This window comes from Rhodanobacter sp. GW835-FHT13D09, assembly GCF_058793995.1.
Window position 1 is genome coordinate 1 of record NZ_JBXAGL010000001.1, and the last position, 51,920, is coordinate 51,920.

At 68.9% G+C, this 51,920-nt stretch carries 49 protein-coding genes, 1 tRNA gene and 2 pseudogenes; 24 read left to right on the forward strand and 28 right to left on the reverse strand.

The genetic code is table 11. The features are described from left to right. Window positions 1–155: 155 nt before the first annotated feature. Window positions 156–2,978: a S8 family serine peptidase gene (locus AC1Q5A_RS00005; protein WP_492696985.1), complete on the reverse strand. Its 2,823-nt coding sequence runs from the start codon at window positions 2,976–2,978 to the stop codon at window positions 156–158. Window positions 2,979–3,199: 221 nt separating this feature from the next. Between AC1Q5A_RS00005 and AC1Q5A_RS00010 the strand changes: the two genes are divergently transcribed. From AC1Q5A_RS00010 to AC1Q5A_RS00020, 3 genes are all read left to right on the forward strand, one after another. After that, on the forward strand, window positions 3,200–4,384 hold the full coding sequence (locus tag AC1Q5A_RS00010) for a thiolase family protein (RefSeq protein WP_492696987.1): 1,185 nt from the start codon (window positions 3,200–3,202) through the stop codon (window positions 4,382–4,384). Between the two features lie 162 nt (window positions 4,385–4,546). Further along, complete coding sequence (locus AC1Q5A_RS00015; protein ID WP_492696989.1) at window positions 4,547–4,918, forward strand: hypothetical protein; 372 nt, start codon at window positions 4,547–4,549, stop codon at window positions 4,916–4,918. Between the two features lie 153 nt (window positions 4,919–5,071). Further along, window positions 5,072–6,679 (forward strand): carboxyl transferase domain-containing protein, encoded by a 1,608-nt coding sequence (locus AC1Q5A_RS00020; protein WP_492696990.1) that lies wholly within the window; start codon window positions 5,072–5,074, stop codon window positions 6,677–6,679. Window position 6,680: 1 nt separating this feature from the next. On the opposite strand, the gene AC1Q5A_RS00025 is transcribed toward AC1Q5A_RS00020, so the two are convergent. From AC1Q5A_RS00025 to AC1Q5A_RS00050, 6 genes are all read right to left on the reverse strand, one after another. After that, window positions 6,681–7,481 (reverse strand): FTR1 family iron permease, encoded by an 801-nt coding sequence (locus AC1Q5A_RS00025; RefSeq protein WP_492696992.1) that lies wholly within the window; start codon window positions 7,479–7,481, stop codon window positions 6,681–6,683. A 4-nt stretch (window positions 7,482–7,485) separates the two neighbouring features. Continuing rightward, window positions 7,486–7,809 carry a cupredoxin domain-containing protein gene (locus AC1Q5A_RS00030; RefSeq protein ID WP_492696994.1) on the reverse strand — a complete coding sequence of 108 codons (324 nt, stop codon included), beginning with the start codon at window positions 7,807–7,809 and terminating at the stop codon, window positions 7,486–7,488. A gap of 101 nt (window positions 7,810–7,910) precedes the next feature. Next, window positions 7,911–8,990 (reverse strand): Obg family GTPase CgtA, encoded by a 1,080-nt coding sequence (gene cgtA / locus AC1Q5A_RS00035; RefSeq protein ID WP_492696996.1) that lies wholly within the window; start codon window positions 8,988–8,990, stop codon window positions 7,911–7,913. 173 nt (window positions 8,991–9,163) lie between these two features. Next, window positions 9,164–9,421 (reverse strand): 50S ribosomal protein L27, encoded by a 258-nt coding sequence (gene rpmA, locus AC1Q5A_RS00040; protein WP_068095676.1) that lies wholly within the window; start codon window positions 9,419–9,421, stop codon window positions 9,164–9,166. A gap of 19 nt (window positions 9,422–9,440) precedes the next feature. Next, entirely contained in the window at window positions 9,441–9,755 is a 315-nt protein-coding gene (rplU, locus tag AC1Q5A_RS00045) for a 50S ribosomal protein L21 (RefSeq protein ID WP_492696998.1), read from the reverse strand. 110 nt (window positions 9,756–9,865) lie between these two features. Further along, window positions 9,866–10,495, reverse strand: a complete 630-nt coding sequence (locus AC1Q5A_RS00050) for a DUF2059 domain-containing protein (RefSeq protein WP_492697000.1) — start codon at window positions 10,493–10,495, stop codon at window positions 9,866–9,868. Between the two features lie 149 nt (window positions 10,496–10,644). Here AC1Q5A_RS00050 and uvrA point away from each other — a divergent pair, with 149 nt between their 5' ends. Then, window positions 10,645–13,584 carry an excinuclease ABC subunit UvrA gene (gene uvrA / locus AC1Q5A_RS00055; RefSeq protein WP_492697002.1) on the forward strand — a complete coding sequence of 980 codons (2,940 nt, stop codon included), beginning with the start codon at window positions 10,645–10,647 and terminating at the stop codon, window positions 13,582–13,584. After that, window positions 13,581–14,024 (forward strand): acyl-CoA thioesterase, encoded by a 444-nt coding sequence (locus tag AC1Q5A_RS00060; RefSeq protein ID WP_492697004.1) that lies wholly within the window; start codon window positions 13,581–13,583, stop codon window positions 14,022–14,024. Before uvrA ends, AC1Q5A_RS00060 begins: the two co-directional genes overlap by 4 nt. Window positions 14,025–14,037: 13 nt before the next feature. Here the strand turns inward: AC1Q5A_RS00060 and AC1Q5A_RS00065 are convergent, their stop codons facing one another. After that, window positions 14,038–14,538, reverse strand: a complete 501-nt coding sequence (locus tag AC1Q5A_RS00065) for a GNAT family N-acetyltransferase (RefSeq protein WP_492697006.1) — start codon at window positions 14,536–14,538, stop codon at window positions 14,038–14,040. Window positions 14,539–14,680: 142 nt separating this feature from the next. Here AC1Q5A_RS00065 and AC1Q5A_RS00070 point away from each other — a divergent pair, with 142 nt between their 5' ends. After that, window positions 14,681–16,141, forward strand: coding sequence for a DUF4139 domain-containing protein (locus AC1Q5A_RS00070; protein WP_492697008.1), 1,461 nt, complete (start codon window positions 14,681–14,683; stop codon window positions 16,139–16,141). 436 nt (window positions 16,142–16,577) lie between these two features. Here AC1Q5A_RS00070 and AC1Q5A_RS00075 read toward each other — a convergent pair whose 3' ends face one another. From AC1Q5A_RS00075 to bamJ, 3 genes and pseudogenes are all read right to left on the reverse strand, one after another. After that, a complete protein-coding gene (locus AC1Q5A_RS00075) occupies window positions 16,578–17,429 on the reverse strand; it encodes a sulfurtransferase (protein WP_492697009.1) in 852 nt (283 codons plus the stop codon). Continuing rightward, window positions 17,426–18,210, reverse strand: a pseudogene (locus tag AC1Q5A_RS00080) (NUDIX hydrolase). The gene AC1Q5A_RS00075 and the pseudogene AC1Q5A_RS00080 overlap by 4 nt, the downstream one beginning before the upstream one ends. Before the next feature lie 27 nt (window positions 18,211–18,237). Beyond that, entirely contained in the window at window positions 18,238–18,966 is a 729-nt protein-coding gene (gene bamJ / locus AC1Q5A_RS00085) for a BamJ family beta-barrel-assembly machinery protein (protein WP_492697011.1), read from the reverse strand. A gap of 167 nt (window positions 18,967–19,133) precedes the next feature. Here bamJ and AC1Q5A_RS00090 point away from each other — a divergent pair, with 167 nt between their 5' ends. Beyond that, window positions 19,134–19,916 carry an enoyl-CoA hydratase/isomerase family protein gene (locus tag AC1Q5A_RS00090; RefSeq protein ID WP_492697013.1) on the forward strand — a complete coding sequence of 261 codons (783 nt, stop codon included), beginning with the start codon at window positions 19,134–19,136 and terminating at the stop codon, window positions 19,914–19,916. Between the two features lie 41 nt (window positions 19,917–19,957). On the opposite strand, the pseudogene AC1Q5A_RS00095 reads toward AC1Q5A_RS00090, so the two are convergent. The 7 genes and pseudogenes from AC1Q5A_RS00095 to AC1Q5A_RS00125 all read right to left on the reverse strand — a co-directional run. After that, window positions 19,958–20,155, reverse strand: a pseudogene (locus AC1Q5A_RS00095) (DUF1684 domain-containing protein); the annotation flags it as partial. A 27-nt stretch (window positions 20,156–20,182) separates the two neighbouring features. Beyond that, on the reverse strand, window positions 20,183–20,311 hold the full coding sequence (locus tag AC1Q5A_RS00100; protein WP_492697014.1) for a hypothetical protein: 129 nt from the start codon (window positions 20,309–20,311) through the stop codon (window positions 20,183–20,185). After that, window positions 20,295–21,203 carry a DUF1684 domain-containing protein gene (locus AC1Q5A_RS00105; protein WP_492697016.1) on the reverse strand — a complete coding sequence of 303 codons (909 nt, stop codon included), beginning with the start codon at window positions 21,201–21,203 and terminating at the stop codon, window positions 20,295–20,297. The genes AC1Q5A_RS00100 and AC1Q5A_RS00105 overlap by 17 nt, the downstream gene beginning before the upstream one ends. A 35-nt stretch (window positions 21,204–21,238) precedes the next feature. Beyond that, a complete protein-coding gene (gene mutL, locus AC1Q5A_RS00110) occupies window positions 21,239–23,038 on the reverse strand; it encodes a DNA mismatch repair endonuclease MutL (protein WP_492697018.1) in 1,800 nt (599 codons plus the stop codon). A gap of 44 nt (window positions 23,039–23,082) precedes the next feature. Beyond that, entirely contained in the window at window positions 23,083–24,594 is a 1,512-nt protein-coding gene (locus AC1Q5A_RS00115) for an N-acetylmuramoyl-L-alanine amidase (protein WP_492697020.1), read from the reverse strand. Between the two features lie 163 nt (window positions 24,595–24,757). Further along, window positions 24,758–25,231 (reverse strand): tRNA (adenosine(37)-N6)-threonylcarbamoyltransferase complex ATPase subunit type 1 TsaE, encoded by a 474-nt coding sequence (gene tsaE / locus AC1Q5A_RS00120; RefSeq protein WP_492697022.1) that lies wholly within the window; start codon window positions 25,229–25,231, stop codon window positions 24,758–24,760. Next, window positions 25,224–26,723 (reverse strand): NAD(P)H-hydrate dehydratase, encoded by a 1,500-nt coding sequence (locus tag AC1Q5A_RS00125; protein WP_492697024.1) that lies wholly within the window; start codon window positions 26,721–26,723, stop codon window positions 25,224–25,226. The genes tsaE and AC1Q5A_RS00125 overlap by 8 nt, the downstream gene beginning before the upstream one ends. Before the next feature lie 15 nt (window positions 26,724–26,738). On the opposite strand from AC1Q5A_RS00125, the gene queG reads away from it, so the two are divergent. Further along, on the forward strand, window positions 26,739–27,833 hold the full coding sequence (queG, locus tag AC1Q5A_RS00130) for a tRNA epoxyqueuosine(34) reductase QueG (RefSeq protein WP_492697026.1): 1,095 nt from the start codon (window positions 26,739–26,741) through the stop codon (window positions 27,831–27,833). A gap of 4 nt (window positions 27,834–27,837) precedes the next feature. Here the strand turns inward: queG and panD are convergent, their stop codons facing one another. From panD to pcnB, 5 genes are all read right to left on the reverse strand, one after another. Then, entirely contained in the window at window positions 27,838–28,230 is a 393-nt protein-coding gene (gene panD / locus AC1Q5A_RS00135) for an aspartate 1-decarboxylase (RefSeq protein ID WP_114345303.1), read from the reverse strand. A 101-nt stretch (window positions 28,231–28,331) separates the two neighbouring features. Beyond that, complete coding sequence (panC, locus tag AC1Q5A_RS00140) at window positions 28,332–29,177, reverse strand: pantoate--beta-alanine ligase (RefSeq protein ID WP_492697028.1); 846 nt, start codon at window positions 29,175–29,177, stop codon at window positions 28,332–28,334. Between the two features lie 16 nt (window positions 29,178–29,193). After that, window positions 29,194–30,024: a 3-methyl-2-oxobutanoate hydroxymethyltransferase gene (panB, locus tag AC1Q5A_RS00145; RefSeq protein WP_492697030.1), complete on the reverse strand. Its 831-nt coding sequence runs from the start codon at window positions 30,022–30,024 to the stop codon at window positions 29,194–29,196. 57 nt (window positions 30,025–30,081) lie between these two features. Beyond that, window positions 30,082–30,561, reverse strand: coding sequence for a 2-amino-4-hydroxy-6-hydroxymethyldihydropteridine diphosphokinase (gene folK / locus AC1Q5A_RS00150; RefSeq protein ID WP_492697032.1), 480 nt, complete (start codon window positions 30,559–30,561; stop codon window positions 30,082–30,084). Next, window positions 30,558–31,913 carry a polynucleotide adenylyltransferase PcnB gene (gene pcnB / locus AC1Q5A_RS00155; RefSeq protein ID WP_492697033.1) on the reverse strand — a complete coding sequence of 452 codons (1,356 nt, stop codon included), beginning with the start codon at window positions 31,911–31,913 and terminating at the stop codon, window positions 30,558–30,560. Before pcnB ends, folK begins: the two co-directional genes overlap by 4 nt. 190 nt (window positions 31,914–32,103) lie before the next feature. Here pcnB and AC1Q5A_RS00160 point away from each other — a divergent pair. After that, a tRNA-Glu gene (locus AC1Q5A_RS00160) sits at window positions 32,104–32,179 on the forward strand. Window positions 32,180–32,422: 243 nt separating this feature from the next. Beyond that, the gene (gene fdxA / locus AC1Q5A_RS00165; RefSeq protein ID WP_114345291.1) at window positions 32,423–32,746 is read left to right on the forward strand and encodes a ferredoxin FdxA; all 324 of its coding nucleotides are present in this window, start codon (window positions 32,423–32,425) and stop codon (window positions 32,744–32,746) included. A gap of 65 nt (window positions 32,747–32,811) precedes the next feature. Here the strand turns inward: fdxA and AC1Q5A_RS00170 are convergent, their stop codons facing one another. Continuing rightward, window positions 32,812–33,402, reverse strand: coding sequence for a hypothetical protein (locus AC1Q5A_RS00170; protein WP_492697037.1), 591 nt, complete (start codon window positions 33,400–33,402; stop codon window positions 32,812–32,814). 51 nt (window positions 33,403–33,453) lie between these two features. After that, window positions 33,454–34,332: a 4-hydroxy-tetrahydrodipicolinate synthase gene (gene dapA, locus AC1Q5A_RS00175; RefSeq protein ID WP_492697042.1), complete on the reverse strand. Its 879-nt coding sequence runs from the start codon at window positions 34,330–34,332 to the stop codon at window positions 33,454–33,456. Window positions 34,333–34,506: 174 nt separating this feature from the next. Here dapA and AC1Q5A_RS00180 point away from each other — a divergent pair, with 174 nt between their 5' ends. The 7 genes from AC1Q5A_RS00180 (at window position 34,507) to AC1Q5A_RS00210 (ending at window position 40,448) form a co-directional block, all read left to right on the forward strand. Then, window positions 34,507–35,025, forward strand: a complete 519-nt coding sequence (locus tag AC1Q5A_RS00180; RefSeq protein ID WP_114345471.1) for a glycine cleavage system transcriptional repressor — start codon at window positions 34,507–34,509, stop codon at window positions 35,023–35,025. 555 nt (window positions 35,026–35,580) lie between these two features. Further along, complete coding sequence (locus tag AC1Q5A_RS00185) at window positions 35,581–36,042, forward strand: peroxiredoxin (RefSeq protein ID WP_492697047.1); 462 nt, start codon at window positions 35,581–35,583, stop codon at window positions 36,040–36,042. A 55-nt stretch (window positions 36,043–36,097) separates the two neighbouring features. Then, the gene (locus AC1Q5A_RS00190) at window positions 36,098–37,480 is read left to right on the forward strand and encodes a PhoH family protein (RefSeq protein ID WP_492697049.1); all 1,383 of its coding nucleotides are present in this window, start codon (window positions 36,098–36,100) and stop codon (window positions 37,478–37,480) included. A 32-nt stretch (window positions 37,481–37,512) separates the two neighbouring features. Next, the gene (gene thiD / locus AC1Q5A_RS00195) at window positions 37,513–38,283 is read left to right on the forward strand and encodes a bifunctional hydroxymethylpyrimidine kinase/phosphomethylpyrimidine kinase (protein ID WP_492697052.1); all 771 of its coding nucleotides are present in this window, start codon (window positions 37,513–37,515) and stop codon (window positions 38,281–38,283) included. Window positions 38,284–38,321: 38 nt separating this feature from the next. After that, window positions 38,322–39,002 carry a class I SAM-dependent methyltransferase gene (locus AC1Q5A_RS00200; protein WP_492697055.1) on the forward strand — a complete coding sequence of 227 codons (681 nt, stop codon included), beginning with the start codon at window positions 38,322–38,324 and terminating at the stop codon, window positions 39,000–39,002. Between the two features lie 45 nt (window positions 39,003–39,047). Further along, complete coding sequence (locus AC1Q5A_RS00205; protein WP_492697056.1) at window positions 39,048–39,428, forward strand: hypothetical protein; 381 nt, start codon at window positions 39,048–39,050, stop codon at window positions 39,426–39,428. A 63-nt stretch (window positions 39,429–39,491) separates the two neighbouring features. Beyond that, a complete protein-coding gene (locus AC1Q5A_RS00210) occupies window positions 39,492–40,448 on the forward strand; it encodes an aspartyl/asparaginyl beta-hydroxylase domain-containing protein (protein WP_492697058.1) in 957 nt (318 codons plus the stop codon). Window positions 40,449–40,585: 137 nt separating this feature from the next. Here AC1Q5A_RS00210 and AC1Q5A_RS00215 read toward each other — a convergent pair whose 3' ends face one another. The 3 genes from AC1Q5A_RS00215 to grxC form a co-directional block, all read right to left on the reverse strand. Continuing rightward, complete coding sequence (locus AC1Q5A_RS00215; protein WP_492697060.1) at window positions 40,586–41,599, reverse strand: isocitrate dehydrogenase; 1,014 nt, start codon at window positions 41,597–41,599, stop codon at window positions 40,586–40,588. A gap of 190 nt (window positions 41,600–41,789) precedes the next feature. Then, window positions 41,790–42,176 carry a carboxymuconolactone decarboxylase family protein gene (locus AC1Q5A_RS00220; protein ID WP_492697062.1) on the reverse strand — a complete coding sequence of 129 codons (387 nt, stop codon included), beginning with the start codon at window positions 42,174–42,176 and terminating at the stop codon, window positions 41,790–41,792. Next, window positions 42,173–42,436 carry a glutaredoxin 3 gene (grxC, locus tag AC1Q5A_RS00225; RefSeq protein WP_492697064.1) on the reverse strand — a complete coding sequence of 88 codons (264 nt, stop codon included), beginning with the start codon at window positions 42,434–42,436 and terminating at the stop codon, window positions 42,173–42,175. The genes AC1Q5A_RS00220 and grxC overlap by 4 nt, the downstream gene beginning before the upstream one ends. Window positions 42,437–42,562: 126 nt before the next feature. Between grxC and AC1Q5A_RS00230 the strand changes: the two genes are divergently transcribed. The 7 genes from AC1Q5A_RS00230 to AC1Q5A_RS00260 all read left to right on the forward strand — a co-directional run bounded on the left by AC1Q5A_RS00230 (window position 42,563) and on the right by AC1Q5A_RS00260 (window position 51,649). After that, a complete protein-coding gene (locus AC1Q5A_RS00230) occupies window positions 42,563–44,266 on the forward strand; it encodes a M48 family metalloprotease (protein WP_492697067.1) in 1,704 nt (567 codons plus the stop codon). A 90-nt stretch (window positions 44,267–44,356) separates the two neighbouring features. Then, on the forward strand, window positions 44,357–45,046 hold the full coding sequence (gene phoB, locus AC1Q5A_RS00235) for a phosphate regulon transcriptional regulator PhoB (RefSeq protein ID WP_492697070.1): 690 nt from the start codon (window positions 44,357–44,359) through the stop codon (window positions 45,044–45,046). Between the two features lie 76 nt (window positions 45,047–45,122). After that, complete coding sequence (gene phoR / locus AC1Q5A_RS00240; RefSeq protein ID WP_492697072.1) at window positions 45,123–46,391, forward strand: phosphate regulon sensor histidine kinase PhoR; 1,269 nt, start codon at window positions 45,123–45,125, stop codon at window positions 46,389–46,391. A gap of 54 nt (window positions 46,392–46,445) precedes the next feature. Beyond that, window positions 46,446–48,539, forward strand: a complete 2,094-nt coding sequence (ppk1, locus tag AC1Q5A_RS00245; protein ID WP_492697075.1) for a polyphosphate kinase 1 — start codon at window positions 46,446–46,448, stop codon at window positions 48,537–48,539. Between the two features lie 81 nt (window positions 48,540–48,620). Further along, window positions 48,621–50,138 (forward strand): Ppx/GppA phosphatase family protein, encoded by a 1,518-nt coding sequence (locus tag AC1Q5A_RS00250; protein ID WP_492697078.1) that lies wholly within the window; start codon window positions 48,621–48,623, stop codon window positions 50,136–50,138. 69 nt (window positions 50,139–50,207) lie between these two features. After that, complete coding sequence (locus AC1Q5A_RS00255; RefSeq protein WP_492697081.1) at window positions 50,208–50,912, forward strand: peptidylprolyl isomerase; 705 nt, start codon at window positions 50,208–50,210, stop codon at window positions 50,910–50,912. 8 nt (window positions 50,913–50,920) lie between these two features. Further along, the gene (locus tag AC1Q5A_RS00260; RefSeq protein WP_492697085.1) at window positions 50,921–51,649 is read left to right on the forward strand and encodes a UDP-2,3-diacylglucosamine diphosphatase; all 729 of its coding nucleotides are present in this window, start codon (window positions 50,921–50,923) and stop codon (window positions 51,647–51,649) included. The last annotated feature ends 271 nt before the right edge of the window (window positions 51,650–51,920 follow it).

The following is a 51,920-nucleotide window of genomic DNA, read 5'->3' on the forward strand; positions in this document are numbered from 1 at the left end:
CATACATAAATGCAGCCCGTGCTTTCTTGCCCACGCAGCGGTTGACACCAGGGGCGAGTCCATACATAGGGCGGGCAGTGCCCGCCGCACTCGCAGCACCGAACCAGAGCCGGCGGGCGGTGCCCGCCCTACGCAGCGGGCACCTGCAATAACGATCAGAACGACCAGCTGAAGCTCGCCGTGGCCATCTGTGCCTGCTGGCGCTGGCCTGCGTAGCGGTCGTAGCCGATCTGCAGGCTGGCGCGCGGGGTCATCCGCCAGTCCAGCGTGGCGCCGACCACGCCGCCACGGCGCGACAGCCCGATGCCGCCGAGCGGCGCGTACTGGTTGATGCCGCTGAAGCTGGCCTCGAACACCTCGCCGCGCAGGCCGAACGACTGCTGCCACAGCGCCCGCGTCTGCAGGCTGAGGGTTCCGCCACCGGCCAGCGTCCATTCGCGCGAGGTGCGCAGGCCCGCGCCGGCCTGCCAGCGCGACACGTTCTGCACGCCTGACTTCAGGCCGAAACCGCCGGCCCCCAGCTCATCGAAGCCGTCGTGCCGCAGCTGTGCGTACTGCAGGTCCACGTACGGCGTGAGCTCGGTGCGACCCAGCGCCAGCCGGTAGCCGCTTTCGCCATGGGCCACGCCGTAACGCCCGCGGCTGTCGCTGCCGACGCCGGCCAGCTGGTTGCCCAGTTGCAGCTGGCGATGCATGTTCTCGCGGTAATCGCCGAACCCGAGGCGGCCCATCGCGTACCACGAGCCGTGGATCACGCCGCCATACAGCATGCCCTCCAGCGCGTGGCTGTAGCCGTGGTCCGCGCTGGCGCCGAGCCGGCCGAGGCTGCGGCTCTGGACCAGCGCGTAGCCGGCAATGCCGTCGCCGCCGATGCGCCGGTCCGCGCCGACCATGGTGCCGCTGAGGTCGTAGCCGACGTCGCTGTAGCCGCTGCGCGACAGGTCGCCATGGTAGCCGATGCCCTGCGCCCAGCCACCGGGCTGCGGCGTGTCGAGCAGATGCCCGAAGCGGTCGGACAGCGCGCGCGTGCCGGCGTCGATCGCCTCGAACGTCATCGCCGCGCTCGCCGCATGCAGCTGGCCGGACAGGCTTTCGAGCGAGCGGCTCAAGGCGGCGACGCTGGTCGACTGCTGCAGGCTGGCGGCGCCCTCGATGAAGCCGGCACCGACCGGAGCAGCGGTGCCCGACGGCCCGCTTGGCGCGAGCTGGGTGTTGATCAGCCCGAATGCACCCTGCACACGCTGCGCGGCGCCAAGCGAGGCGGCGGTGTACGCCATGCCCTGGACCGCGGTGACCTGCACCTGCTGCACGTTGAGCCAGGCGTTGCTGGCGTCATAGCCGAGCGATGCCGTCAGCAGGACATTGGAGGCCGTGTTCAACGCGCTGAAGGTGCCGCTCAGGCCACCGCCGGCACTGAGCACATTGGTGTGCGAACTGACCACATAGCCCGGGTTCGCGCCGGTCACGAACAGGTCGCCGCCGCCCAGGCTGGCCTTGCCGGCGACATTCAGCGCCGAACCCAGCGACACCGCCAGCCGGCCGTTGCCCTGCTGCGTGTAGTTGCCGCCCACCGTGACGTTGCTGCCGCCGACGCCGAGCACGCCGGCATTGATCACGCTGCCGCCGATGGCCTGGGTACCACTCAGCGTGGCGCCGGCACTGATGCTTGCGCTGGCGGCCAGCGACTTCGCGGTCAATGTGCCGCCCTGCACCTGGGTCATGCCGGTGTAGCTCGACGGCTGTGTCAGGTTGAGCGTGCCGGAGCCCTGCTTGATCAGGCCGCCGGCACCGGAGATCGGGTTGTTCCAGCTGGAGCTGCCGCTGAAGCTGACCGTGACGTCGCCCCAGTTGAATTGCATGGGCCCGTTGACCGCCCTGCCGACATCCAGCTCGCCGTAGCCGAAGGTCGGGTTCGGTTGCGAACCGCCAAGCGGGTCGGCGGTGCCCAGCAGGGTCTGCCGCACCAGGTCGTTGCTGAAATACGGATAGGCTTGCCACACCAGCGCCGCCGCGCCCGACACCTGTGGCGCGGCGAACGAGGTGCCCTCCACGATGTAATAGCTCGGGCTGGTGGTCGTGGCGCTGGTGCTCTTGTCCAGCACGATCACGTCGCCTGGCGCGGCCAGGCAATAGTTCATCGCGATGCCGCAGCGGTTGGAATAGCCTTCCAGCTGGGTCGGGTTGTTGCTGTTGACGGCAACCGCGACCAGCCAGCCTTTCTCCAGTTCCGGCGCCAGGCTGGGCAGCGCCGCTATGCTGCTGGGGTTGGCCTTCGAATCGTTGCCGGCCGCGAACACGACCAGGCCGCGATGCTGCAGCACGAACGGATCATAGGCAGCGCCGAACGCCTGGTTGATCGAGGCGTTGGTGGTGTCCCAGTAGATGCCGCCCCAGGAATTGTTCATCACCTGCACGCCGGCGCTGATCAGGGCGGGGTTGAGGGTCTGCCCGAAGAACGTCGCGTCGGCAGCCGTGACCGGGTTGCCGTTGCCCGAGCCGTCGTCCTTGGGTGCGACGTCGCTGATGATGCGCGCCGACACCAGGCCGGCACCGGGCGCGATGCCGCCGGGGAACTTCGCAAACGGCTGGCCGGCGGCGATTCCCGCCACCCAGGTGCCGTGGCCGGCCACGTCGTCGATCGAAGTGTTGTTGGTGGTCGGGTCGACGTAGATCAGCTCCTGCAGCACCCGCCCTGCCACCGTGGGATTGCTGCGCATGATGCCGCTGTCGACCACGCCGATCACCACGCCGGCGCCGGTGTAACCCTGGGCGTGCGCGGCGTAGGTGTTGGTGAGCGCGAGCTGGGCGTCCAGCGGGGGCTGGGGAGTCGTGGGCGGCGGCGGTGGTGCCGCGGGCGCAGCCGGGGGCGGCGTGGGCTTGCTGCCGCCGCCACCGCCGCAGGCGCTCAGGCCCAGCGCCATGGCTACCAGCCACGCCAGCTCGCAGCGTCGCCAACCCGGATCGAACGTATTCGTCATGCTCCCACCACCCTCTTCTCCTTGCCTCGCCGGCGCGGCCACTGCGCGGTTACTGCTACCCGCCGTCATCTTGGCACAACGAAATCCCAATGAAACCGCTCGCAAGTTGCTACACGGCAAGGATATTGCCGCGGTTTGCCGAGCTTCGCGGCGGGCTGCGATAATTCAGGGGTTTCCTGCCAGGCGCTCGCGCCCCTCAAGTCTTGCAAGCGGAGTTATCCATGTCGGATGTCAGTGTCGTCATCGTCGGTGCCAAGCGCACCGCCATCGGCTCCTTCCTCGGCCAGTTCACCGGCGTGCCCACCCCGAAGCTCGGTGCCACCGCGATTCGCGCGGTGCTGGAGCAATCGGGCGTGGCTCCCGCCGACGTCAGCGAGGTGATCATGGGCTGCGTGTTGCCCGCCAACCTGGGCCAGGCGCCGGCGCGCCAGGCCTCGCTCGGCGCCGGCCTGCCGGCCAGCACCGGCTGCACCACGATCAACAAGGTGTGCGGCTCGGGCATGAAGGCGATCATGCTGGGCCATGACCTGATCAGGGCAGGCTCGGCAGATGTCGTGGTCGCCGGCGGCATGGAGTCGATGACCAACGCCCCGCACATGGTGCAGGCGCGCACCGGCATCCGCTACGGCGACGGCCAGCTGGTCGACCACATGGCCTGGGACGGCCTGACCAACCCCTACGACGGCAAGTCGATGGGCGTGTTCGGCGAAATGTGCGCCGACAAGTACCACTTCACCCGCGAGGCGCAGGACGCGTTCGCGATCGAGTCGGTCAAGCGCGCCCAGGCGGCGCAGCAGAACGGCGCCTTCGCCGGCGAGATCGTCCCGGTCACGGTGAGCGGCCGCAAGGGCGACGTGGTGGTCGATACCGACGAGCAGCCCGGCCGCTCCGACATCGCCAAGGTTCCCTCGCTGAAGCCGGCCTTCCGCAAGGAGAACGGCACGATCACCGCGGCCAGCTCGTCCAGCATCTCCGACGGCGCCGCCGCGGTGGTGCTGCTGTCGGCCGACGACGCCGGCAAGCGCGGCCTGAAGCCGCTGGCGCGGATCGTGGCGCACGCCACCCATTCGCAGGAGCCGGAATGGTTCACCACCGCACCGGTCGGCGCGATCCAGAAGGTGCTGGACAAGGCCGGCTGGAAGGTGGCCGACGTCGACCTGTTCGAGATCAACGAGGCGTTCGCGGTGGTGGCGATGGCGCCGATGAAGGAGCTCGGCATCCCGCACGACAAGCTCAACGTCAACGGCGGCGCCTGCGCACTCGGCCACCCGATCGGCGCCAGCGGTGCGCGCCTGGTGGTGACTCTGCTCAACGCCCTCAAGACACGAGGCCTCAAGCGCGGCGTGGCCTCCCTGTGCATCGGCGGAGGCGAGGCGACGGCGATCGCGGTGGAGCGCATCGACTAATGCTCACGGCACCAGCATGACCGGCGCATGATATCCAGATGACGGCTGGATAAATCAGTTTCCAATGCGCCCTGAAACCTCGTCATAAAGATGTGGCGCAATTTCCGCGAAAGCGCTATTAATACACGGCCAAACGGCATTCCACGGCAAAGGAGATCCACCATGAAGTTTACGCGTACCCTACTCGCCGCCGCGCTCGTCGCGCTGTTGGCGGCATGCAGCAACGGCGCGCAGGATTCCGCGCAAGACGCACAGAAGTCGGCTGACACCGCCCAGCAGGCGGCCGATACCGCACAGAAGGCTGCGGCGGAAGCCCCGGCTCCGGCTCCGGCCGCTGCTCCGGCTTCGACCGCTGCCGCTCCGGCGGCTGCCCCGGCCTCGACCGCCGCAGCTCCGGCTGCTGCTCCGGCCTCCACCGCTGCCGCTCCGGCCGCCGTCGACGCCGCCGCCAAGGCCGCCGACGCTGCCAAGCAGGCTGCCGGTGCCGCCAAGGACGCAGCTGACAAAGCCAAGGACGCCATGAAGGGTCATTGATCCCTTGCTGGTTTCCAGAAAAACGGCCGCCTCGTGCGGCCGTTTTTTTTCGCCCATGATTCGCCGTTCCGTCCGCCGATTTTGGCCACCGGGCAACGCCCGCTATCATCCGTGACTCGGCCTTGATGGCAGCCTATCCGTGAGCCCGCATCCATGAGCGTCATTGCATCGCAGATCGATCCGCGTTCCGCCGAATTCCAGGCCGGCAGCCGCCAGTTGCGCGCCGTGGTGGACGATCTGCAGCGCGAACTGGCACGTAGCGCGGAGGGCGGCGGCGCGAAGGCCCGCGAGAAGCACGTCGCCCGCGGCAAGCTGCTGCCGCGCGACCGCATCCGCGCCCTGCTCGATCCAGGCTCGCCATTCCTCGAGCTGTCGCCGCTGGCCGCCCACGGCATGTACGACGATGCCGCGCCCGCCGCCGGCCTGATCACCGGCATCGGCCGGGTCAACGGCATCGAGGTGGTGGTGGTCGCCAACGACGCCACGGTCAAGGGCGGCACCTACTTCCCGATGACGGTGAAAAAGCATCTGCGCGCGCAGGAAGTGGCGCTGGAAAACCGCCTGCCCTGCATCTACCTGGTCGACTCCGGCGGTGCCTTCCTGCCGCTGCAGGACGAGGTGTTCCCGGACAAGGAACACTTCGGCCGGATCTTCTACAACCAGGCGCGGATGTCCTCGCTCAACATCCCGCAGATCGCGGTGGTGATGGGCTCGTGCACCGCCGGGGGCGCCTACGTGCCGGCGATGAGCGACGAGACGATCATCGTGCGCGAACAGGGCACGATCTTCCTCGGCGGCCCGCCGCTGGTGAAGGCCGCCACCGGCGAGGTGGTCGATGCCGAGACGCTGGGCGGCGCGGACGTGCACACGTCGATCTCCGGTGTGGCCGACCACTTTGCCGAGAACGACGCGCATGCGCTGGCAATCGCGCGCGACATCGTGGCCAGCCTCAACCGGAAGAAGGACATGCCGCTGGCGCTGCGCGCGCCGGTCGAGCCGAAATACCCGGCCGAGGAACTCTACGGCGTGATCCCGCAGGATACCCGTCGCCCGTTCGACATCCGCGAGGTGATCGCGCGCATCGTCGACGGCTCCGAGTTCCATGAGTTCAAGGCGCGCTACGGCAAGACCCTGGTCTGCGGCTTCGCGCACATCCACGGCTATCCGGTGGGCATCGTCGCCAACAACGGCATCCTGTTCGCCGAGAGCGCACTGAAGGGCGCGCATTTCATCGAGCTGTGCAACCAGCGCAACGTGCCGCTGGTGTTCCTGCAGAACATCACCGGCTTCATGGTCGGCAAGAAGTACGAGCAGGCGGGCATCGCCAAGGACGGCGCGAAAATGGTCACCGCCGTGGCCTGTTCGCACGTGCCCAAGTTCACCGTGGTGATCGGCGGCAGCTTCGGCGCCGGCAACTATGCGATGTGCGGCCGCGCCTACGGCGCCCGCTTCCTGTGGATGTGGCCGAACGCGCGCATCTCGGTGATGGGCGGCGAACAGGCCGCCAGCGTGCTCGCCACGGTCAAGCGAGACGGCATCGAGGCCGCCGGCAAATCATGGAGCACGGAGGACGAGGAAGCTTTCAAGGCGCCGATCCGCGAGCAGTACGAGCGCCAGGGCCACCCCTGGTACGCCAGCGCGCGGCTGTGGGACGACGGCATCATCGACCCGGCCGACACTCGCCGCGTGCTCGGCCTGGCGATCTCCGCCTCGCTCAACGCACCGATCGAACCGCAGCGCTACGGCGTGTTCCGCATGTAGTTCAGCGCGCCCGGCCGGTGCCCCACCGCGCGCCGGCCCACAGCGCCAGCAGGGTCAGCGCGTAGAACACCATCTGCATGCCGGCAGGCTGCGCGTCGTAGCCGACCAGGACGTGCGCCGTCTGGCCCAGCAACGAGCGGTTGCCGAGCAGCCACGAGCTGTCCCACAACTGGTTGCCCCATGCCGGCAGCAGGTCGGCCTGGATCAGGTAGCGCGCGGCCGTCGAGGCCAGCCCCGCGGCTAACAGCACCAGCATGGCGTTGGTGACGCCGAAGAAGTGCCGCATCGGAATGCGCAACAGGCCCGCGTACAGCGCGAAGCCGAGCGCCGCACCGGCCACCACGCCGATCGCCAGGCCCGCCCACAGGTGTTCCGCGCCGCCGGCGCGCATGCCGTACAGGAACAGCACCACCTCCGAGCCCTCGCGCAGCACCGCCAGCGCCACCACCGCCAGCAGCAGTCCCAGCGAGCTGGCGCCGCTGTGCACCGCGCTGCCCAGCTCGCGCATCTGCCGGTTCAGTTCGCGGCCGTGGCTGGACATCCACAGCACGTGCCAGCCGATCATCAGCACCGCGGCCAGCAGCACGGCGGCATTGAACAGTTCCTGCCCGGCGCCGCTGAAGGCCGCAGCCAGCAGGTCGGCCGACAGCGCCACCAGCATCGCGCCGCAGACCCCCAGCGCGATGCCGCCGCCCACGAACCAGCCGCGCCGCGACACGCCGCGGGTAGCCGCGGCCACCACGCTGACGATCAGCGCCGCCTCCAGTACTTCCCGGAACACCAGCAAGGCCACCGCCCACATATACCTACTCCACGATCAACATGCCCTGCGCCGTGGGCTGATGGAAATCACCGTAAAAGCGGTAGCGCCCCGGCTTGAACGGGCCGATTGACAGGCTGGTCGAACTGTTCGGCATAACGATCTTCTCGGCCGGGAAGTCATCGCTCTCGAACTCCTCCGGCGAGGGATCCCGATTGACCAGTTCCAGCTTGATCCGGATTCCCGCGGGCACGCGCAGCTCGCTGGGCTGGTAGCGATGATCCTTCAGGGTCAAGGTGTAGCTGGGTGCATCGGCCGCGCTGGCCAGCAACGGCAACAGCATGGCGAGGGCAAGCAGCACGCGTTTCATGGGTCGATCCGGCATCTCGTTGATGAATAATAGTCATTCTCATATGAAGAAGGCAAGCCGCCCCGCCGGCGGCAATGGCCTGCCGGCGCCGGGATAACCGGCTAGTCCTGCGGTTGCTCGCCGCGCAGGCGCACATCGTTTGGTGGCATGCCGGTGCGCTCCACGCCGGCCTCGCGCTGCGACTCGAAGAAACGCTGCACCTGCTGGCACACGGCCATGGTGCCCTCGCGCGCGATCGCCGAAACGAGGAACCACGGCCGGGTCCAGCCCAGCTCGGCGATGACCTTCTCCGCCACCGCCTGGCGCTCGTCCGCGGCCAGCATGTCGGCCTTGTTCAGCACCAGCCAGCGCGGGCGCTCCAGCAGTTCCGGGTTGAACTTCTCCAGCTCCTGCTCGATCGCGCGCACCTGGCCGGCCACGTCGGAGCCGTCGATCGGCGCGATGTCGACAATGTGCAGCAGCAGGCTGGTGCGCGCCACATGGCGCAGGAACTGGATGCCCAGCCCGGCGCCTTCGGAGGCACCCTCGATCAGACCGGGGATATCGGCGATCACGAAACTCTGGTCGGTGCCCAGACTGACCACGCCCAGGTTCGGATGCAGCGTGGTGAACGGGTAATCCGCCACCCGCGGCGTTGCCGCCGACACCGCGCGGATGAAGGTGGACTTGCCCGCGTTGGGGAAGCCGAGCAGGCCGACGTCGGCCAGCAGGCGCAACTCCAGCTTCAGCTCACGCACGTCGCCCGGCGTGCCCGGCGTGGCCTTGCGCGGTGCCCGGTTCACCGAGCTCTTGAAGTGGATGTTGCCCAGGCCGCCCTTGCCGCCCTGCGCCACCAGCATGCGCTGGCCGTGGGCGGTGAGGTCGCCGATCACCTCGTCGGTATCGACGTTGGTGACCATCGTCCCCACCGGCACCCGGATCGTGGTGTCCTCGCCGCCCTTGCCGTACATCTGGCTGCCCATGCCGTTCTCGCCGCGCTGCGCCTTGAAGCTGCGCTGGTGGCGGAAGTCGATCAGGGTATTGAGGCCCTCGTCGGCCACCAGCCAGACCGAGCCGCCGAAGCCGCCGTCGCCGCCGTCGGGACCACCGAAGGGAATGAACTTCTCGCGGCGGAAGCTGATGCAGCCATTGCCGCCGTCACCGGCCTGGACACGGATTTGGGCTTCGTCGACGAATTTCATGGGAGAGCCGAATTTGGAATTGGGAATGCGGGATGCGGAAAAGCGGGCGCGCGGGCGGTTCAGGGCGATACGGTAACAGGCCGGCGCGATGCTGCCCCGGCGAATCCCGAATCCGGCCTGCAAAAACAAAAGCCCCGCCGAAGCGGGGCCTTCGCTGCCGCATCGCGGAAGGCTTATGCCTGCACGACGCTGACGAAACGGCGGTTCTTGGCGCCGCCGACCTTGAACTCGACCTTGCCGTCGACCAGCGCGAACAGCGTGTGGTCACGGCCGAGGCCCACGCCGGTGCCCGGATGGAACTGGGTGCCGCGCTGGCGCACGATGATGTTACCGGCTTCGATGGCCTGGCCACCGTAGACCTTGACGCCGAGGTACTTCGGGTTCGAATCGCGACCGTTGCGGCTGGAACCTACGCCTTTTTTATGTGCCATGACTCAATGCTCCAGTTGCTCAGGCGTTGATGCCCGTGATCTCGATTTCGGTGAAATGCTGCCGATGGCCCTGCTGACGCTTGTAGTGCTTGCGGCGGCGGAACTTGATGATGCGGACCTTGTCGGCGCGGCCGTGCTTGCGGACGGTGGCGCTGACGGTGGCACCCGCGACGACCGGCGCACCGACGGTGACCGACTCGCCGGAACCGACCAGCAGCACCTGGTCGAAGTTCACGGTGGCGCCTTCATCGGCGGTCAACAGCTCCACGCGCAGCACGTCGCCCTGCTGCACACGGTACTGCTTGCCACCGGTCTTGATGACTGCATAACTCATGGAAATGCCCTTCTGTCGTTATTCTCTTGGGTGTTTCGCCCCGAACCGGCCGGAACGAACGCGAGAGTATAGCGAGGCCAGGGGCCGCTGGTCAATTCCTGACCAGTCGGCTAGGACTGGGCCGGCGCCGCGGACTTTGCCGGAGCCGGCGCCGCCGCCGGCTTGGACTTGGGCTTGGCCGCCGGCTTGTGATGGTGCACGGGCTTGTGCCGGACGTGCTTCTTCACCGGCCGAGTCGCCGGCTTGGCCTCGCCTTCGTCGGCAGCCTCCGGCGCGGCCGGGCAGCGGCCCTGCGCGTCGAGGCTGCCCTTCTTCTCCAGCTCCTGCAGCATCGTGCGGGTGCGCTCCTGCCCCCACTGCTGGCCCACCTGGGTCGCCTCGGCCATGGCCGCGGGCATCTCGGTCAGCACCTTCTGGCCCAGCGGCGAGCGGTAGAACTTGAGCAGCCCGTCGATTTCCTCGCCGCTGAAATGGCGCTGGAACACCGGGACCATGCGCTGTACCACGGCGGTGGCGCCGTCGCCGTCGACGAACCCCTGCCAGTATTCCGCCGGCACGCAGGGAAGCTTCTGCCGCATCTGCGCGGCCATCTGCGTGTTCATCTGGCCGAGCGTCTGCTCCACCCGCATCACCTTGAACAGGTCGCGCACCTGCTGCTCGCTGGGCGCCACGACGGCCGCGGCCGACCCGCAGAAAACGAGCAGCCACAACAGGGCGCCGATCCGGATCCAGCTACGCATGGGCGGTGATCTCCGACTGAGCGGCCTCGCGGCCGGGAAACCATGCATTAGGCCATACGCCGTCGCCAACCGGAACTTTCCGGCTGAAGCGGCAATAACTGACCTGCCCAGGTTGGTATAGTGCACATTCCCCCCCATATCCGGCGTCCATGGACACCATTCGCATCCGCGGCGCACGCACGCACAACCTCAAGAACATCGACCTCGACCTGCCCCGCGACCAGTTGATCGTGATCACCGGCCTGTCCGGCTCCGGCAAATCCTCGCTGGCGTTCGACACCATCTACGCCGAGGGCCAGCGCCGCTACGTGGAATCGCTGTCGTCCTACGCGCGACAGTTCCTGTCGATGATGGAGAAGCCCGACGTCGACCACATCGAAGGCCTCTCGCCGGCGATCTCGATCGAGCAGAAATCCACCTCGCACAACCCGCGCTCCACCGTCGGCACGATCACCGAGGTGTACGACTACCTGCGCCTGCTGTACGCCCGCGTCGGCACGCCGCGCTGCCCGGACCACGGCATCCCGCTGGAGGCGCAGACGGTAAGCCAGATGGTCGATGCCATGCTCGCGCTCGACCCCGAGAAACGCTACATGCTGCTCGCCCCGGTGATCCGCGAGCGCAAGGGCGAGCACGTGCAGGTGTTCGAGCAATTGCGCGCGCAGGGCTTCGTGCGGGCCCGCGTCGACGGCACCGTGTTCGACCTCGACGCGGTGCCGCCGCTGGGGTTGCGCATCAAGCACACCATCGAGGCGGTGATCGACCGCTTCCGTCCGCGCGAGGACATCAAGCAGCGCCTGGCCGAATCGTTCGAGACGGCATTGCGGCTGGGCGATGGCCTGGTGATCGTCGCCAACATGGATGCCCCGGACGCGCCCGAACAGATGTTGTCCTCGCGCTATTCCTGCCCGGTCTGCGACTACTCGCTGCCGGAACTGGAGCCGCGGCTGTTTTCGTTCAACTCGCCGGTGGGCGCCTGCCCCACCTGCGACGGCCTGGGCGTGACCCAGGTATTCGACCCGGCGCGCGTGGTCGGCCACCCGGAGCTGTCGCTGGCCAGCGGCGCGGTGCGCGGCTGGGACCGGCGCAACGCGCACTACTTCCAGCTGATCCTCTCGCTGGCCGCGCACTACGGCTTCGACGTGGACACGCCGTGGAACAAGCTCCCTGCGGACGTCCAGAAGGCCGTCCTGTACGGCAGCGGCAAGGACCGGATCGCGTTCCGCTACATCACCGAGCGGGGCGGCAAGGTCACCCGGGAGCACGCGTTCGAGGGCATCCTGCCCAACCTGGAACGGCGCTACAAGGAAACCGAATCCGCCGCAGTGCGCGAGGAGCTGGCCAAGTACATCAGCGACCAGCCCTGCCCTGCCTGCGAAGGCCAGCGGCTGAACCGCTCGGCGCGCAACGTGTTCGTCGCCGACCACGCATTGCCTGCACTGACCCACCGCTCGATCGACGACGCGCTGGCATTCTTCGAGGAACTGAAGCTCACCGGCTGGCGCGGCGAGATCGCGGTGAAGATCGTCAAGGAGATCCGCGAACGGCTGAGCTTCCTCAACGACGTGGGCCTGAACTACCTCACCCTGGACCGCCAGGCCGACTCGCTCTCCGGCGGCGAGGCGCAGCGCATCCGCCTCGCCTCGCAGATCGGCGCCGGCCTGGTCGGCGTGATGTACGTGCTGGACGAACCCTCGATCGGCCTGCACCAGCGCGACAACGAGCGCCTGCTGGGCACGCTGACCCGCCTGCGCGACCTCGGCAACACGGTGATCGTGGTCGAGCACGACGAGGACGCGATCCGCATGGCCGACCACGTGCTCGACATCGGCCCCGGAGCCGGCGTGCACGGCGGCGAGGTCGTGGCGCAGGGCACGGTGCAGGACATGCTCGACTCGCCGCGCTCGGTCACCGGCCAGTTCCTCTCCGGCACGCGCGCGATCGAAGTGCCGAAGGAACGCCGCCAGCCGATCGACGGCGATTCCTGGCTGCAGCTGAAGGGCGCCAGCGGCAACAACCTCATGCACGTCGACCTGGCGATTCCGGCCGGGCTGTTCACCTGCGTCACCGGCGTCTCCGGCTCGGGCAAGTCGACCCTGGTCAACGACACCCTGTTCCGGCTCGCCGCCGCCGAACTCAACGGCGCCGGCACGCAAGCAGCTCCGTACCAGTCGGTGCAGGGCCTGCAGCTGTTCGACAAGGTGGTCGACATCGACCAGTCGCCGATCGGCCGCACGCCGCGCTCCAATCCCGCCACCTACACCGGCCTGTTCACCCCGCTGCGCGAGATGTTCGCGCAGGTGCCGGAAGCGCGCTCGCGCGGCTACACGCCCGGCCGCTTCAGCTTCAACGTGCGCGGCGGCCGCTGCGAGGCATGCGAAGGCGATGGCATGCTCAAGGTGGAGATGCACTTCCTACCCGATGTGTACGTGCCCTGCGACGTCTGCCACGGCAAGCGCTACAACCGCGAGACGCTGGAGGTCCTGTACAAGGGCCACACCATCGCCGACGTGCTCGACATGACGGTGGAGGACGCGCTGAAGCTGTTCGAGAACGTGCCGACCATCGCGCGCAAGCTCGACACGCTGCGTGCCGTGGGCCTCGATTACATCAAGCTTGGGCAGAGCGCGACCACGCTGTCCGGCGGCGAGGCGCAGCGCGTGAAGCTGTCCAAGGAGCTGTCCAAGCGCGACACCGGCAACACCTTGTACATCCTCGACGAGCCCACCACCGGCTTGCACTTCCACGACATCGAGCAGTTGCTCGACGTGCTGCACCAGCTGGTCGACCAGGGCAACACCGTGGTGGTGATCGAGCACAACCTGGATGTGATCAAGACTGCCGACTGGGTCGTCGACCTCGGCCCCGAGGGCGGTGCTGGCGGTGGCCGCATCCTGGTTGCCGGTACGCCAGAGACCGTGGCCGCCACTGCCGAATCGCACACCGGCCATTTCCTCGCACCGCACCTGAAACCGGCCAAGCCGAAACAGCCCGGCGCCGCCAAGCGCATCAAGGCTGCCACCAAACACATCGCCTCGGCCGACAAGTACAAGCCGATGCGCGGAAGCGGAAAGAAGAAATCCTCATGAGCGCCCACTCATCCGGCACCGCCGAAACCAGGACCGGCACGTCAGACGCGCCGCTGTTCGTCGCCTCGCTCGGCGTGCGCTGGCGCGACCTCGACGCGTTCAACCACGTCAACAATTCCAACTACCTCACCTACCTGGAAGAGGCGCGGCTGCAGTGGCTGAGCCACGTGCCCGGGCCGTGGTTCGACGAGCACGCGATGCCGGTGATGGCCGCCAGCCAGGTCAACTACCGCCGCCCCATCGCCTGGCCCGCGCAATTGCAGGTGCAGCTGTTCTGCGAGCGCACGGGCAACAGCTCGATGACGATCGCGCACCGCGTGATCGATGCCGAACACCCCGACCAGCTGTACTGCGACGGCCACGTGGTGATGGTGTGGATGGACCCGGCCAGCGGCAAGCCGGTGCCCTTGCCGGAGGCGATCCGCAACGCCGTCGGATAAACCGCCCACGCTGCTAGGAGCCGCCCATCTCTAGTTCCAGCGCCATGTACCAGGTACCCGGCACCGGGTTGTCGTAATACGGCGCCACCGGACGAAAACCCAGTGCGACGTAGAGCTGCCGGGCGGTCTGCATCGAGGCCAGAGTGTCCAGCAGCACGCGCGCATAGCCGGCCCGGGCGGCCCACGCGATCACCGCTTCGGCGAGCCGCCGCCCCAGCGCCTGCCCACGCGCCGCCGGCCTGACGTAGAGACGCTTGATCCCGCACACGCCCGGCTCAGGCCAGGGCCGCAGCGCCACGCAGCCGAGCGCAGTCCCCGCGCCGTCGCGCGCGACCAGGATCACGCCCCGCGGCGGCGCGTACTTGCCGGGCAGTTGCGCCAGTTCCGCGCCCACATCCTGGAACGAAAGATCGATGCCGAGGCTGTCGATGTACTCCGCGAACAAGCCGCGCACGACCTCGATGTCGTCCGGCAGGCGGACGGGCGCGATGGCGATCGTCGAGGATGCAGACATGTTCGGTCGCCCGCAGGAAACGGCCGCATCACGATAGCGAACCCATGCCGGCATCGCCACGCAGGCGGTGATGCCATCGGTGCACGGCATGCAGGTGCCGTCGCTATGATGGCGGTCCGGTCCCCACGATGGAATGCGCCTGATGACGACAGCACATCGCCCCGCCCTTGCCCTCGCCTGCCTCGCCACCCTCGCCGGCGCATCGGCGGCACGGGCCGCCGACACCACGGCGCTCACCCTGTACCGCAGCGACAGCCCGGCGCTGTACGCCAGCAGCAACAACGGCGCCAGCGTGGGGGACGGCTATGCCGTGGTGCGCGAACAGCGCGTGCTGGATCTCGCTGCCGGCACGCACGACGTGGTGGTCGGTGACCTGCCGGACTCGCTCGACGCCGAGGCATTGGCGCTGGGCTTCCCCGACGGCGGGGCGAAGGTGCTGTCGCAGAGCCTGCTGCTGGCGCAAGGCGCGAACTCCGCGCTGACTGGCCTGCTCGGACGCGAGGTGGCCGTGCTCGGCGGCAATGGCGAGTCGCTGGCCAGCGGCAGCCTGCTGCGCGCGGGCGACGCCCTGCTGGTGCGCGACGCCTCCGGCCGCAGCACCCTGGTTACGCACTATGCCGCCGTCCGCGCCACCGGCGCGGACTTCCCCAGCGGCTCCAGCCTGCGATTGCGCGTGGATGCCACCCGCGCCGGCCCGATCCGCGCCGTGCTCAGCTACCCCACCACCGGCCTCGGCTGGCGCGCCGCGTACGTGGCCACGCTGCTGCCCGGCGCGGCCTGCCGCATGCAGTTCGAGTCGCGCGCCAGCATCGCCAACCGCAGCGGCCGCGACTGGCACGATGCACAGCTCACCCTGATCGCCGGCCAGCCGAACATGGCCAAGGCCTCGGCACCGCGACCGATGGTATCGATGGCGCGCGGCTTCAGCGTGAAGGCCGAAGCCATGCCGCAGCAGGACAGCCTCGGCGACTACCGCAGCTACACCCTGCCCGGCGCCGTCGAACTGCCCGACGGCAGCGTCAGCCAGGTGCCGCTGTACGCCACGCGCACGCTGGACTGCACACGCACCGCGCTGTTCGAGAACGGCAACAGCTACCTGCCACCACGGCCGATCCTGGAACGCGACTACAACCTCGGCAGCAACAGCACCATCCTCAGCACGCTGAAGCTGAAGGCGTTCGACAGCCTGCCGGCCGGCTACCTGCGCGTGCTCACCGCCGACAGGAACGGCACGCCGCAATTCATCGGCGAAGGCCGCATCGACGACACCCCGAAAGGCAGCGACGCCACCATCACCCTGGGCACCGCCTTCGACCTGCGCGCGACGCGCGAGCGCACCGCCTTCCACGTCGACAAGGCCGGCCACGCGCTGGACGAGACGTTCCGCATCACCATCGGCAATGCCGGCGACAGCTCGCGCACGGTGACTGTGCGCGAGCATCCCGGCCGCTGGCGGCAGTGGACCCTGGTCTCCTCCAGCAGCAAGCCGAGCGAACAGGCGCCGGACATGCTGGAATTCCGCGTCGAAGTGCCGGCCAACGGCAAGGCCGTGCTGGACTATGCGGTGCGCTACAGCTGGACCGCCGACGAACAACCACAGTAATCCCGACCGGAGTTTTCCATGCTCAACCTCACCAACCATGACCACGGCATCCGCGAGATCCAGCTCGCCCGCCGGTCAACACACTGAACCTGGAGCTGCTGCGCGCGCTGCATGCCGCCATCGACGACAGCATGCGCGGCATCGTGCTGTCCGGCGCGCAGTGGCTGTTCTCCGCCGGCGTCGACGTGCCGGCCCTGCCGTCGCACGCGATGCTGGCCACACGCACCCTCGCGCGGGCCGACCTCGCCGCGGCGTACGCCGACCCGGATGTGCTGCCGCTGGACGATTTCGTCGACGCGTTCTTCGCATCCGCAGACGCAGGCAACGCTGCAGGCGCTGGTGGCCAGGCTCAAGAGCAAGGGCGAGAAGTGAGTGGAGAGGAGTGGGAAAAGAGAGCGGGAGCCGATGCTTTATCTCACTTCCCACTCCTCTCCACTCACTCCTCGCCTTTGGCCACCGGCCGCGCCGGGTCGCTGACCCAGCCGCTCCACGACGGCGCGTACAGACGCGAGCCGTGCAAGCCGGCGTGTTCCATCGCCAGCAGGTTGTAGCAGGCGGTGACGCCGGAGCCACACATGTGCACGACCTGGTCCGGCGGTGCGTCGCCGAGCACCGCGGCGAACTCCTCGCGCAACTGCGCCGGCGGCTTGAAGCGGCCGTCGGCGAGCAGGTTGTCGAGGTAGGACCGGTTGCGCGCGCCCGGCACGTGGCCGGCGGCGCGGTCCAGCGGTTCGACCTCGCCGCGATAGCGCGCGGCGGCGCGGGCATCGAGCAGCAGCAGCGGCGCGGCATGCAGCGCGGCGTGGTCGACGATCAGCTGCCGCGCGTCGTAGGGCAGCATCACCTGTGTGGGCGTGCGCACCGGCACCGTGGTTTCCAGCGTCCGCCCGGCGACCTGCCACGCGGCGTAGCCACCGTCGAGCACCGCCACCGCGCGCACGCCGGCCAGCCGCAGCAGCCACCACAGCCGCGCCGCCGCCAGCGCGCCCGGGCCGGTGTCGTAGCAGACCACCTGCTGCCGCGGCGTCCAGCCCCAGCGGCCGAGTACGGCGCTGAACGCTTCTGCTGCCGGCAGCGGATGGCGCCCCAATCCTTCGGGTACGCGCGACATGTCGGAAAGATCCCGCTCGAGGTCGGCATGCACGGCGCCGGGAATATGCCCGGCCAGGTAGCTGCGCTCGCCCTGCGTGCGATCGACCAGGTCGACGCGGCAATCGACGATCAGCACTTCGTCCGCCGGCAACGCGGCCAGCGCGGCGACGTCGATCAGGGTGGTCTTCAGCGTCATGTCCGTCCCATCCTCTCCAGCAGGTTGTGCAGCATGGCGGCGGTGGCGCCCCAGATGCGGTGACCACCGTGGACGAATTCCACCATCGACCGGCGATGGCCGCGAAACTCCATCGTGTAACGACGCAGGTTCGCCGGCTCCAGCAGGAATGCCAGCGGCACCTCGAATACTTCGGCCACCTCGTCCGGCGCCGGATACAACCGGGCCCCGGCGGCGATCCGTGCCACCACCGGCGTGATGCAGTAGCCACTGATCGTCTCGAAGCGGTCGAGGTAACCCAGCGGCGTCACCAGCGTGCGGTCGAGGCCGACCTCCTCCTCGCTCTCGCGCAGCGCGGTGGCCAGCGCGTCGTCGTCGTCCGGTTCGCTGCGCCCGCCGGGAAAGGCCACCTGGCCGGCATGCGCCTGCAGGTGGTTGGTGCGCACGGTAAGCACCAGCCGCGGCTGCACGCCTTCGCGAAAACCCACCAGCACCGCGGCCGGCAGGCGCCGGCTGTCGCCGAGAAGTTCCGTCATCTCGGCGTGGTTCCAGCCGGGCCCGCTCGGCGGCGCCGACAACGGCCGCAGCGCGGTCACCAGTTCGTCGATCATGGCGACGGCCGCAGCGGCAGCACGTCGCGCATCATGCGCAGCCGCTCGGCGTCGCTCATTCCGCGCCAACGGCCGATTTCCTCGCCGGTGCGGCGACAGCCGACACAGTAGCCGTCCGCATCCAGTCGGCAGATGCCGATGCAGGGCGTCAATGGCAGGATGATTGGGGGATGATCAGGGGCGTTCGGCATGCCCCGCCATGCTACCACCGGGGCAACCTACGGCTGGCCGGGCGCGGACTTGATCGCAAGCAGTTCGATCTCGAACACCAGCGCCTCGTTCGGCCCGATCCGCGGCAGCGCGCCGGTTTCGCCGTAGGCCAGCTGCGGCGGGATCACCACCTTCCAGCGGTCGCCCACGTGCATGCGCGGAATCACGTCCTGCCAGCCGCGGATCACCTTGTCGACGCTGAAGGTGACCGGTGCGCCATGCGCCCAGGTGCTGTCGAATTCGGTGCCGTCGACCAGCATGCCGCGGTAGTTCACGGTGACCTCGCTGGTGACCGTCGGGCTGACCGCGCCGTCGCCCCTGCTCAGCACCGCGTACTGGATGCCCGAGGGCAGCTGCACCACGCCCGGCTGCCCGCGGTTGCGCGCCATGTACTCGGCGCTCTTGCGCGCGTTGGCGGCGGCGATCCGCTTGAACTCGGCCAGCGCCTCGGCGTGCATCTGCTGGTCGAGGCGCTGCAGCTGCTGGTGCATCTCCTGCATCGGCACGCTGGGATGGCGCTTGGCGTAGGCGTCCTGGATCGCCCGCACCAGCACGGGGATGTCCACCTCCGGCCGGCCGTTGGCGAACTGGCTGCCGATCTGGTAGCCGATCGCGTAGGACAGCTTGGCCTTGTCGGGCTTCGGTGGCGCGACTGCCGCCTTGGCGCCGCTCTGCGCATGCGCCGCGCCGCACAGCACCAGCAACATGCCGAACAGCCCGCAACGCAGATGTGTCATGCCTTTCTCCACCAATGCCTTCCCTATCGCGACCGTCTCGATCCCGCGGGGCCATCCTAAGCGGTTCGCCGGTTTCGTGCAGCGACGGCGTCTCGGCTTGAGAAACCGGGCGGCAACAAAGGTTCCCGCTGCTACCATCGCGGTTTCTCATCCATCGGGAGCCGTTCATGGCCTATCGCAACCTGGAAATCGGCAATCGCGGCGCGGTGCGCACGATCGTCGTCAACCGCCCCGACAAGCTCAACGCGCTCAACCGCGACACCCTCAACGAGCTGACTCTCGCCTTCGCGCAGGCCGCACAGGACGACGCCGTGCGCGTGGTGGTGCTGACCGGCGCAGGCGAGAAGGCCTTCGTGGCCGGCGCCGACATCGCCGAGATGAACGGCTACACGCCGGTGCAGGCGCAGGGCTTCTCGCGTACCGGCCAGCGCCTGATGAGCTCGATCGAGCGGCTGGGCAAACCGGTGATTGCGCGCATCCAGGGCTTCGCGCTGGGCGGCGGCATGGAGCTGGCGATGGCGTGCCACCTGCGCGTGGCCAGCGAGAAGGCGAAGTTCGGCCAGCCGGAAATCAACCTTGGCCTGATCCCCGGCTTTGGCGGCACGCAGCGCCTGCTGCGCCTGGCAGGCCGCAGCGCCGCGCTGGAGCTGTGCCTGACCGGCACGCCGATCGGTGCGCCGCGGGCGTACGAGCTGGGCATCGTCAACCGCGTGGTCGCGCCCGATGCGCTGGATGAGGCGGTGAACGCGCTGGCCGACCAGCTCGCCGCGGCCGCGCCGCTGGCCGCCGCCGGCATTCTCGACGCGGTACTGCAGGGCGGCGAGGCCTCCATCGACCAGGGACTGGAGTTGGAGACCCAGGGCTTCGCGCTGGCGTTCGCCACCGAGGACATGCGCGAGGGCACCGGCGCGTTCCTGGAAAAGCGCAAGGCGCAGTTCACGGGGCGTTGAAGGGGGAGAGCAACGTAGGGCGGGCACGGCCCGCCGTCCCGTCAGGGGCAAGAGCAGGCGGGCAGTGCCCGCCCTACTTCATGGTTTCGTCGAATTTTCGCGTCCGCGGTCACCGGCAATTTCAGGCGATTTTCCGGCGGCGCCAGCGGGCACACCACGTGCGGGGTGATCGCGCACGGCGGGTTCTGCGCAAGGTTGAAGTCCAGCAGCACCTTGCCACCCTTCGGCGGCGCTGCCCACTCTAGATAGCCATCCGCCTGCTTCAGCTACTCGACACGCTCGATGCGCGCCTGCCCCACCGCGCCGGTGTAATCCTCCGGTGCGGCGGCCGCAGCGCAAAACGCGGCCAGCAGGCCCAGCGCGGCGAGTGCGCACCACTCAATGATGCGAACCACGGTAGTTCTTCTCGCCGGCGGTGACGCGCAGATCCAACCGGTTTTCCGGCGGCGCCAGCGGGCAGGTGGCGAACGGGGTGAATGCGCACGGCGGGTTGTAGGCCTTGTTGAAGTCCAGCACCACCTTGCCGTGCTGCGGCGGATCGACGTACAGGAAGCGCGCGGCACCGTAGGTTTCCTTGCCGCTGGTGCGATCGGCGAACACGACGAAGTACTGCGCATCGCCCGGCACCTCGATCACCGGCAGGATCTCGAAGCGCTTGCCGTCACGGCTGAATTCCAGCTTGCCCGGCACCGGATACTTGTCGACGGTGCCGATCACCGTGCCCATCTCCAGCGTCTCGCCCGGCGGCGCGGGCACCCAGGTCGCCTCGATCCGCCACGACGGGTCGATCGGGAAGGCGTCGATGCCGGCGAAATGCCTGCGCGAAGGCGCTTCCGTGTCCTTCACTCGCAGCCCCTTGCGGCCATCGCGGTCGATCACGTAGAAGCTCGCGCTGCCGAACGCCACCCTGGTCGGAGCGGCATCGGCGGGGACGTGCGCATCGTCCAGCAGCGGCGCTCCGGCGATGGCCCTGCCGTCGATCGTCGCGCCGCTGTCCTTGTTCAACGCGATATGCAGGCTGCCATCCGCGGCGAGCGTGACCACGCCCAGGTGCGCAGGGCCGGCGCTCAGCACGATGTCGTTGTCGGCCGCGCTGCCGATGCGGTTGGTACCCTGCCGCAGCCACTCCAGACCGATCAGGCTGAGCCAGCCGTCTGCCGCGGTGAGCCGCTCGACCCGGCCGGCGCGCCACTGCTCGATGCCTTGCTTGTAGTTGTCGATGTTGGCGGCTTGCACGGTAGCGACTCCCAGGATGGCGGCGGCAACAAACAGGCTGGTACGTATCATCTGTATCTCCGGCGGAGCGGTTTTCGCGAAATGCGTCAGCGCCCGCGCATGAACAACCGGTCGAGCTCGACCACGCTCAGCTGGACCCAGGTCGGACGACCATGATTGCATTGTCCGGAACGCTCGGTCGCTTCCATCTCGCGCAGCAGCGCATTCATTTCGGGAAGCGTCAGGCGGCGCCCCGCGCGCACGGAACCATGGCAGGCCATGGTGGAGAGCAGTTCGTTCTCCAGCTCCTGCAGACGGCGCGAGCTGCCGTGCTGGGCCAGCTCGGACAGCACGTCGCGGCTGAGCTGGCTGACGTCGGCGCCCTCCAGCAGCGCCGGAATGCGCCGCACCACGATCGTCGCCGGACCGCTGCGCGACAGTTCCAGGCCCCATTCGGCCAGCGCCTCGGCGTGTTCCTCGGCGGCAGCCGCTTCCTTCGCGCTGACCGCGATCGAGAGCGGCACCAGCAGCATCTGCGAGCGCAGGTTGCTGCAGGCGCGGCCGGACTTCAGCTTCTCGTAGGTGATCCGCTCGTGCGCCGCGTGCATGTCCACCAGCACCAGGCCGTGCGCATTCTCGGCCAGCACGTAGATGCTCTTGAGCTGCGCGATGGCGTAACCCAGCGGCGGCGCCTCGCCCTCCTCCGCGGCAGGCATCGGCGCGGACGCGATGGCGACGGACGACGGCGCGCCAAGCAATGCCGCGTACTCGGCCATCGGACTTTCACGCGTGCCCAGGCTGAGCCGGCTCTGGCTGAACTGGCCGGGCCACGCCGCCGGAGCGGACGGCGCGTACGCATGCCCCACCGCCGGCGAAGCTTCCACCGCCGGCGGCGCACCCAGCCCCGCCCGCGTCTGCGCCAGCGCTTCGTGCAGGGTGCGGAACAGGAAGTCGTGCACCAGCCGCTGCTCGCGGAAGCGCACTTCGTGCTTGGCCGGGTGCACGTTCACGTCGACGCCGGCCGGGCCGAGTTCCAGGTACAGCACGAAGGCCGGATGACGGCCATGGAACAGCACGTCGGCGTACGCCTGGCGCACCGCGTGCGCGACGATGCGGTCGCGCACCAGCCGGCCGTTGACATAGAAGTACTGCGCGTCGGCCTGCGCCCGCGACGCCGTCGGCAGGCCGACCCAGCCGGACAGGTGCAGCCCGGCCGAAACGTGGTCGATGCGCAGGCTCTGCGCCGGGAAATCCTCGCCGAGCACCTCGGCCACCCGCTGCAACTGCGCCTGCTCGTCCCGCGCCGCCTTCCAGACGCGCACCGGCTTGCCGTTGTGGCCGAGCCGGAACTCCACCGAACTGCGCGCCAGCGCCAGCGACTTCAGCAGGTCGTCGATGTGTGCGAACTCGGTGCGCTCGGCGCGCATGAACTTCTTGCGCGCCGGCACGTTGTAGAACAGGTCGCGCACCTCGACGCTGCTGCCTGGCGGATGCTGCGCCGGACGCGCCGCATGCAGCCGGCCGCCATCGACCTCGATGCGGAACGCGCCGTCATCGCCGCGCACGCGCGAAGTGAGGGCGAAACGCGACACCGACGACATCGAGGCCAGCGCCTCGCCGCGAAAACCCATGCTGGCGACGTGCTCCAGGTCGTCGAAGCTGCCGATCTTGCTGGTGGCGTGCGCAGCCACCGCCAGCGGCAGCTCGTCGGCGTGGATGCCGCCGCCGTCGTCGCGCACGCGGATCAGCCGTGCCCCGCCGGCCTCGATCTCCACCTCGATGCGCGTGGCGCCGGCGTCGAGGCTGTTCTCGACCAGTTCCTTGACCACCGAAGATGGCCGGTCGATGACTTCGCCGGCGGCGATCTGGTTGACGAGTTCGGGGGAAAGCGCACGGATGACTGCCATCCGCCAACTTTAGCAGCGAACGCTGGCCATGCCGCGGGCGGCGGTCAGCCGGCCGGGATGGTCAGCGTGGTGCCGGCACGGACCGTGTTGCTGTTGATCTGGTTCGCACTCTTCAGCGCGCTGATGCTGACGCCATACTGCCGCGCGATGCTGCCCAGGCTTTCGCCGCGGCCGACCTTGTGCACGTCGCGCGCGGGCGGCCCGGCGCGCAGCGCGACATCCTCCGCAGCACCCGCATCGTCGCGGGATGCCAGCCGGACGCCGCTGCGACGGGCAGCCTCGGCGGCAAACCAGGTACCCGGCGGCGGGGTGGATTCGAAGTAGTTCTTCACGCCGTCCATCACCGCTTCGGCCAGCTTCTTCTGATGCGTCGGATCGCGCAGCCTGCGCTCCTCGGCCGGATTGCTGATGAACGCGGTCTCGACCAGGATCGACGGGACGTCGGGCGAGCGCAGCACCACGAAGTTGGCGCGCTCGACATAGCCGCGGTGGGTCGGCCCCAGCTGGCCCAGCGCCTTCAGCACGTTGCCGGCGACCATGTCGCTGGCCTGCATCGCCCAGCCCTGCTGCAGGTCCAGCAGCACCTTGGCCAGGCTGTCGTCCTTGTCGTCCAGCGTGGTGCCGCCGATCAGGTCGGCGCGGTTCTCGCGGTCGGCCAGCCAGCGCGCGGCCTCGCTGGTCTTGCCGCGCGGCGACAGTACCCAGACCGACGAGCCGCGGGCGTCGTCGTTGACGAAGGAGTCGGCGTGGATCGAGACGAACAGGTCGGCGTTGTGCTCGCGGGCGATCTGGTAGCGCCGTTTCAGCGGAATGAAGAAATCGCTGTCGCGGGTCAGCACCGCCTTCATGCCGGGCTGGCGATTGATCTCCGCCGCCAGGTTGCGGGCCACCGACAGCGTGACGTTCTTTTCGAGGGTGCCGCCGGGGCCGTGCGCGCCCTGGTCCTTGCCGCCATGGCCGGCATCGATCGCCACCACCACCTGGCGCTGGCCGTTGAGCATCGCTGCCGCCTGCTCGGCCGCCACCCGGCGGCTGTGCGTCGGGTTGCTGTATTGCGCAACCGGCGCCGCAGGCGGTGCAGCAACGGCTGCAGGCGCCGGTGGAGCGGCCCTGTCGGCAGCCTTGGGCGCGGCTTCCGCAACAGCAGCCGTGGCACCGTCGTTGCCGGGGTACAGATCCAGCACCAGCCGGTAGTCCGAACCACTGGCCGGCTTCAGCACGAAGCTTTTCAGCTTGCTGGCCGGGGCGACCTGCGCGATCAGCTGCAGGCTGTCGTCGACGCGGCTGTGGCTGATGCCACGAAACAGGCCGTGCGCAGCCGGGTTGGAAAAATCGGCGGCGGCGCGGCTGCCGGGCAGATCGATCACCACCTGGCCATCTTTCCGCTCGATCGTGTAGCGAAGCGGGCCAGTGGCGTCGATTACCACGCGGGTGTACTCGGGGCCGGCCCAGACCCGGGCCCCTTTCACGTCGGCGGCACGCACCGCGCACAGCGGCAGGGCCGCCATGATCGCGACGACGACAACCCTACCCCAGTTGTTCAGGTAACCGCTCATGGGCCGCATTGAAACGCAGCCATGCATGGAATGCAAGAGGGTTTTCCCTTGAATATCCAAGACCTGCAGGCTATTTGTCAGGTCACGTCAAGTTATGGCCGCCGGCCGTATCCTCCCGGCAGTTCCTTGGCAGCGGCACCGGGCCGGCAATCTCCAGGGAAAATCAGCACTTGGCGAGGCGCGTCAGCAAGCGTTCGCCACGGCCGGTGAAGGCCCGCCAGGCGGCCTGCCGACCCGTGCCGGCGTAGTCGAGGTGCAGTTCGAGATCCGCCGCCGGCAACGCGCCCGCGCCGCGCTCGGGCCACTCCACCAGCACCAGCGCGGCCGGGTCGGCCAGCGCGTCCAGCCCCAGCCACTCCAGTTCGGCGGGATCGGCGATCCGGTACAGGTCCAGGTGCCAGGCCGGCCGGTCACGCGTCGCATAGCCCTCGATCAGGCTGTAGGTCGGGCTCTTGACCCGCTCGCCCACCTCCATGGCCGTCAGCAGGGCGCGGGCGAAACTGGTCTTGCCGGCGCCCAGCGGACCGTGCAGGTAGAGCACCAGCCCGTCGTCCAGCGCCTGCGCCAGGCGCGTGGCCAGCGCGGCGGTGGCGGCCTCATCGGGCAGCGGCCACGATCCGTCGGCTTGCTCAGTCATGCCCGAACCCGCTTTCTGCCATGCCGTTGCCCAGCGCCCGCAACGGAACCAGCAGGTCACCGGCCAGCAGGCCCCGCTCGCCCTGCCGCGCGGCGCAATCGCCAGCACGCGCGTGCAGGCCCACGCCGAGGCAGGCCGCCTGCCATGCACTGCAACCCTGCGCCAGCAAGGCGGCCACGATGCCGGTGAGCAGATCGCCCATGCCACCCGAGGCCATGCCGGGGTTGCCCCATGGACAGACGTCCAGACGTCCATCCGGATCGGCGACCAGGCTGCCGGCGCCTTTCAGCACGACGACCGCACCATGCCTGCGCGCCAGCTCGCGCGCTGCGGCGAAACGATCCTGCTCCACGGCGGCGGTGGCCACCCCGAGCAGCCGCGCTGCCTCGCCCGGATGCGGCGTCAGCACGGCCGGTGCGTCGAACCGGCGCGGCTCGCGGGCAAGCAGGTTCAGGCCGTCGGCGTCGAGCACCAGCGGCTTGTCCGCCTCCAGCGCGGTGAGCCACAGCGCATGGCCCCAGGCGGCCTGCCCCAGGCCCGGCCCCAGCGCCAGCACGCTGGCCCGTTCGAGCAGCGACGCCAGCGCCTGCGGCCCGTCGATGCCGTGCGCCATCAACTCCGGCCTCGCGGCATTCAATGCCGACACGTGTCCGGCCCGGGTCGCCACGCTGACCAGGCCGGCGCCGGCGCGCAGCGCCGACTCACCGGCCAGGCGCACCGCACCGGCCATGCCGTGGTCACCGCCGATCACCAGCACATGGCCGTAATTGCCCTTGTTCGCATGACGATGGCGCGGCGGCAAGGCCTCGGCGGCCAGCAGTTGCGCATCGGGCGACACGCCGGCGTAGACGCTGTCCGGCACGCCCAGCGTGGCCAGCTCGACCGCACCGGCCTGGTCCACCGCGCGGCCGGTGTACAGCCCGCGCTTGCCGGCGATGAAGGTGACGGTGGCATCCGCGCGGATCGCCGCGCCAGGACAGCTGCCGCTGTCCGTATCCAGCCCGCTCGGCACGTCCAGCGCCAGCACCGGACGGTCGCAGCCGCTGATCGCCTCGATCAGCTGCGCCACCGCCGGTTCGGGTGCACGGTTGAGGCCAATGCCGTACAGCGCGTCCACGTGCAGTTCCGCCTCGGGCAAGCGACCCTGCGCATCCCACCGCCGGATCCGGCCACCGCCCGCCTCCCACGCGGCGCGCGCCGCCGCGGCGTCGCCATGCGAGGCGCCGGTCAACGCCACCAGCTCGACCTGCAGCCCCGCCTCGCGTGCCAGCACGCCAAGCAGGAAGCCGTCGCCGCCATTGTTGCCGGGGCCGCAGTGGATGCAGATCTGCCGCACTTGCGGCCAGCGCCGGCGCAGGCTGTTCAGGGCGGCAAGGGCGGCGCGGCGCATCAGCTCGGGACCGGAAATGCCCAGCGCCGCCAGCGCGGCGCGCTCCATCGCGCGCAACTGCCCGACGGTATGGAGATTGCGGCTGTACGGGTGGACTGGCATGCGCGGATTATAGGCATGCGCCACGCCTACAATAGGCAGATGTCCAGCACCGAGATCCACCCTCCCGACTACGTCACCCTCGCCCGCGACATCAAGCGCTGGGCGATCGAGCTGGGTTTCGCCGAGGCCGGCATCAGCGGCACCGAACTGGGCGAGGACGAGCAACACCTGCTGCGCTGGCTCGAGCACGGCCACCACGGCGAGATGGAATACATGGCCCGCCACGGCACCCGGCGCACCCGCCCGGCCGAGCTGGAGCCAGGCACGCGGCGGGTGATCTCGGTGCGCATGGACTACATCCCGCCCGGTACCGCGAACGCCTGGGCGGTGCTCGGCGACGCCGAGGCCGGCTACGTGTCGCGCTACGCGCTGGGGCGCGACTACCACAAGCTGATGCGCGGCCGCCTGCAGAAGCTGGCGGAGCGCATCCACGGCGTGGTCGGCGACTTCGGCTATCGCGCCTACGTGGACTCCGCGCCGGTGCTGGAGAAGGCGCTGGCGCGCAACGCAGGGCTGGGCTGGATCGGCAAGCACACCGTGCTGATCAACCGCCACGCCGGCTCGTACTTCTTCCTCGGCGAGCTGTACACCGACCTGCCGCTGCCGCTGGACGAACCAGCCAGCGCGCACTGCGGCAGCTGCACGCGCTGCATCGAGGTATGCCCGACCCAGGCGATCCTCGGTCCCTACCGGCTCGACGCAAAGCGCTGCATCTCGTACCTCACGATTGAGCTGAAGGGCAGCATCCCGGAAGAGTTGCGCACGCCGATGGGCAACCGCATCTTCGGCTGCGACGACTGCCAGCTGGTATGCCCGTGGAACAAGTTCGCGCAGGCCACCGCCGAGCCGGACTTCGCGCCGCGGCACAGTCTCGACGGCGCGAAGCTGGTCGAGCTGTTTGCGTGGAGCGAGGACGAGTTCCTCAGGCGCACCGAAGGCATGGCGATCCGCCGCACCGGCTACGAAGGCTGGCTGCGTAACATCGCGGTGGCGCTGGGCAATGCGCCGAAGTCAGCAGCCACGATCGAGGCGCTCAACGCGCGCGCCGGCCACCCTTCGGCGGTCGTGCGCGAGCATGTGGCGTGGGCGCTGGCGAAACAGCGCCATTGAAAACTCAGGCCGCGGCCATCTGCTTCGGGATGGAGTGGTTGGTGTGGCTGATGCGGTTGCCCGGGCCTGGCGCGATGTAGACGCAGGTGGGCTGGTACTGCTCCAGCTCCGCCTCGCTCAGCTGCGCAAACGCGGCGATGATGACGATGTCGCCCGCCTGCGCGCTGCGTGCGGCGCTGCCGTTGACCGAGATGATGCCGGAACCTTCCTCGGCGCGCAGCGCGTAGGTGACGAAGCGCTGGCCGCTGTTGACGTTCCAGGCGTGGATCTGCTCGTACTCGCGGATGCCCGAGGCATCCAGCAGCAGACCGTCGATCGCGATCGAGCCCTCGTAGTGCAGCTCGGCGTGGGTCACCGTGGCGCGGTGGATCTTGGCCTTGAGCATGTTCAGGTGCATGGCGTTACTTTCCGGCAGGTACAGCCTGTAAAGTCGGCGATTATCGAACCGTTGACGCTGCGCTGCAACATCAGGCGGCACGAGCCCGATATGCGGCCGGTTCAGTCGAAGCGCAAGTTGTCGATCAGCCGGGTGTTGCCCAGACGGGCCGCAACCAGTGCCACCAGCCCTTCACGCTCGCCATCGGCCGGCTCGGCCAGGTCCTCCGCGCGGCGAATCACCACGTAATCGGGCACGAAGCCCGCCCGCGCCAGGCGCGCGGCAGCGGTCTGCTCGACCGCCTGCCACGGGTGGCCCTGCGCCAGCAGTTCGCGCATCTTCTGCAGGGTGTCGTGGATCAGCGGCGCACGCGCGCGCTCCTCGGCGCCCAGGTACTGGTTGCGCGAGCTCAGCGCCAGGCCGTCGTCGGCGCGCAGGATCGGCGCCGCCACCACCTTCACCGGCAACCCCAGGTCGCGCACCATGCGCTCGACCACCTTGAGCTGCTGGAAATCCTTCTGGCCGAACACCGCCACGTCCGGCTGCACCAGGTTGAACAGCTTGCACACCACCGTGGCCATGCCGTCGAAGTGGCCCGGGCGATGCGCGCCCTCCAGCGTGTCGGTGATCTGCGGCACGCGCACGCTGACGCTGTGTTCGGGGCCGAACGGATACATCGTGACCACGTCCGGCGCGAACAGCAGGTCGCAATCCTGCTCGGCCAGCGCCGCCTGGTCCTGCACCAGGGTGCGCGGATAGCGGTCGTAGTCCTCGTTCGGGCCGAACTGGGTGGGGTTGACGAACACGCTCGCCACCACCCGCTCGGTGCGCGCCCGCGCCAGCCTGATCAGCGACTGGTGGCCGGCGTGCAGGTTGCCCATGGTCGGCACGAAGCCCACCGTCTGGCCCTTCTCGCGCCAGCCGCGGATCGCGGCGCGCAGGGAGGGGGCATCTTGTACGGTCTGCATGCGGCGGGCTCGCTGGTCAGTTGAAGCAGTGCTCGGGGGCCGGAAACGCGCCGCTGCGCACGTCTTCGGCATACGCGGCGATCGCCGCGGCGACAGAATCGCGCCCGGCCAGGAAATCCTTGCTGAACTTCGGCCGCTTGCCTGGGGTGATGCCGAGCATGTCGTGGATCACCAGCACCTGGCCGTCGCAATGCGGACCGGCGCCGATGCCGATCACCGGGATCGTCAGCGCCGCGGTCACCCGCTGGCCCAGCTCGACCGGCACGCCCTCCAACACCAGCAGATCCGCCCCGGCCGCCTGCACCGCCAGCGCCTCGGCCAGCACGCGGTCGGCCGCCGCCTGCTCGCGGCCCTGGATCCTGAAACCGCCGAACTTGTGCACCGACTGCGGGGTGAGGCCCAGGTGCGCGCAGACCGGGATTGCGCGCGCGGTGAGCGCAGCGGTCGCCTCCAGGATGTGCGGCGCGGCGCCCTCGATCTTCACCATCGCCGCGCCGGCCTCGCCAACCAGCCGCGCGCCCGCTTCCAGCGCGTGCGCCACGTCGCGGTCGGCCATGAACGGCAGGTCGGTCACCAGCAAGGTGGCCGACAGCCCGCGCGCCACCGCAGCGGTGTGGTAGACCATGTGCTCCAGCGTCACCGGCAGCGTGCTGTGGTGCCCCTGCACCACCATGCCGAGCGAGTCGCCGACCAGCGCGATGTCGACGCCAGCCGCCTCCAGCTGCCAGGCGAAACTGGCGTCGTAGGCGGTGAGCATCACGATGCGCTGTCCCTGCGCCTTCATCGCACGCAGGCCGGGTACGGTCACGGGCTTGCGCTCGGGGGCACTGGCGTTCTGCACGTACACGGCAATTCCTGAAAGTGGGGGGAGAACGCGGATTATCCGGCGCGGCAGCGTGAGGGCTCAAGCCACCCGTTCGCAGCCGGCCTGGTCGAGCCGCGACAGCAGCTCGGCCACCACGCCCTGCCCGGGCAGACGCAGCGTGGGCGCAATATCGCGCAGCGGCAACAGCACGAACGCGCGTTCGGCCATGCGCGGGTGCGGCAGGGTCAGCCGCGCGTCGTGCAGTTGCACGCCATCGACGTGCAGCAGGTCCAGGTCCAGCGTGCGCGGCCCGTTGCGCTCGGCGCGCACGCGGCCGGCGCGCTGTTCGATCGCCAGCAGGGCATCCAGCAGGGCATGCGGCGACAACGCGGTATCCAGCTCCGCCGCCGCATTGATGAACGGCGGCTGCTGCAGCACGCCCCACGGCGGCGTGCTGTACAGCGGCGAACGCTGCAGCAGGCGGGTTAGCGGCAACCCTGCCAGCTCGTCCAGCGCATCGAGCAATTGCTGCCGCGGGTTGCCGAGGTTGCTGCCCAGGGCGACGTAGGCCAGGGTCACGCGGATCCCGATTTGTTGCCCGACCGGCGGCGCCGCCGGCGGGGGCGCGGCGGCTTGGCCACCGCCGGTGCCGCGGCAAGGTGTTCGATGGCCCCGCCGCCGGCCGGCAGTGCCGCCGCCAGCACCTCCGGCGGCAGCTGCTGCGCATGCGCCCACCACTGCCCCAGCTCGCGCAGCGCCGGCGACTCGTCCGCGCGCAGCAGCAGGAAGTCGAACGCGGCACGGAAACGCGGATGCGCCATCAGGCGGAACACCCGCTTGCGCTGGACCTGCTCGAAGCGCGGCTGCAGCGACCAGATTTCTTCCATGGTGAAGGTGAACCGGCGCGGGATCGCCACGCGCTGGCACTGCTCGCCGACCACCTGCGCGGCGGCGCGCGACCATGCCTCGTTGCCTTCGATGCCGCGTGCGATCAGCTGGTGCGCGACGTCGCGCACCTCGCCCCACAGCAGCACCGCGAACAGAAACGCCGGAGTCACCGACTTGCCCTCGACGATCCGCGCATCGGTGTTCGCCAGGCCCTGCTCGATCAGCGAGCGCAGGGCCTCGTCGCCACGCCGGAGGGCGCGCGCGGTGGCCGGGAACAGGAATTTCAGCAGGCCGCTCCGCTCCAGCATGCGAAAACTCTTCAGGCCGTTGCCGGCAAGGAACATCTTCAGCGATTCGTCGAACAGCCGCGCCGGCGCGGCGTCGGCCAGCAGCGGCCCCAGCGTCTCGAACGGCGCCATCGCGGCGGCGTCGATGCTCATGCCGAGCTTGGCCGCCAGCCGCGCGGCGCGCAGCATCCGCACCGGATCCTCGTGGTAGCGGGTATCGGGATCGCCGATCAGGCGCAGCACGCGGTCTTCGAGGTCGCGCATGCCGCCGACGTAGTCGCGTACCGAGAAATCGCTGATGTCGTAGTACATCGCGTTGACGCGGAAGTCGCGGCGCACCGCGTCCTCCTCGATGGTGCCCCAGATGTTGTCGCGCACGATGCGGCCGTCGACGATGTGGCGATCGCCCTCGCCGCCTTCCTCGCCGGTGCCGCGGAAGGTGGCCACCTCGATGATCTCCGGACCGAACACCACGTGCGCCAGCCGGAAACGGCGACCGATCAGGCGGCAGTTGCGGAACAGCTTCTTCACCTCGTCCGGGGTGGCGTCGGTGGCCACGTCGAAGTCCTTCGGCCGCAGCCCCAAAAGCAGGTCGCGCACCGCGCCGCCGACCAGGTAGGCCGCGTAGCCGGCTTCGTTCAGGCGGTACAGCACACGCAGCGCGGCCTTGCTGATGTTCTTGCGCGAAATGATGTGCTGGTCGCGCGGAATGATCCGCAGCGCCAGCGTGGAGTCGGTCCTTGATTCGGAATTCAAGCGGTCGGGATCCTGGCAGGGCGGCTGCCCCTTCGGTTGCAATATATCGCGGTGCGCAACGCCGCGAATCGTCCCGGGGCACGAGAGCGCTGACGCCGGCAGGACGTGTTTCCCGGCGGCGCATGCCGGTGCATGCCAAGCATTGCCGGACGAAACAATTCCGCTATACTAGCGCGCCTCGCGACATAACGCTCCCTTCGTCTAGCGGCCTAGGACACCGCCCTCTCAAGGCGGGAACACGAGTTCGAACCTCGTAGGGAGCGCCAGTTGCTTGTGCAATCTTCCATGATTGCCCCTGCCGTGAAGGGTCTTGGCGATCCGAGGCATCAGGTCGCCGGTCGGATCAAAAGCGGCCATCCATGGCCGCACTCTTCATCGCCTGTGCGATCATCCGTGATCGCCGCGATCGGTGAGGTGGCTACCAGCCGACACCTCTCCTGCGTCTGGCGCGGATCAGAAGCGGCCATCCATAGCCGCACTCCTCATGAGAGAGAAGAGCAGGCCAATTCATGACCTTTGTTGTCATCGACAATTGCATCAAGTGCAAGTACACCGACTGCGTCGAGGTCTGTCCGGTCGACGCCTTCCATGAGGGTCCGAACTTCCTGGCGATCGATCCGGACGAGTGCATCGACTGCACGCTGTGCGAGCCGGAATGCCCGATCAATGCGATCTACCCCGAGGACGACGTGCCGGCCGGCCAGGAGGAGTTCGTGGCGCTGAACGCCGAGCTGGCCAAGAGCTGGCCGGTGATCACCGAACGCAAGGACGCGCTGCCCGACGCCAAGGATTGGGAAGGCCGGCCGGACAAGCTCAAGCTGCTGCAGCGCTGAGCTTGCCCCGCAAGCAAAAACGCCGCCCTCCGGGGCGGCGTTTTTCGTGGTGCCGGGCGCGGGGATCAGCCGCCCAGGCGCGACTTCAACGTATCGATCACCTTGGCCACCGCCGCGGCATTGCCTTCGGCGCGCACTTCGCTGGCTTTCTCGCCGCTGCTGTCGACACTGACCACCACCTCGTGCGAGCCAGCCCCCGGCGCCGACGCGGCATCACCCTTGTCGCGACCGAACATGCGGCCGAAGAAACCTTTCTTCTTCTGCTGTGCCACCGCATCGGAAACATTCAGCGTGTAGCTGTGCGCGGCATCGTCGTGACCGACCAGCTGCCCCAAACTGCCGCCCTCCAGCGCCTGGCCGACCCGGCGATAGGCGTTGTCGACATTGTCGGCCAGCACGAAGCCGTCGGAGATCTGGCCGCCGGCCGAGCTCACGCGTGCCGTGGCGCCGTTGGCGGTCGGCACGTTCGCACCCGGCGGCGGAATCGACAGCGCCTCCGTGGTCGATGGCCGGTCAAGCCCCGGCGGGATCTCCAGCGGCGATTCCTGCACGGCGGTGTTCCAGGCTTTGTGCGAGCGGAACGCACCGCAGCCGGAAAGCAGCAGGCCACTGAGGGCCAGGGCCGGCAGGGCCACGAGGAGCGAGCTTTTCTTCATGTAGTCAGATTCCGTGAGTAAGGCAGGCAACCGTCAGCCGGCCGCAGTCGCCTAGGATGCCAGACTGGACAGCGCTTGGTGCAATCGGGCGCGTTCCGGACCGTCGTTCAGCTCCACCAGCGGCAACCTCGGCAGGGCCAGTCCCAATCCCAGCGCAGGCAGGCCCGCCTTGATCGCGATCGGGTTCGGGGCGCAGTTCAATGCCTGCAGCAGCGGCTCGAGCGCGTCCTGGCAGCGCGCCGTCGACGCCCGATCGCCACCGGTCGCCGCGTCGCACAGGGCGCGGAACGCCCGTGGCACCAGATTCGCCACCACCGAGATGGTGCCGGCCGCCCCGGCCAGCATCGCCTCGCCGGCGCTGCCGTCGTCGCCGGACAGATAGACGAAATCCTCGCGCACAAGTTCCGCCAGCGCCGAAATCCGCTCGCGATCGGCGCGCGCTTCCTTGACTCCCGCGATCGCCGGATGGTCGCGCAGGCCGGCCACGGTTTCCGGCAGCAGGTCGCAGCCGGTGCGAGTCGGCACGTTGTAGATCAGCACCGGCAGGCCGCCGTGCTCGGCCACCTCGAGGAAATGGCGGCGCAGCCCTTCCTGGGTGGGGCGCACGTAGTACGGCGTCACCACCAGCGCCGCGTCGGCACCCAGCGCCTGCGCGCGGCGGGTCAGCGCGACCGTCTTGGCGGTGCCCGCTTCGCCGGTACCGGCGATCACCGGCACCCGTCCAGCCACATGCTCGAGCGCGAACACCAGCAACCGGTCGAATTCGTCATGCTCCAGCATGTGCGCTTCGCCGGTGGAGCCGGCCACCACCAACGCCTGCGTGCCGCCGGCCAGCTGATGGTCGAGTAGTCGGCGGAACGCGGCCAGGTCGAGTGCTCCGTCGGCTGCGAATGGGGTGGCCAGCGCGCAGATACTTCCGCGAATGTTCAAGATTCGATTCCGCTACAAGGCAAGCCCCGCATATTACTTGCCGCCTCGCGAGGCGGGCAAGTAAGCTCGACCGGTGTAGTCTCACGGTTCCGCATCGTGCGGACGACCATCGTCCACAGGCCTACCCTCTTGAAATCCTCCACCGTCCCTCCGCGTTCGGGCAGCGACAACCAGTTGCTGATCCAGGCGCTCACCACGGCAGGCAAGTCGCCACTGCTGGCGCTGGCCAAGCGGATCGCCGACGCCGGCTGCAACCTCTACGAATCGCGCGTGTCCACGATCGGCACGGAAACCTCGCTGATGCTGCTGGCCAGCGGCGCCTGGGACGCGCTGGCCAAGCTGGAAACCGCGCTGACCAAGCTGGCCCGGGACGAGAGCCTGCGGCTGGTGCATTACCGCACCGGCCCGCGCGCGAACAGTTCGCACCTGCTGCCCTACCTGGTGGAAGTGGTCGCCGCCGACCGGCCGGGCATCGTGGCGCGCATCGTGGAATTCTTCAGCCAGCACGGCATCAGCGTGGAGCAGCTGAACTCCACCCGCTACCAGGCGATGCAGACCGGGGCGGACATGTTCCAGGCCCAGTTCACCATCGGCATCCCGGCGGAGATCCACATCGCCGCGCTGCGCGACGACTTCCTGGAACTGTGCGACGGCCTGAACCTCGACGCGATCATGGATCCGGTCAAGTTCTGAGAGGTTGTGACTATTCAACCTCGAAGCCCGGCCATGGCGAGGGCATGGATGCCCGAGTGGAGGCCACGCAGGAGCAGTTGCCCGATGCCCGAGTTGAGGCAACGCAAGGAACGGTTGCCCGATGGCCGGACGCGGATCAGGCACGCAAGTGCCTGATCCGCGTGAGCGAGTCCGGACAAATCCGTCAGGAACGGATTTGAACAGCCGCAGGCCGGCCTGCAGGGGGCATGCCATGGATGGCATGCACACATGTGCCGGACTCGCGACGGAAGAAAACCACAGGATGTGGTTTTTCTTCACAAGTTCCGAGCGCAGCAGTCTCCCGAGCATCGCGCGATCGCGCTTTCCTGGCAAGGACTGTCCTGCGCCGCCTCGCCCGCGCTAGTCTGTCGCCGTGGATCCCCGGAGGGACGGTGCATTGCAATCAGCGCGTCGATTCATGCCGATCGCCACAGGCGCATCAAGGCGCCTCGCCGCCTCACCGGCCCGGACCACCCCGCTCCACCTCCCTTTCCATCTTCCATCGCGGCACGGCATGGCCGTGCAGGACTCTCCATGCCTGATATCGGCAAGAAACTGCCCCGGCTGACGGGCACCACCGGCGACGGCGGCGAACTCGAACTCGCCAGCCTCGGGGGCCAGTGGATCGTGGTGTATTTCTACCCGAAGGACAGCACTCCCGGCTGCACCAGCGAGGCGAAGGATTTCCGCGATCTCTACCCCGCCTTCCGCAAGCGCCACGCGCAGATCGTCGGCGTCTCGCGCGACTCGCAGAAATCGCATGCCAACTTCGCCGCCAAGCAGGAACTGCCGTTCCCGCTGGTATCCGATCCCGACGAAACCTGGTGCCGCGCTTTCGACGTGATCCACGAGAAGGTGCTGTACGGCAAGCGCCACCTGGGCATCGTGCGCAGCACCTTCCTGATCGACCCCGACGGCAAGCTGGCGCGCGAATGGCGCGGCGTGAAGGTACCCGGCCACGCCCAGGCTGTGCTCGACGCCATTCCCGCCGGTTGACCATCATGGCCGCCGCCGGCAGTTCCCTCCACCCCCACAGCGAGGACACTTCCGCATGACCGGAAGCAAGCGCATCTACGCTCTCGACACCAACGTCCTGCTGCATGACCCGACCTCGCTGTTCCGCTTCGAGGAACACGACGTCTTCATCCCGATGACCGTACTGGAGGAACTGGACGAAAAGAAGAAGGGCGCCTCGGAAGTCTCGCGCAACGGCCGCCAGGCCAGCCGCTTCCTCAACGAGCTGATCGAGCGCGGCAAGCAGCACGACCTCGCCGACGGCCTGGAACTGAGCAACCCGCAGGGCGTCAAGCTCAAGCGCGGCACCTCGGTCGGCCGGCTGTATTTCCAGCATCGCACCAGCAGCAACGGCCACGCCAAGGCGGACAACCAGATCCTGGCGGCGGTGATCGAGCTGCGCGACCAGAACCCGGGCCGTGACGTCATCCTGGTCACCAAGGACATCAACCTCAGGATCAAGGCCAGCATCAACGGGCTGGTCGCCGAGGATTACGAGAACGACCGCGCGCTGGACGATTTCTCCCTGCTCTACACCGGCTCGACCGCGTTGCCGGAGGATTTCTGGGAGCTGCATCCGGAGGTGCGCTCGTGGACCGAGCGCGGCCGCACGTTCTACGAGGTGAAGCGGCGCGAGGAGGAAACCTGGTACCCGAACGAATGCCTGTACCTGCCCGGCGAGAACGGGATCGAACTGCGCGTGCTGCACCTGGACGAGGCCAGCGCCACGCTGGTGCTGCTGGACGACCACTCGCACGCCAACCACCACGTGTGGGGCATCGGCGCGCGCAACCGCGAGCAGAACTTCGCGCTCAACGCGCTGATGGATCCGGACATCGACTTCGTCACCCTGCTCGGCAACGCCGGCACCGGCAAGACCCTGCTGGCGCTGGCCGCCGGACTGGCCCAGGTGATGGACCAGCAGCGCTACCGCGAGATCATCATGACCCGCGCCACCGTCTCGGTGGGCGAGGACATCGGCTTCCTGCCCGGTACCGAAGAGGAAAAGATGACGCCGTGGATGGGCGCGCTCACCGACAACCTCGAAGTGCTCGCCAACCCCGAGGACGGCGGCAGCTGGGGCCGCCAGGCCACCAACGACCTGCTCGCCTCGCGCATCAAGATCCGCTCGCTCAACTTCATGCGCGGGCGCACCTTCCTGAGCCGCTACCTGATCATCGACGAGGCGCAGAACCTCACCCCGAAGCAGATGAAGACGCTGATCACCCGCGCCGGCCCCGGGACCAAGATCGTCTGCCTCGGCAACGTCGAGCAGATCGACACGCCCTACCTCACCGAGACCACCTCCGGCCTCACCTACGCGGTCGACCGCTTCAAGAACTGGGAACACTCCGCGCACATCACCCTGCGCCGCGGCGAGCGTTCGCGGTTGGCGGACTTCGCGGCGGAGGCGCTTTGAGCGGAACGCAAAAAGGCGCCGGAGCGGCGTCGGTGCCCTGCGCCCTCACCATCGCCGGCTCCGACTCCGGCGGTGGCGCGGGGATCCAGGCGGATCTGAAAACCTTCCACGCCCATGGCGTGCACGGGCTGTCCGCGATCACCGCGATCACCTCGCAAAACACCCGCGGCGTCAACGCCGTGCACGCGGTGCCGCTGGCCCACGTGCGCAGCCAGCTCGCTGCCGTGTTCGGCGACTTTCCGGTCGCCGCCGTGAAGACCGGCATGCTTGGCAGCGCCGCGATCACGCGACTGGTGGCACGCGAGATGGCCACGCGCAAGCCGGCCTGGCTGGTGGTCGACCCGGTGATGATCGCCACCAGCGGCGCCCGCCTGCTGGACGAGCAGGCCGTCGACATCCTGGCCGGCGAACTGATACCGCTGGCCGACGTGCTCACCCCGAACCTGCCCGAGGCCGAGGCGCTGCTCGGTCGCCCGATCAGGACCCCGGCCGAGTGCGACGCCGCCGGCGCGGCCCTGCTCGGGCTCGGAGCTGCCGGCGTGCTGCTCAAGGGCGGCCATGCCGATGGCGCCGAAGTGGTGGACCGCTACTACGACGCGCGCGGCGTGCTGGAATTGCGCCACCCACGGTTGCCGCTGGAGGGCCACGGCACCGGCTGCACGCTGGCCGCGGCGATCGCCGCCGAACTCGCGCAGGGCCGACCGCCGCGCTCGGCCGTACGTCGTGCGGTAGCCTACGTGGATCGCGCCTTGCGGCGCAGCTACCGACCCGGCGGCGGCGACGTCCACGTGCTGCGGCACTGAGCCATCCGCCTGTCCCGGCATCCGAGCCATCCCCGACGATGCTTTCCCGTCAGCTGAAAGACTTTGCCTACCGCCACCGGCTGCCGGCCAAGCGCGCCATCGCGCTGCTGGCGCGCGCGCTGCCGGCGCCGGCTCGCCGCCGGCTGCTCGCCCTGGCCGAAAGCATCGCGTTCAGCACCACCCCGCAGTACCAGGGCGCAACGCTGCCGCCGATCTTCGACTACTGGTCGGGACGCTTCCTGGCGCCCGATGCGCAGCGGCTCGGCATCGGTTCGCCGGAAGGCTTCTTTCTCGACCACGTGCGCCGTCGTGCGGCCGACGAGCGCCGGCCGGTACGCGTGCTCAGCGCCGGTGCCGGCGCCGGCGGCATGGAGATCGAGCTGGCCGCCCGGTTGCAGGCCGACGGCATCCCGGCACGGATCATCTGCCTCGACTTCAACCGCGCCCTGTTGCATCGCACCGAGGCGATGGCGCAGGAGCGCGACGTTGCTGCGGCGATGACGTTCGAGGTGCGCGACTGCAACCAGCCATTCGACCTGCCCGGGCAGGACGCGATCATCGTCAACCAGTTCTTCCACCACGTCACCGAGCTGGAGACGTTCTGCCGCTCGCTGCGCCGCTCGCTCGCGGCGCGGGGCGTGCTGCTCAGCTCCGACATCGTCGGCCGCAACGGCCACCAGCTGTGGCCGGACGTGGAATGCCTGGTGCAGCAAGCGTGAACGACCCTGCCGCCTGGCCAACGGCACGACCGCCATTTCAACACCATGTCGGAGCGCTACCGGCCGGTCAACCACGCCGCGTATTCGAACGAGGGCGTGCGCGCGCAGGACATCGTGGGCTGCCTGCTGGCGGAATTCGATTTCGAGCTGTTCTTCAGTTTCGGCGGCGCCATCATGCCGTTCGTCGAACGGCGGATCGGTTTCAACTTCGACCCGCAGCAGGCCGCGGACCGCGCCTGGATCGACCACGTGCAGGCGCTCGATTCGGCCGCCCTCGCCGCCGGCCGCTATCCCGCCGCCAACATGATCGCCGCGCTGCGCCACAAGGGCGCGGTCGCCGTGCCCTTGTCCGAACCGGTCAGCCCGCAGCGCCACGTCGAGCTGACCCGGGAACATCAGGTGAAGGCCGCGGCAGCCTCGCGATAGCGACGGCGGCCAAGCGAGTAGAATGTCTGGCCGACAGTCATTCCACGGTTGCACGCACCGACCATGAGCCTCGCCCCCCGTCTCATCCTGCTGGCCCTGTTCGCCTTCTTCGCGCTGTGCGTGCTGCTGGTGCACCTGCGCGGCCGCGTGCGGCTGCGCTTCGACCGCCAGCTGGTCGACCACTCGGCGGTGTTCGCACCGTACAACCTGCTGATGTACGCGTTCTCGGCGGTGCCGGCCCGACCGATCCTCGACCGCCGCGGCTTCCCGCAACTGGATCTGCTGCAGGCGAACTGGCAGACCATCCGCGCGGAGGCGTTGTCGCTGTTCGACGAGGGCCACATCCGCGCCGCCGCGAAGAACGACGACGCCAGCTTCAACAGCTTCTTCAAGCAGGGCTGGAAGCGCTTTTATCTCAAGTGGTACGGCGAGCCGCTGGCCTCGGCCGAGGCGCTGTGTCCGCAGACGGTGGCGCTCCTGAAATCCATCCCCAGCATCAAGGCGGCGATGTTCGCCACGCTGGCGCCGAACAGCAGACTCAACCCGCACCGCGACCCGTTCGCCGGCTCGCTGCGCTACCACCTGGGCCTGATCACGCCGAACTCGCGCGACTGCCGCATCTTCGTCGACGGCGAAGAGCACGCCTGGGGCGACGGCAAGGACGTGGTGTTCGACGAAACCTACGTGCACTGGGTGGAGAACAAGACCGACCAGACCCGGGTGATCCTGTTCGCCGACGTGGAGCGCCCGCTGCGCACGCGCTGGATGAGCGCGATCAACCATCGCGTCGGCGCGTTCATGGGTCGCATCACCGCCTCACCGAACACCGAAGGCGAGGCCGAGAAGACCGGCTTCGTCAACCGCCTGTACGCGCTCAGCCAGCGCCGCAAGGGCGCCGCGCACGCGTGGAAGGCCAGGTTCAAGAGCCGGCACAGGAAGCTGTACAAGGCGGGCAAGTACCTGGGCATCCTGCTGCTGATCTGGCTGATCTTCCTGGCGCCCTGGCCGATCTTTCGCTAGGCAGCCACGCTTCGCGGCGGCAGCGCATGTTAGGGAAATCGTGTGTGCGTTCGTCGTCGTCGCAACTGGCTCCATCCCGAGCCCAATGAAAAAGCCGCGGGCATGCCCGCGGCTTTTTTCTGCAGCGGCTGCGCGGATCAGGCCGCGAGGCGCTTCACGATCGCGTCGGCGAAGCTGCCGGTGCTGCCCTTGCCGCCGAGGTCCGGCGTCACGCTGTCGCGGTCGTTGGTCATGGTGTCGCGGATCGCCTGGCGCAGCCGGTCGCCCTTGGCCACCATGTCCAGGTGGTCGAGCATGTCGGCCGCGGCCAGCAGCAGCGCGCACGGGTTGGCGAAGCCCTTGCCCGCGATGTCCGGCGCGGAGCCATGCACCGCCTCGAAGATCGCCGCGCCTTCGCCGATGTTGTCGCCCGGCGCCAGGCCGAGGCCGCCGACCAGACCGGCGCACAGGTCCGAGAGGATGTCGCCGAACAGGTTGGTGGTGACGATCACGTCGAACTGGTACGGGTTCATCACCAGTTGCATGCAGGTGTTGTCCACGATCATCTCGTTGAACTCGATCTGCGGATATTCCCTGGCGATCTCGCGCGCCACGTTGAGGAACAGGCCCGAGCTGGTCTTCAGGATGTTCGCCTTGTGCACCGCGGTGACCTTCTTGCGGCCCTTCTTCACCGCCAGCTCGAACGCATAGCGCACGATCCGGCTGCTGCCCTTGCGGGTGTTGCGCGTGACCGACTCGGCGACCTCGCCGTCCTCGGACAGGGTCTGCCCCTCGGAGCGGTAGGCGCCCTCGGTGTTCTCGCGCACGGTGATGATGTCGATGTTCTCGTAGCGCGACCTGGTGCCGGGGAAGCTCACCGCCGGGCGCACGTTCGCGTACAGGTCGAAATGGCGGCGCAGGGTCACGTTGACCGAGGTGAAGCCGCCGCCGATCGGCGTGGTCAGCGGGCCCTTCAGCGCCACCTTGTGCTCGGCGATCCTGTCCAGCGTGGCCTTGGGCAGCAGGTCGCCGTGCTTCTCCAGCGCGACCATGCCGGCGTCGACGAAGTCATAGGAAAGGCCGCAGTCCAGCGCGTCGAGCACGCGCAGCGTGGCAGTCATGATCTCCGGGCCGATGCCATCGCCGGGGATCACGGCAATCGTCTTGCTCATGGGGGTAACTCCTTGGAACGGGATGCTGCGGGCGGCGCGTGCGCATGGGGATACGCAGGCGCCGAAACCGGTCAATTATCGCCGATAAGGCCCCGCGCGAACAGGGCGATTGCCCTGCAAGGCGTTGAAAATACTCGCACGCAGCATTGCAAAAAGCCGCAGGCGGCCGCGCTTCCCGCAACCGCAGCGGCTACGCGCCGGCATGATTGGCGCAGGCAGCCGGATCGTTCCCGGCACCCGACTCGAGCTGGTCTAGCAGGTCCACCGCGCGGCGCAGGTGCGGGATCACGATCGAGCCGCCCACCACCAGGCCTACGCTGAACACCTCGAAGAATTCTTCGCGCTGCACGCCGGCGTCCTTGCACTGGGCCACGTGGTAGCTGATGCAGTCGTCGCAGCGCAGCACCAGCGAGGCAACCAGGCCCAGCATCTCCTTGGTCTTCACGTCCAGCGCGCCGGCCTTGTAGGTCTGCGTGTCCAGCGCGAAGAAGCGCCGCACGACCTGGTTGTCCTCGGCCAGGATGCGCTCGTTCATGCGCTGGCGGAACGCGCTGAATTCGGCGAGCTTGTCGCTCATGCGGCCTGCCCCAGCAACTCGCCCAGCCTGCCGCTGCGATCGGCGGCGACCAGGTCGTCATAGCCGCCCACGTGCTGGTCGTTGATGAAGATCTGCGGCACCGTGCGGCGACCGCCGCTGCGTGCCAGCATCGCGTCGCGCTGCGCCGGATCGGTATCGACGCGCACCTCGGTCCACTCCAGCCCCTTGGACTTGAGCAGGTTCTTGGCCGCCACGCAGTACGGGCATACCGCGGTGGAATAGACCTCGATCTTGGACATCACGACACTCCGCTGAATGGGAAAAGAGCAACAGAAGATGGGGCCGCGCCGCTGCCGGCTCAAGCGGCCGGGCCATGCTGAACCGATACGGCGAACCGCGGTCACAATGCTATTGTCGCCCAACCTATGACCATGGCACCACGACGCCCCACCCCGCGCCTGCTGACGGCGCTGATCACCGCCGCGCTGGCCTGCGCCGCTGGCGCCCAGGACAACGTGCGCCTGCCCGACCTGGGCAGCTCGGCCAACGCGCTGATCTCGCCGCAGGAGGCGCAGGACTACGGCGCCTCGATGCTGCGCCAGATGCGCGCCCTGGACATGGTGGTGGACGACCCGCTGCTGGACGACTACATCAACGACCTCGGCTACCGGCTGGCCGCCAGCAGCGACAAGCCGAAGGAGCACTTCACGTTCTTCGTCGTCAAGGACCAGGAGATCAACGCGTTCGCCGCGCCCGGCGGCTACATCGCGGTAAACGCCGGGCTGCTGACGATCACCCGGGACGAGAGCGAGCTGGCCGGCGTGATCGCCCACGAGATCGGCCACATCACCCAGAACCACCTGCAGCGCGCGTTCGAGGATTCCAGGAAGGACGCGCCGCTGATGGCGCTGGTGCTGCTGGGCGCGATCGTCGCCGGCGCCGGCGGCCACGGCGGCGATGCGCCGATGGCGGTGCTGGCCGGCGGCCAGGGGCTGATCGCGCAGAAGTCGATCAACTTCACCCGCAAGGACGAGATCGAGGCCGACCGCGTGGGCATCCAGACGCTGGCCAAGGCCGGCTTCGACCCGAACGCGATGGCCGGCTTCTTCCAGCGCATGCAGGACGCGATGAGCGCCGGCGCCGGCGGCGAGGACGTGCCGGCCCTGCTGCAGACGCATCCGGTGACGACGATGCGCATCAGCGATGCCAAGGCGCGCGCCGGCGCACTGGCCGCGGCGCAGAAGCTGCGCCCGTCCGGCACCGCCATGGACAAGCTGCAGTGGGAGAAAAGCACCGCTCCGATCGCGTTCGTGAAGGATCCCGCCACCCTGCTGCGGCCTTCGGTGCGCAGCGGCCTCGACACCTACGCGCTGATGCGCGAACGCGTGCGCGTGCTGGCCGGCGACGCGACCAAGCTGGCCACCTATTACAGCGCCAGCCTGCAGTCCCGCCCCGACTTCGACACGCCGGCGAACCGCTACGGCTACGCCCTGGCGCTCACCCGCAGCGGACGCGGCGCCACCGCGACCGGGCAGTTGCAGCCGCTGCTGCAGTCCCACCCGGACAACCTGATCCTGAAGCTGGCGCTGGCCGACGCCCGCCTGCAGGCCGGGCAGCACGCCGCGGCGCTGGCGATGTACAGCGAGCTCAACACCCAGTCGCCGCGCAACCGCGCCGTCGCGCTCGCCTACGCCAAAGCGCTTACCGCCGGCGGCGACAAGGCGCAGGCCAGCCTCGCCGCGAACCTGCTGCGTCCGCTGCTGGACGATGCCAGCGAGCCCGAGGTCTACGGCGCCTACGCCCGCGCCAGCGAGAAGGCCGGCGACAGCGTGCGCGCCGGCGAGGCGTTCGCCGACGCCAGCTACTACTCCGGCCGGCCGTTCGACGCGATGGAACAGCTCAGGCGGCTGCTCAAGCGCGACGACCTGGACTACTACGCGCGGGCGCGCATCCAGGCGCGCATCAGCGAGCTGACCCCGCTGGTGCTGGAGCTGCACAAGCGCAAGATCAAGACCGAGGACAACCCGGACGGGCGGCAGCAGCAGTTGCGGCCCGACGGCGGCTGTGACAGCCGGCTGTGCTTCAGCCTCGGCGCCGGCCCGGACGGCGCCGTGCGGCCGCCGGGGTAACCCGGATCCCTTCAAGCCGGACCCATGTCATCGACACGTAACATTCATCCATTGCAATATCACGGTCACAAGACACCTGCGGACCCCGGCGTGCACAAACGCATCCTGATCGTCGAAGACGAGACCTCGATCCGCGAAATGATCGCCTTTGCCCTGCGCAAGGCCGGCATGGACGCGATGCAGGCGGCCGACTCGCGCGCCGCCCAGATGGCGATCGCCGAACAGGTCCCCGACCTGATCCTGCTCGACTGGATGCTGCCCGGCACCAGCGGACTGGAGCTGGCCCGGCGCCTGCGCAAGGAGGAGCTCAGCCGCGAGGTCCCGATCATCATGCTCACCGCGCGCGGTGAGGAGATGGACCGCGTCAACGGCCTCGAGGCCGGTGTCGACGACTACGTGGTCAAGCCGTTCTCGACCCGCGAACTGGTCGCCCGGATCAAGGCCGTGCTGCGGCGCAGCCACGGCGACGACGGCTCCGGCGTGGTCGAACTCGGCGGCCTGCGCATCGACGGTCCGGCGCACCGGGTCTTCGCCGGCGACGAGCCGGTGCCGATCGGCCCCACCGAATACCGCCTGCTGTACTTCTTCATGACCCATCCCGAGCGCGTCTACTCGCGCACGCAGCTGCTCGACCACGTCTGGGGCGGCAGCGTGTACGTGGAGGAGCGCACCGTCGACGTACACATCCGCCGCCTGCGCAAGACGCTGGAGCCGTGGAAGCTGGACGAACTGGTGCAGACCGTGCGCGGCACCGGCTACCGTTTCTCGACCAGCATTTGAGCCGGCGCGAGCCGGCTTGCGGCGGCGGCGCCTTTTGCCGATGCTGGGCCTCCGCCGCCCCGAGCTTCCGCGCCGCATGAGCCCGTCCGCCACGCCCTCCTGGAAACTGCCCTCCACGCTGGCCGCCGGCCTGGGTGGCGGTGCGCTGCTGGGCTGGCTGGCCGGGGGTCATCCGGCGGCCGGGATCGCCCTGGTCGCCATCGCCGAAGTCGTCTTGCTTCTGACTCGGATCCGTCATCAAGACCAGATCATGATGGATGCATCCGCGACCGCCACCTCCCTCCAGCATGACCGTTTCATGACGCGATCCCGCCGCCTCGCCTCGAACCTGCGCGACCTGCGCAACGCCGTAAGCAAATTGCCCGACGCAGTGGTGCTGCTCGACGAACAGCAGCAGATCCGCTGGTTCAACCATGCTGCCGAAAACCTGCTCGGGCTGCGCCGGCCGCAGGACCGCGGGGTATCCCTGTCGCAGCGGCTGGCCGGCTCCGAGCTCGCCGACTGGCTGCGCGACGGCGCGCGCGGTCCGCTCAACGACGCCAGCGCACCGGGGCAGGCGGACAGCCAGATCAACCTCAGCCTGCTGCCGCTCGGCGACCATGAGCAGTTGCTGCTGGCGCATGACGTCAGCCACCTGAACCGGCTCGAACAGACCCGCCGCGATTTCGTCTCCAACGTGTCGCACGAATTGCGCACGCCGCTGACGGTGATCCACGGCTACCTGGAACTGCTCGACCCGGAAGACCTGCCCGAGCTGGCGGCGGTATTGGGTGAGATGCGCGCGCAGTCGAAGCGGATGGGCCAGATCGTCGAGGACCTGCTGACCCTGTCGCGGCTGGAGACCCAGCATGAGGTCGTCGACGAGCGGGTGCCGATGGAAGCGCTGCTGGCGACCGTGCGCAAGGAGGCCGAGGCGCTCAGCCAGGGCCGCCATCGCATCGTGCTGGAATCCACCGCCGGAGTCGATCTGCTCGGCTCGCCGAAAGACCTGCACAGCGCGCTGTCGAACCTGGCCAGCAACGCGGTGCGCTACACCCCCGCCGGCGGCAGCATCACCATCCGCTGGCAGCGCGAACCCGCCGGCGCAGCGTACTCGGTCAGCGACACCGGCTTCGGCATCCCGGCCTCGCACCTGGCCCGCCTCACCGAGCGCTTCTATCGGGTTTCCTCCAGCCGCTCGCGCGACACCGGCGGCACCGGACTGGGCCTGTCGATCGTCAAGCACGTGCTGAACCTGCACCAGGCCCAGCTGCAAATCCAGAGCGCGCCGGGAGTGGGCTCCACCTTCTCCTGCCATTTCGGCATGGCGCGGCTGCTGCCCCCCGGCAGCAACGACGAAACCTGAAGGCTTGCGGCGGCGACGCATGCATTCGGCCCTCGCCATGCGCCAGAATGAGGCATGCGCCCGCCTGCCCCCGTCCCGCCCGATGCCACCGACCTGACCGCGCCCGGGCTCTACCTCAGCCGCGAACTGGCCGCCCTGGAATTCAATTTCCGCGTGCTCGCGATGGCGCGCGACGACTCCGTGCCATTGCTGGAGCGGCTGCGCTACCTGAGCATCGTGGCGAACAACCTCGACGAGTTCTTCGAGGTGCGGGTGGCGACGCTCAAGCGCCACCACGCCTACGGTTCGGCCGCACCGGGACCGGACGGGCTGGCTTCGGGCGAGCTGCTGTCGCGCATCCGCAGCCGCGTGCTGGACCTGGTCAGCGAACAGTACGCGGCGTGGCAGGAGCAGCTCGCCCCGCAGCTGGACGCCGAGCAGATCCACATCCTCACCCGCAAGCAATGGAGTCCCCGCCAGCGCCGCTGGCTGCGCGGCTACTTCGAGCACGAGGTGCTGCCGGTGCTGTCGCCGCTGGGGCTGGACCCGGCGCATCCGTTCCCGCGCATCCTCAACAAGACGCTGAACATCGCCGTGGTGCTGAAAGGCCGCGACGCGTTCGGCCACGAGGGCCACATGGCGCTGGTGCGCGCGCCGCGCTCGCTGCCGCGGATCATCCGCGTGCCGGCCGAGGTCGGCGGGCCCGGCGACCATTTCGTGTTCCTCGCCGAGCTGCTGCAGGCATTCGCCGACCTGATGTTCCCCGGCCTCAAGGTGGTCGGCGCATACCAGTTCCGGGTCACCCGCAACAGCGAGCTGATCGTCGAGGAGGCCGAAGTGGAGAACCTCGCCCTCGCGCTCAGCGAGGAGCTGGTCGGCCGCGGCTACGCGCGGCCGGTGCGTCTGGAGATAGCCAACGATTGCCCGAAGGCGATCACCGCGATGCTGATCGAGAACTTCCAGCTGGAAGAGACCGACGTGTACCGCTGCGACGGCCCGGTCAACATCATCCGCGCCGGATTGATCTACGACTGGCTGGACCGGCCGGAGCTGAAATTCCCCCGCTTCAACCCGCAGCTGCCGGCCGCACTCGAGAGCGGCCGCAACAAGTTCGAACTGATCGGCCAGCACGACGTGCTGCTGCACCACCCGTACCAGAGCTTCGCCGCGGTGATCGACCTGCTGCGCCAGGCCGCCGCCGACCCGCAGGTGCTGGCGATCAAGCAGACCCTGTACCGCGCCGGCGAGGACACCCCGCTGGTCGACCTGCTGGTGGAGGCCGCGCGCAACGGCAAGGACGTCACCGTGGTGATCGAGCTGCGCGCGCGTTTCGACGAGGAGGCCAACATCCGCCTCGCCACACGGCTGCAGGAGGCCGGGGTGCAGGTGGTCTACGGCGTGGTCGGCTACAAGACCCACGCCAAGATGATGCTGATCGTGCGCCGCGAGGGCGAGGCGCTGCGCCGCTACGTGCACCTGTCCACCGGCAACTACCACCAGGCCAACAGCCGGATGTACACCGACATCGGCCTGATGACGGCGAATCCGGAGATCGGCGAGGACCTGCACAAGGTGTTCCAGCAGCTCTCTGGCCTGGGTCCGATCATCGAGCTGAAGCGGCTGCTGCATTCGCCGTTCACGCTCTACCCCAGCGTGCTGGCGAAGATCGAGCGCGAGACCGCGCACGCCGAGGCCGGCCGCCCCGCCCGCATCGTCGCCAAGCTCAACGCGCTGAACGAGGCGCGCGTGATCGAGGCGCTGTACCGCGCCTCGCAGGCCGGCGTGGAGATCGACCTGATCGTGCGCGGCGCGTGCACCCTGCGCCCCGGCCTGCCAGGCATTTCCGAGCGCATCCGCGTGCGCTCGATCGTGGGCCGCTTCCTCGAGCACAGCCGGGTGTACTGGTTCGCCAACGACGGCGAGGCGGAAATCTACTGCGCCAGCGCGGACTGGATGGAACGCAACCTGCGACGGCGGATCGAGGTGGCGTTCCCGATCCTCGATGCCGAGCTGGCGACGCGGGTATTCGAGGAAACCCTGGCCAACAGCCTGGCCGACAACACCCAGGCCTGGCTGCTCGGCGGCGACGGCCGCTACACCCGCGCCGAACCCGGCGATGAGCCGCCCTACAGCGCACAGCAGGGCCTGATCGAGCGTTACTGCAAATGAGCCGCGCCGCATGAAGCGCCATGTCGCCCATGGCGCGTGCCCGTGCGAGAATCCACGCTTGGCCGAAGCGGGAACCCGGGCGTGAGTCCAGCCGAACAGACACCGATCCGCGACGGCGAACTGCTCGCCGCGGTGGACATGGGCTCGAACAGTTTCCACCTGGTGGTGGCCCGCATGGAGCATGGCGAGCCGCGGGTGATCGACCGCCTGCGCGACACCGTGCGGATGGCCGCCGGCCTGCGCGCCGACGGCACCCTGGACGCCGAGCGGCGCGCCCGCGCCATGGCCTGCCTGGCCCGTTTCGGCCAGCGCATCGCCGGCCTGCCGTCGATGCGGGTGCGTGCGGTGGCTACCAACACGGTGCGCCGGCTGGCCTCGCCGCAGACCTTCCTGACAGCCGCCGAGGCGGCCCTCGGCCATCCGATCGAGGTGGTCTCCGGCCGCGAGGAAGGCCGCCTGATCTTCCTCGGCGCGGCGCACGACCTGCCCGCCACGCGCGAACCGCGGCTGGTCATCGACGTCGGCGGCGGCAGCACCGAGTTCATCATCGGCCGCGGGTTGGCGCCGCTGCACACCGAGAGCGTGCAGGCCGGCTGCATCGCCTCGACCATGCGCTTCTTCCCCGGCGGCAAGATCAACCGCAAGCGCTGGCAGCGCGCGCTCGGCGAGATCGGCGTGCTGCTGCAGCAGTTCGCCGAGGACTATCGCGAGTCGGGCTGGCAGGACGCCTACGGCTCGTCCGGCACCGCCAAGTCGATCGGCGCGGTGGTGCAGGCGATGAAGTTCTCCGACGACGGGATCACCCCGTCCTCGCTCGCCGCGCTGCGCGACGTGCTGATCGGCCACGGCCAGATCGGCACGCTCAAGCTGCCCGGCCTGGTCGAGGAACGTGCGCCGGTGCTTGCCGGCGGCGTGGTGATCTTCGAGGCGGCGTTCGCCGCGCTCGGCATCGAGCGACTGCGCGTGTGCGAAAGCTCGATGCGCGAAGGCCTGCTGTGGGACCTGCTCGGCCGTGCCGGCGGCAGCGATCCGCGCACCGCCAGCATCGACGCCCTGGCCACCCGCTACGGCGTCGACCGCGCCCAGGCGCGGCGGGTGGAGGCCACCGCGCTGATGCTGTTCGACCAGGTCGCGCGCGCCTGGAAACTGGATGCCGATGCCCGCGAATGGCTGTCGTGGGCCGCGCGCGTGCACGAGATCGGCCTGGCCATCGCGCACAGCCAGCACCATCATCACGGCGCCTACATCCTGCGTCACGCCGACCTGGCCGGCTTCTCGCGGCAGGAACAACAGCTGCTGGCGGCGGTGGTGGAGATGCACCGGCGCAAACCGGACAAGGCGGTATTGGCCGCACTGCCGCAACGCTACCGTCAGCTCGCCCGCTATACCACCGCATTGCTGCGCCTGGCCGTGCTGTTCCGGCGCGCGCGCCGGGCCGAGTCGCTGCCGCAGATGAAGCTCGCCGCCACCAGCAAGTCGCTGCGCCTGACCCTGCCGCTGACCTGGTTCGAACAACATCCGCTGAGCGAGGCCGACCTGCAGCAGGAACAGTCACCGATAACCGAACTGGGCGTGAAGCTGGACATCTCCAGCAACTGATCGCGACGGCCCAGCTTCCGTCGCAGCCGCGTATCATGCCCGGACGCCCAGACCTCGCCTTTTGATGCCATGTCGAAATTCCTGCTCGCCACGCTGCTCCTGATCCTGCCGCCGACGCTGGCCGCGCAGACCGCCAAGCCGGCAACCGGCACCGGCACCGCGCCACCGCCGCAGGTCGTGCTGAGCACCTCGCAGGGCGACATCACGCTGGAGCTGTACCCGGACAAGGCGCCGAAGAGCGTGGCCAACTTCCTGCAGTACGTCCGCGACGGCTTCTACGACGGTACCTTGCTGCATCGGGCCATCCCCGGCTACCTGGTGCAGGGTGGCCTGTACACCCGCGACCTGCAGCCCAAGCGTACCCGCTCTGCGGTGCCCAGCGAGGCGGACAACGGCCTCTCCAACCTGCGCGGCACGGTGGCGGTCGCTCGCGGCGCCGACCCGAACTCCGGCACCGCGCAATTCTTCTTCAACCTGGTCGACAACCGCCGGCTGGACTTTGCCGGCACGCAGAGCGGACTGACCTGGGGCTATACCGTGTTCGGCAAGGTGCTCAAGGGCATGGACGTGGTCGACAAGATCGCCGCCCTGCCCACGCGTGCGCTCGGTCCGTTCGCTGCCGACGTGCCGGATCCGCTGGTGCTGATCAAGAGCGCACGCGTCGTCGGCGAGGAGTCGGCGGCACCCGCCGCCAGCAACACCGCTCCGGCAAAATCCGCACCGGCCGCGCCGAAGCCGCGCGGAAAAGCCGGCAAGCCCGCCGGCAAGGGTTGACCGGCGCGATGGCCACGCTGTTCATCGCCGACTTGCACCTGGACCCCGCGCGCCCACAGATCACCGCGCTGTTCGAGCGCTACCTGGCCGGCGCCGAGGTCCGCGGTGCCGACGCGCTGTACATCCTCGGCGACCTGGTCGAGGCCTGGATCGGCGATGACGACGATGCCGAGCTGCCCGCGCGCATCGCCGCCGCCACCCGCGCCGTGCGCGACGCCGGCGTACCGGTGTACTTCATCGCCGGCAACCGCGACTTCCTGCTCGGCCCCGCGTTCGCCGCACGCGCCGGCCTGACCCTGCTCGACGACGGCACCGTGCACGACATCCACGGCCGCCCCACCCTGCTGATGCACGGCGACGTGCTGTGCACCGACGACCTCGCCTACCAGGCCGTGCGCCGACAGGTGCGCACGCCAGAATGGCAGGCGCAGATCCTGGCGATGCCGCTGGAGGCCCGCCGCGCCTTCGCCACCAGGGCCCGCGCGGACAGCAAGGCGCATACCGGCAGCACCATGGAAAGCATCATGGACGTCAACGCCGGAACCGTGGCCGAGGCCATGCGCAAGGCGCATGTGACCCGGCTGATCCACGGACATACGCACAGGCCAGCCGTGCATGAGTTTGGGCTGGATGGACAGGCAGCCGAACGGATCGTGCTGGGGGACTGGTATGAGCACGGTTCGGTATTGAGCGTGGATGGCGGTGGCGTCGATCTGCGCGGACTGGCAACCGGCTGAGCCACCCCCGCAGAGGCTCGATGTTCCGATCCGACCAACGGTTCGGCTTCGAGGTCGAATTCGCCCTGTCTCCAAGGCCGCTCTCCACTGACAACGTTCGGGCTGAACGCAGCTCCGAAGGCGCGACGTCGAAGCCTCCGCCAGATACGCAAAACGCCCCTTGCGGGGCGTGGCTTTGATTGGCTGTGCGGAACTGCGGCACGGGGGGATTGTGAATCCCATCCATGGGATTCACCCTTCCGCGCTGCGCGCTGCAGGGCCAGCCTGCGGC

Excerpts from the sequence above, each read along its gene's own strand:
- AC1Q5A_RS00015 (WP_492696989.1), top strand. The coding sequence starts at position 4,547 with ATGAAGTTTACGCGTACCCTACTCGCCGCCGCGCTCGTCGCGCTGTTG.
- AC1Q5A_RS00125 (WP_492697024.1), bottom strand. The coding sequence starts at position 26,723 with ATGCCAGTCCACCCGTACAGCCGCAATCTCCATACCGTCGGGCAGTTG.
- AC1Q5A_RS00220 (WP_492697062.1), bottom strand. The coding sequence starts at position 42,176 with ATGAGCGACAAGCTCGCCGAATTCAGCGCGTTCCGCCAGCGCATGAAC.
- AC1Q5A_RS00185 (WP_492697047.1), top strand. The coding sequence starts at position 35,581 with ATGCCTGATATCGGCAAGAAACTGCCCCGGCTGACGGGCACCACCGGC.
- cgtA (WP_492696996.1), bottom strand. The coding sequence starts at position 8,990 with ATGAAATTCGTCGACGAAGCCCAAATCCGTGTCCAGGCCGGTGACGGC.
- AC1Q5A_RS00005 (WP_492696985.1), bottom strand. The coding sequence starts at position 2,978 with ATGACGAATACGTTCGATCCGGGTTGGCGACGCTGCGAGCTGGCGTGG.
- AC1Q5A_RS00205 (WP_492697056.1), top strand. The coding sequence starts at position 39,048 with ATGTCGGAGCGCTACCGGCCGGTCAACCACGCCGCGTATTCGAACGAG.
- AC1Q5A_RS00065 (WP_492697006.1), bottom strand. The coding sequence starts at position 14,538 with ATGTCTGCATCCTCGACGATCGCCATCGCGCCCGTCCGCCTGCCGGAC.
- rpmA (WP_068095676.1), bottom strand. The coding sequence starts at position 9,421 with ATGGCACATAAAAAAGGCGTAGGTTCCAGCCGCAACGGTCGCGATTCG.
- AC1Q5A_RS00060 (WP_492697004.1), top strand. The coding sequence starts at position 13,581 with ATGAGCGCCCACTCATCCGGCACCGCCGAAACCAGGACCGGCACGTCA.
- fdxA (WP_114345291.1), top strand. The coding sequence starts at position 32,423 with ATGACCTTTGTTGTCATCGACAATTGCATCAAGTGCAAGTACACCGAC.
- uvrA (WP_492697002.1), top strand. The coding sequence starts at position 10,645 with ATGGACACCATTCGCATCCGCGGCGCACGCACGCACAACCTCAAGAAC.
- phoR (WP_492697072.1), top strand. The coding sequence starts at position 45,123 with ATGAGCCCGTCCGCCACGCCCTCCTGGAAACTGCCCTCCACGCTGGCC.
- ppk1 (WP_492697075.1), top strand. The coding sequence starts at position 46,446 with ATGCGCCCGCCTGCCCCCGTCCCGCCCGATGCCACCGACCTGACCGCG.
- AC1Q5A_RS00190 (WP_492697049.1), top strand. The coding sequence starts at position 36,098 with ATGACCGGAAGCAAGCGCATCTACGCTCTCGACACCAACGTCCTGCTG.
- grxC (WP_492697064.1), bottom strand. The coding sequence starts at position 42,436 with ATGTCCAAGATCGAGGTCTATTCCACCGCGGTATGCCCGTACTGCGTG.
- AC1Q5A_RS00030 (WP_492696994.1), bottom strand. The coding sequence starts at position 7,809 with ATGAAACGCGTGCTGCTTGCCCTCGCCATGCTGTTGCCGTTGCTGGCC.
- AC1Q5A_RS00050 (WP_492697000.1), bottom strand. The coding sequence starts at position 10,495 with ATGCGTAGCTGGATCCGGATCGGCGCCCTGTTGTGGCTGCTCGTTTTC.
- AC1Q5A_RS00215 (WP_492697060.1), bottom strand. The coding sequence starts at position 41,599 with ATGAGCAAGACGATTGCCGTGATCCCCGGCGATGGCATCGGCCCGGAG.
- AC1Q5A_RS00170 (WP_492697037.1), bottom strand. The coding sequence starts at position 33,402 with ATGAAGAAAAGCTCGCTCCTCGTGGCCCTGCCGGCCCTGGCCCTCAGT.
- AC1Q5A_RS00020 (WP_492696990.1), top strand. The coding sequence starts at position 5,072 with ATGAGCGTCATTGCATCGCAGATCGATCCGCGTTCCGCCGAATTCCAG.
- bamJ (WP_492697011.1), bottom strand. The coding sequence starts at position 18,966 with ATGACACATCTGCGTTGCGGGCTGTTCGGCATGTTGCTGGTGCTGTGC.
- AC1Q5A_RS00090 (WP_492697013.1), top strand. The coding sequence starts at position 19,134 with ATGGCCTATCGCAACCTGGAAATCGGCAATCGCGGCGCGGTGCGCACG.
- AC1Q5A_RS00010 (WP_492696987.1), top strand. The coding sequence starts at position 3,200 with ATGTCGGATGTCAGTGTCGTCATCGTCGGTGCCAAGCGCACCGCCATC.
- AC1Q5A_RS00210 (WP_492697058.1), top strand. The coding sequence starts at position 39,492 with ATGAGCCTCGCCCCCCGTCTCATCCTGCTGGCCCTGTTCGCCTTCTTC.
- AC1Q5A_RS00255 (WP_492697081.1), top strand. The coding sequence starts at position 50,208 with ATGTCGAAATTCCTGCTCGCCACGCTGCTCCTGATCCTGCCGCCGACG.
- AC1Q5A_RS00075 (WP_492697009.1), bottom strand. The coding sequence starts at position 17,429 with ATGACGCTGAAGACCACCCTGATCGACGTCGCCGCGCTGGCCGCGTTG.
- tsaE (WP_492697022.1), bottom strand. The coding sequence starts at position 25,231 with ATGACTGAGCAAGCCGACGGATCGTGGCCGCTGCCCGATGAGGCCGCC.
- AC1Q5A_RS00230 (WP_492697067.1), top strand. The coding sequence starts at position 42,563 with ATGACCATGGCACCACGACGCCCCACCCCGCGCCTGCTGACGGCGCTG.
- AC1Q5A_RS00105 (WP_492697016.1), bottom strand. The coding sequence starts at position 21,203 with ATGATACGTACCAGCCTGTTTGTTGCCGCCGCCATCCTGGGAGTCGCT.
- AC1Q5A_RS00025 (WP_492696992.1), bottom strand. The coding sequence starts at position 7,481 with ATGTGGGCGGTGGCCTTGCTGGTGTTCCGGGAAGTACTGGAGGCGGCG.
- panC (WP_492697028.1), bottom strand. The coding sequence starts at position 29,177 with ATGCAGACCGTACAAGATGCCCCCTCCCTGCGCGCCGCGATCCGCGGC.
- queG (WP_492697026.1), top strand. The coding sequence starts at position 26,739 with ATGCGCCACGCCTACAATAGGCAGATGTCCAGCACCGAGATCCACCCT.
- AC1Q5A_RS00070 (WP_492697008.1), top strand. The coding sequence starts at position 14,681 with ATGACGACAGCACATCGCCCCGCCCTTGCCCTCGCCTGCCTCGCCACC.
- rplU (WP_492696998.1), bottom strand. The coding sequence starts at position 9,755 with ATGAGTTATGCAGTCATCAAGACCGGTGGCAAGCAGTACCGTGTGCAG.
- AC1Q5A_RS00200 (WP_492697055.1), top strand. The coding sequence starts at position 38,322 with ATGCTTTCCCGTCAGCTGAAAGACTTTGCCTACCGCCACCGGCTGCCG.
- AC1Q5A_RS00260 (WP_492697085.1), top strand. The coding sequence starts at position 50,921 with ATGGCCACGCTGTTCATCGCCGACTTGCACCTGGACCCCGCGCGCCCA.
- mutL (WP_492697018.1), bottom strand. The coding sequence starts at position 23,038 with ATGGCAGTCATCCGTGCGCTTTCCCCCGAACTCGTCAACCAGATCGCC.
- panD (WP_114345303.1), bottom strand. The coding sequence starts at position 28,230 with ATGCACCTGAACATGCTCAAGGCCAAGATCCACCGCGCCACGGTGACC.
- AC1Q5A_RS00115 (WP_492697020.1), bottom strand. The coding sequence starts at position 24,594 with ATGAGCGGTTACCTGAACAACTGGGGTAGGGTTGTCGTCGTCGCGATC.